The organism is Collinsella aerofaciens, assembly GCF_028206995.1.
In the GTDB taxonomy this organism is placed as follows: Bacteria; Actinomycetota; Coriobacteriia; order Coriobacteriales; family Coriobacteriaceae; genus Collinsella; species Collinsella aerofaciens_AQ.
The window spans coordinates 1-40,485 of sequence record NZ_JAQLFL010000014.1 but is presented as its reverse complement, the minus strand read 5'-3'; the positions used below and the strand labels follow the sequence as shown (position 1 = coordinate 40,485).

Below are 40,485 nucleotides of genomic sequence, written 5' to 3'. Positions count from 1 at the left end.
TTCCCAGCTGGAGGCCCCATGGTTCCAAAGAGCAGGCAGACCGAATCGGTCTCGACTGAGTATCTCCGACAGGCGCGGATTGTCTGGCGTGAACTCATATCGATAGCCAAGAAGCTCCCGAAATCACGTGCCCTCACGGAAACGCAGTATATCTGTCGGGCGGGCTACGACCTGATGCAGGCGGCGGCTGAGGCCGATGGAATCTATGCAATGACTCGAGTCGAGACCGCCCAGAGACTTTCTTGTCTGAATGATGCCTACGGTCGTCTTTGCCTGATTGCGATGTTTGTCGATGCATGGCTAGACGATATGCCTCATGTTGTCTACACGCAAAGGGAACGTGATGGCATCGAAATTCAGGTCGAAAAACCGTTCGTGAAGATGGAAAGGCTCGTTTCGCTAGCGGGTTCCGTATCGAATGCCATGAAGGTAACCAAGGGCGCCATCAAGTCCGAGCGGCGGCGCCTAGAACTATTTGAATCCAAATCCTAGTTCCCTGTGGCTGTTTACCTCTCGATGCTCACCCTGCGGAGTGTCGAGAGGTGGGCATCCGTAGATTGGCGACAATTGGTGGGAGCGCTCGGCGAATCCGAACAACTCCAACAACTTCCTCAATGCCAACAGCAACGGCGATCCGTCGAACAACAACAATGCGACGAACTCGAATTGCGTCTGCCCCGATTTTCTCCATTTGGTCTGAGTAGCGTCGTACGTGAAAACGGAATAGTAAAGGAGAAAAGGGGATACCCACCGGCCGGCGTCTCAGTCGACGCTGCGAATACGGGCCCCGGTGATGCAAGATGGGCGGACTTGCCTCCCAAACGGGACGGCATCTGGACCGTTTCGGCGGTTTTCAGGCACATCGGAATCGGCACCATCAAAACGGGTGCAGCCGGGGCTTATTGTTTATTTACGAGGGGAGGGAGTTCCTTGAACCGCACTCAACGGGCGAGACGTCGTGAACGTCGGAGTCGATACCGCAAAGAGCGGAGGTGCCGTTCGCTTGAATCGGTACCGAAGACACCGGAAGGCGTATTCTCTTTCGGAAACCTGTATAGGGCGGCCCGCGTATGCGCTAAAGGCACCTTATGGAAATCAGGTGCGATGAAGTTCGATAGATACCGCGCCGTCAACTGCGTTCGCTTGCGTGAGGCCCTCCTCTCCGGTGCTTATCGACGGCAGCCTCCAGTCCGGTTCACGCTTTGTGAACGAGGCAAGATCAGGCATATCGTGGGACCGCGATATAGGGATCGCGTCATTCAGCGTTGCCTATGTGATAATTTCATTACCCCAATACTCTCGCGATCCCTTGTTTATTCGAACTCGGCTAGCCTGGCGGGCAAGGGAACTTCCTTCGCCCGAAAGCGCTTTGAACGGGACATGCTTTCAGCGGTTCGAAAGCATGGAGCCAACGCTCGGGTCTTCCAATACGATGTCAGGAATTATTTCGGCAGTATCCCCTCTGAACGCGCACATGCCGTTTTATCGGAAATCATCCTGAGACCATATAGCGGACTTCCCGAATCGAATCCTATGGCACGGATACTTGATATCGCGGCAATCTATAGCTGCGAGGCGGGCTATCTGACATTGGGCAACCAGATAAACCAGCTTGCGGCCATTGCCTATCTGAATAGGATGGACCATGCCTTTCATGAGTGTCTCAGGCAGGGAACGGCTGGACGCTATATGGATGACGGGTACGTGTTTTGTACTGCCAGGGATTTACCGCGCGTTCGAGGTCTCTTCTTAGAGTGCCTTGTATCCCTGGGGCTTCAGCCGAATGCCAAAGCCTGTTTCTCCTCCAGCTTGAATCGGGAGTTGACGTTTCTTAAAATTCGATTTTCTAGCACGGATGGCCGGCCCCGCCGCCGCCTTGCCCAAGTCACGCTCATTCGTTATCGTAGGCATCTCAAATCCCTTTGCTCTTCTGTGGATTCGCAGAAATTGTCATCGGAGGTCATCACCGAATCTATCGCGAGCTTCAACGGGGTCTTATCTTCTTCGACCGCAAGGCACAAGCAGGCGTTAAAAACGAAGGTCTTGCCTTCCGCGGACATCCTCTGTCAATGTCCGCAAACGCCCCGAAAATGTCCGAAAGCGCCCTCAGATGTCCGTAATTGCATACCGCCCACCGATAACACTAGAAACATATAACGGTATGCCGATAGTTATGCTACTATCCTAGCTGTCAGGTCGCACCCCAAACGGCCTGCTGGACAGATAGGATGACGATTTGAACACTCTGTTTGCAGGAGGCGGAGCTACATCCGCCTCCGCCCTTTTGCGAAACGAAAAACCGATAGGAAGCCGTATGTTCCGCTTCGAGGAAGAGCCGCACGATGATGGCACCCGTGTCCACGAGGCGGTCGAGTCGATGGTGGGCGAAATCGTGGACGTGGCGATGCCGTCCCCGTTCAAGGCCCACGGCTTGGAGACCGTGCGTATGATGATAGTCCAAGCGTACCCCGCATTTTTCATCGGCCGACGGGTGAACGGCAACAAGCGCAATCTCGTCGTGAGCGTCCGCTATGCCGATATCTCGAGCGGCGCGTGCATATCCGACCAGATTTCCACCGCAGTGCGCCGTGTCGAGGTGGCGCGAAACAAAGCGCTGAAGCAGGCGGGCCGCGTCGGGCGTGCGAACCGCGTGGCCAGCCTTATCGATTAACGTTTCCAGAAAGGAACCGACATGTCTGACATCAATAACGTTTCCCTGACGGGTCGCCTGACGCGCGATCCCGAATTGCGAGTCACGGCGGGGGGCACACAGCTCCTCTCATTCACCTTGGCCTTCAACACCTCGGTGCGCAACAGGCAGACGGGCGAGTGGGATGAGCGCGGCAACTTCATCGACTGCACCATGTTCGGGAAGCGAGCAGAGGCTCTCTTGAATTTTCTCGCGAAGGGGCAGAAGGTCGCTATCGCGGGCAAGCTCCGCTACGCGACATGGGACAAGGACGGTCAGCGCCATTCCAAACTTGACTTGATTGTCGATGAAATCGAGTTCTTGGGTCAGCGCCAGGGAGCAGCCCAGCCCGCGCAGGCGCCCGCCGCCCCTCAGGCACCGATGCCGCCCGTAGTCGATACCTTTGATGAAGATATCCCGTTTTAAGGTCGGGAGGTCGATGCGATTTGGCAAGGCCTCGGCGAGCGGTCAGGCACCTATCGAATCCGTATTCTCGTTCATCTTTAAGGAAGGACTAAATGCCCTTTATTGATAAACTTCGCGATACGTTGAATGGTAGTGGCACCCGCAGTCGCTCCGAGCAGGTCGAGATCCTATGGCGTGCGTGGGCCTTTGCCGCCGTATGTGGCATTCTTGCCTGTATCGGCACGCTGGTTGTGACGATTGCCCGACTGGTCGAGCTCCTGACATAGTCCTTCCCGTGTTGGACTGTCATAGCATAACGCCGATAGTACCGATTGATAATTATCGCCCTGCCGATAATAAGCTATCCTTATAGCCGTGGATGCAAATCGGCATCCACGGCTATTTTCATAAGGGCGCACCCGAACGCCCGAAAGAGACAGGAGATAATAATATGCTCAGTGATTTGCTGCCGATTGCCCTGGTCGTGGTGATCGTGGTCTGCGTCTTCGAGTCGTGCTGGCGAAAGTGTCCGCCCGATAAGTTGATGATAGTTTCGGGCGCGGGCAAGATGCGCAGTGTCTCCGGCAAGGGAACCTTTGTCATCCCCGGCTTCCAGCGTGTCGATATGCTCGCCCTCGGTGCCGTGCAGGTCCAGCTCGCGACCGAGAACGACATCCCGACCCAAGACGCTATCCTGATTCACGCCTGCGCCGTGGCGAATTTTCAGATCGGGCAGACCTCCGAACTGATCGAGACTGCCTCCAAGAACTACCTGAACATGGACAAGGAGGAGATGACCCGTCAGGTAACCGAGGTCATGCTCGGCAAGATGCGCGAGGTCATCGGCCAGATGGACCTGAAGGAGCTCATGCGCGACCGCGAGAGCTTCAACGCCAAGGTGTTCGACGGCTCCAAGGACGACCTTGCCAACCTCGGTCTCGAGTTGCGCACTTTCAACGTCCAGGACTTCTCCGATTCCCAGGGCATCATCCGCTCCATGGGTGCCGACCAGGCGGCGGAAATCAAGAAGGAGGCCGAGCTCGCCCAGATTCAGGCCGATCAGGAAGTGGCAGAGCGCCAGAACCAACTCGACCTGAAGAAGGCCGAGCTAAAGAAGCTCGCCGATAAGGCCGCAGCCGAGGCCGATATGGTGAAGGCCACCGTGACGGCCGAGAAGCAACGCGAGCTCTACATTGCCCAGCAGGAGGCAGAGATCGCTGCGGAGACCAAGAAAGTCGAGCTCGCCGAGCGCCAGGCGGACGTGAGGGAGCGCGAGCTGAACGCGACTGTGAAGAAGCAGGCCGAGGCCGACCGCTATGCAGCCGAGCAGGCGGCCGAGGCCGACCTCTACAAGCGCACGAAGCAGGCCGAGGCCGCCCGCATCGAGCGCCAGAACGCCTCCGATGCCGAGCTGTATTCCGCCCAGAAGGATGCCGAGGGCATCAAGGCTAAGGCCACGGCCGAGGCCGAGGCTACGCGCCTGAAGGGCGAGGCCGACGGTGCGTCCGAGAAGAGCAGGGGAGAGGGTATCGCCGCTGGCGTGAAGGCCCAGGCCGAGGCCTACAACGGCATGGAGAACCCCTACCTCCTCGCGAACCGCTACATCGACATCATGCCCAAGGTCGCAGAGGAGGTCGCGAAGCCCCTTACTGCAGTCGACTCAATCAAGATGTACGGATCGGGCAACGCTCAGAAACTCGTGAAGGAGACCACCACGATTGTCGACCAGGTCGCATCCGGTCTGAAGGACAGTACTGGGGTCGACCTGCCGTCGCTTTTAAGCGGCCTGCTGGCAAAATCCGATATGGATGCCGGTTCCGCCGAGAGTCTGGCAGACTGATGGCTGTCTCTTTGATAGCCTCGGCCCTGCTGCTCGATATTTTTGGCTGCGCGGTTCCTCTGACATGGATGGAGGACGCTAGGGCCTTCAAGGTCGGCGTATTTCTGCTTTGGATGGCGCTTATGGGCATTTCCATCCTGATGGGGTCGTTGTATCCTCGGGAGTTGGTAGGCGTGAACCCGTTGTTGAAGGTGGGTCTCGAATCCATCTGCCTTTCCTGCGCGATCTATCCCGTGCATGGGTTCGCATCGAATATGACGCCATATGGCACCGCGCAGGCCAACACGGTAGCCTGCCTCGCACTAATTGATCTATTCGTGACGGCTGTAGGGTATATCTCCTTATTGGTGGGAACGATCTGGTTCATCTTCTTCTGAGTTAGCGGGCGGTAGAGCCTGACCCCTTATTCGTCCCCCGCGGCCATCCTAGCCGCAGGGGACTTTGCTTTTACTTGCGAATCGACTAGGTAATCAAAAATCGACGTGCCGACAAACATAAGATAATGCTTGCATTATGCCGATAGCATGTTATCATATAGTTAAGTCAAAAGCGTACCCCAAGCGCTGTATGACGGACAGGAAGATGACTTGGCGACATCTATAAATATCGCATGGTAGCGGGCAGTATTCTGGCCGCTACTCGGGCTATCCATTGTCTGTGATTTCGTTCGGGGTCGCATGAAACCGAAGGGAGTCCGATGATGGGTGCCGATGGCGTGGCGCAGGTCGCAAGGACTATTGCAGTAATCAACAACAAGGGTGGAGTGGGGAAGACCACTGCCAGCAAGGCTCTCTGCGAGGGCATGGCCGAGCGCGGTCTCAATGTCCTCCTGATCGACATGGATGCGCAGGCGAACATCACGACGTGGGTGAAGGCCGAGACCGCCCCCGATGCTCTCACGGTGTTCAACCTGCTCGAGAAGCCAAAGATGCCTCTGTCCGACTGCGTGCAGTTCATGGACGGATGCGACATCATCGCGGGCGATATCGCGATGAAGGACCTCGACTCGGTACTCTCCCAGGGTCTCGGTCGCGAGCTTCGCCTTAAGCGTGCCTTGGAGCCGGCGATGGATGTCTACGACTACATCGTCATCGACTGCCCTCCGTCTCTCGGTCTCTCCACTTTGAACGCGCTCGTCGCGGCGGATGACGTCATTATCGTCACCGAGCCGTCGATGTTCTCGATTAACGGCTTCGGCAACGTCTACGACCTCGTCGAGTCCATCAAGGTCGATTACGCATTCAATCCCGATCTCAAAATCGACGGCATCCTGCTCAACAAGTACAGCAGGGACGAGGTCGCTTCCCGTGCCGCCGATGAACAGCTCCCCGCCATCGCCGAACTCGGCCATACAAAGCTCTATGCGGCACGCCCGATGAAGCATAAGGCGATTGAGGATGCGGCGAACAATAAGGAGCCGCTATTCGGCTTCCGTCCCAACGATGCCGCCGTGGCCGAGTTCCGCAAGTTCGTGGACGAGTATCTGGGTGGCGAGTAGCCATGGCTGCATCAGCGAAGAACCGCATGGACCTCACCGCGGATGCGAAACGCGCCATGCTGAACCGCCGTTCCGGTCGCGCGACTCCGCGCACGTCTGAGACCGTCAAGCCGACCGGCCCATATCCCTTCGGTGACGAGTGCGTGAAGGGGATGGCGACCGCAATCAAGGCCGCCTACTCGAAGGAGTATGCGGCGGCTGATTTCCCGCGACAGACCCAGGTCTCCTTCAAGATCGACTCGAAGGCGGTGGACCGCATGAAGGTCGCTGCCGTCACTCACCACATCCGCATGCGCGACCTCTGGGCGATTGCGACCGATATCGTCATCCAGGCGCTCGATGAACTCGATAGGGAAGGTATCTAGATGGACGAGAACGAAGATATTGATGAGGCAATCGATCGCGAATGGCAGGTCGAGCGCGTCTTGGAGCCGAAAGATTCCCTGATTCCGAAGGGGATGAAGACTATCGCCAAGACCCTTCGCCATGCGGGGCAGCTGCTCGCGGTTGCCACCAGCCCGAATCCAGATGACCCCGATGAGCCGTTCCGGGCCTTTATCACGGTCTCGCGTAAAAACCGTTCTGAAATCAAGTCGATTATCTGCGAGTTAGCCCCCGAGCAATATGAAGAACTATTCGACAATGAAAGTGAGTGACTCTATGGCTGATTCCGTTAACACCTTGCCTGTTATGACAGATGAGCAGCGCCGTAAGAACTTGGAGAAGGCTGCGGCAGCCCGCAAGGAACGCAAGGCGTTGCTCGATCTTATCCGCGAGGGGACCGTCAGCTTCGAGAAGGCATCTGCCGACCCGAAATACTGGCGTATTCCCGTAGTTCGCCTGCTGATTGCCGTCCCTGGCGTCGGCAAGGCAAAGGCGACCCAGCTCATGACGGAAGCCGGCGTTTCACCGACCCGTCGAGTCAAGGGACTCGGTTGCCGCCAGCGCGAATACATCATCGAGAACCTCCCGAAGCGCGGAGTCTAAACCATGTCTCTGCTAGGGTTGCTTCTCTTTTTGGCGGCGGTTATAACCTGCTACGCCGCCGCTATTGCCCTGCTTCTTTGCCCTTGGCTGGTGAAGGGGCCGCGGTGCCGTCTCGATCATCTTGGATATTGATTCTCCTTTTCCATCGGGTTTTTCCGTCTTTCCCGACCTTCCTTGGCACCTTTTTTCCTCCTTTCTGTGTGTGATTCACGTATTGAGCGAGAGGCGGCACCGCAGCCCCTTCATTAGAGATGGGTTGACACGCCCAGCGCGGTGGACTCTGTTCGAACTTCACTGTTCTCCCCATTTATCCCTACAAACAGTGGTTTCTCGACACGCCATAGAGTCCATCGCGCCGAGCGTGTCGGCGAACTAAGTTACCCCTACTAGATTGGTGGTCTAATATGAGCCAACTGACTGCTGTCGATATTTCCGATAGCGATCGATTCGAACTTGCCGATGTCCTGAAGGAAGAGTCCGAATCGAGTTCGGCACCTCGTGCCCTAGAGGATATTCTGCAGGAAACTTGCGATGACGATTTCGACCCGATGAGCCAGCGCAGCTGCTATGAGCTGCTGGCGGCATATATTGCGCGACCGATTGCGACGGTTGTGTCGAGGAACGGTCATTCCGCCTGCTCGAATTGCGGGACGGGCATCCCATATCACGTCCGGTTCGCCGCGAACTGTCCTACATGCGGTGCCGTTTTCGGCATCTGATCGGGCACCGCCATTTATCTCTATGGAAAGAAGTGTATTTCCCTCGGTTATTGCCCATGGTGTTCCCCATACCACCCGAAACTCCTCAACGATATCGAAACCGTCTGCGGCGATATGGCCCTGATCGAGGGGGTAGACCTTGCGCTCGATGTCAGCGACCAGCACGGGGTGCATTTGACGATGTCCCACGATAACGATATCGACCGCGCTTGGATTCCTATCAACTATTGCCCGATCTGCGGGCGAAATTTTCGGAAGGATAGATAAATGACCGTTATCCAGTATTGCCGTGAAAAAACTAATGTGAGCGAACTCGTGATCATCCGAGAAGGCGGGTGGGTGACGTGCGCGGCCTTTATCGACCACGAGGATTTATTTCGCCTGCCGCCCTCTATAGCCAGGGCCGAGGTTGTTGGCGAAGAGTGCGGCCGGATTCGCCTTGCGAACCGGTCGGGCGGCGCATGTGACGCTCCGTGCATCTATCTCGATATCTAGTAGAGGGAAGTGGCTGGTGAATCAAGACGAGATTGCGGTCATCATTCCATGCTATAACGAGGCACTGACCATCGGCAAGGTGGTCGATGATTTCCACCGCGAGATGCCCGAGGCGACGGTCTACGTTTACGATAACGACTCGACCGATGCGACCGCCGCGATTGCGATGAAGCATGGGGCGACCGTTCGCTATGAGCCGCGTCGAGGCAAGGGAAATGTCTGCCGCCAGATGTTTCGGGATATCAATGCCGCCTGCTACCTCATGGTGGACGGCGACGATACCTATCCGGCCGAGGCGGCTAAATCGCTTTGCGAGCCGATTCTTGACGGAAAAGCCGATATGGTGGTCGGCGATAGGCTCTCCAACGGGACATATGCTAGAGCGAATGGACGGGCGTTCCATGGGTTTGGAAACAACCTGGTCCGCGGTATGATCAAATGGATTTACGGATACGGATATCCCGACGTCATGACGGGGTACCGAGCCATGTCCGAGCCCTTTGTGAAGACGTTTCCCGTCCTCTCCGAGGGTTTCCAGATCGAGACCGAGCTATCTATACACGCCGTCGACCGCCGTTGGCGCATCCAAAGCATTCCGGTTGACTATCGAGATCGACCCGAGGGATCGCAATCGAAGCTGGATACCTTGGGCGATGGCATCAAGGTTATTACCACGGTCGGCACCCTTTTCAAGGACTATCGCCCTCTGAAGTTCTTTTCCCTGGTCGCGTTTGTGTTTTTCGCGACGGGACTGGTTCTGGGCATTCCCGTCGTTCGCGAGTTTATTTCGACCGGTCTCGTGCCTCGTTTCCCGACCGCGATTCTCACTGTCGCGTTGATGTTCCTCTGCGCCCTGTCGCTTGCTACCGGTCTGATTCTGGATGCCGTGGCTAAGTCGGATCGCAGACAGTGGGAGCTTGAAGTCTACCGGTCCTTTCCATGCTCCCATGGAAGTTCGGTCGATAAGCCGTGGTGGGCGAACGAGTTTCAACAGCGAGACACTCGGTAGCCGCTTTCAAGGGTTCGGCACCCCGTCATAGTTCTAATTGGTTTACGCTCTGTCGATAACCATGACTTTGATTAGTTATCATAACTATAGTTAATGAGAGTGTTCCCCAAACGCTCCGATGGACGGGATGAAGCCGAAATGAATATCTACGAATCGCCCATGCCCTTACCTGATTGTGACTCCCAAATATCGTTCGCCGCGAGGCTGCGCTATAACTCTCGCCTGCATGGAGCGGCGGGCATCCCAACTGGTCACGCATCCATCGCCGGCATCATCGAGGAGACCATTGCAGACGAGATGCCCTTTACCGATATGGACACGGCAAGTGTGCTTGCGGGTTTGACTGACCCAGGCGTATGCGAGAACGTCAACAGCCCGCAGGCGGGACACTTCACCTGCTCCGTTTGCGGAGCGGATGTACCGCTCGGCAAGGTACGCATACCCGACGACGGCTGCGATAGAGGATGGAGGGTCGTACCTATAAACAACTGCCCCTATTGCGGTCGCAGGGTCGTAATTCCCAAAAGGTCGTTTCTGGAAATAATTCAGGGTGGCTCCAAAGCCCCACGAGACTAAGCCACAAAGACTGGACGCTCTATGGAAAATCCGATAAATATAAACCGAGAGATGGCGAACGCGCTCCGCGCCCTAGCCGTCACCGACCATAGCTCGATGGCTGGCCGCGTCGACGTGGTCACCGCATTGGCTAAGCTCGGAATCAAATGCCAACCCCTTGGGGGAGCGCTTTTCATCGGCGAGCGCGAAACGCTTGCCCTCGCAGACTATATCGATCGTCCTGCCGGCGATGCCGATGATGCGGAACGTTTCAGGTTCGATATCGCCATGTCCCTGCGACAAGCCGTTTCCAAGGCCGCCGCCGGAGAAAAGGAACTTTTGCGGGACGGCGATATTTGTGGTGAACGTGGTCTGCTCGACCTCTGCGATTTTGCCGAGGCGCTCGGGTTGGACGTTAAGTATTACAACGAGGAATACCCCGCCGTCGCACAATCCGAGGCGGCTGGCTTCGCCGACGAAATCGACGTGCAGACATGCATTTATGTCCGCGGCAAAGATAACGAATCGCATAACTTCGCGGGTCCTGTCTGGTTTTGCAACAGATGCGGTCACGATGAGGGGGAGTACGGCGCCTATTTCTACCGCCATTGCCCCATCTGCGGCCGCAAAATCGAGAAGACGGTGGGGTGATGGTGTCGGAGGAAACCAACGCAATGACATCTCAGGAATGTCGCGCCTTATGGCAGGCTCTTAAATTTCAATATACGGACATCGAGCCATATGATCTCGATGCCCTGCAGGGCTATATCGCCATCGAGTGTGCCGAATCGTGCCGCAAGGGCGAGACCCCTCGCTACACGATTCCCCGTCGCAAGGACGACAGCCTCTGCTGCAAGGTGAACCCCGACGGCGGCATCCTAAGGGCATACCTGAAAATCGACTGTCCTGGCCAGTGGAACGGCCGCGAGGCGGTCAGTTTCAACTCCGACGGCTTCATCGGCTTCTGCGGCTGGGCTGACTCGGTCAACAGCCAGCCGTTTTACCGCGCCTGGCGGGCATGGTGCTGCAACTATATGACATACAAGCTCGAAGATCCGATTGTCTTGATAATGAATGGAGTGGAAAGTGTTTGATACTGCTGATTGTGACCGTATCCATAGAATGCATGGCGATTCGGTCATCGTAGACCCCGCCGTGCTCATCGGACTCGCCGAATACCTTGAATCGATAACGAGTACGGTGTACTGGGAGGGCAGGGCTATCTGCGGCGCGGGAAACGATATCTCCAAACGCCTGCGGGAGATAGTCTGCCAATCAAGACCCTGCTGAGAGGAAACTGTTTTTGGATATACTTCCATGCCCCTTTTGCGGCAACACTGACATAGAGCCGACCCGATACGATGTCGACATCTGGGACGATAAGGACGGAAACACCCTTTATTTCGTCCGCATGATAATGAACTGCGGTAATTGCAACATGCATATGATCGGTCCCGACGGGGTGGCCGAGACGATAGACGATGCCGAAAGCGCAGCACAGGATGGGCTGATTCGTCAATGGAACACGAGATGGACCTCGGACAGGGGCGGTGCCCATGGCTTGGTTCATTAGATACGGAATCCTTGCACTTATTCTCGCCTGCGTAGTCAGCCTGTTCAGTATGGCCGTGCCGGATCCCAAAGCATCCGATAGACGTTTTCACCTATATATCGGATTCGTTGTGGCTGCGTGCGTGGTCATCTGCATCCTGTTCCAAGCAGTCGTTCCGACTGACTTTAAGGTAGTCGGTGAGAAGGACGAGGTTACCGAGACGCACTCCCTTGCCACGCTAAAGACGGACTCTCGCCTTTCAGGAAAGGAGGCGGTATCTTTCGGCTACCTCAACGAGGAAGATGCGTATGTCCTGATGGTGAGGCAAGGCGATGGCGGGTATCGAAGGAAATGCTACTCAGCTGATTCGACGGCAGTGTATGAGGATGTGGATGCCGACGAGGCAAGGGTCGATACGGTCAAGCGCTGTTCGATAATCCGCTGTACCTATAGGTTTCCTATCATCGGAGAGTGGGTGCGTGACTGGTGCCTCCTTGATAGACGGGAAGTCTGCATACATGTCCCCAAGGGAAGTATCGTGCAGGGCGAATACGACTTCCGATAGATGCCCTTGGGCCTACACGGTCCTCAAAAGTGGCGATCGCGAGATTGCCTTATTTATGTTCTTTTGCCATTTGGGACGGCACGAGCAAGGGCACCGCCCATAGCTTCGCCCTGGCGAAGGAGTTCGACAATTCGCTAAGGGTTATCAGAGTCGATTCATACTGCAGCTCCTCAGCCACGTAAGTTTCATATACGCCATATATCGATACGCCGTTAAACCTACCAAAAGCTAATGGACTGCCGGTTGCTGTGCTAAGATTGACGTCAGTTAATTGCGCTTCCCCAAGGCGCCGAAGACAGGAAATGAATCGATGCGGTTCCAGGAGAGCCTTTTCGGCTCTACCGGAGCTGTTGGCACGGCTTCGAATGCCGAGGAATTGCCCAATCGGTCCGCGGGGACGCATCCTTAATGCATGTACGAAAGGATGCCAAATGCTGTTCCCCGTGTTCCGAAAAGGGCGGCGCCTATGAAAAACTCTAGCCAGAAGATCAGACGCTTACTGGAACTCGGAATTACCCTCGCTATTGCCGTCGGCGCTCCGCTTTTAACGCATGTCGCCGTCGAATACTTCGGTGGCTCTGCAGCCGATCAATTTGTTACGTCGACTCAGACACCCGATGGAACCTCGACTTCAAGTCAGCCGATTTCGATTCCCGAATACGCCGGCAACCCATCCGTAACTCTTTCGGACACGAGCGGTTTGTCGCCTAAATCGGCACCTGACAATCCAATCCTTACGGATCTTGATTCAAGCGGCCGTTGCGGTTCGGTAGAGATGGTCGTATCCCTCGAGACTGCTCCCACACGAGGGGAGAAGCGCGGTTCGATCGGCATGGTTAAGCCCTCCGGCTGGCACACGGTGCGCGATGATTCGCTCGACGGCAAGTACCTGTACAACCGCTGTCACCTAATCGCTTGGCGCCTGTCTGGCATGAACGCCGAGAAACGCAATCTGATTACGGGAACCCGTTACATGAATGTCGAGGGCATGTTGCCCTATGAGGCGAAGGTGAGCGACTTTATTTTCGCCGGCGGCGGGTGCGTCTACTACAGGGTGACGCCCGATTTCCGCTCGGGCGAGCTGGTTGCCCGCGGCGTGCGCATCCAAGCATATTCCCTTGCGGACAAGGGGAAGAGCATCGATTTCGATGTGTATTGCTATAACGTCCAGCCCGGCTACAAGATTGACTACGCCACGGGAAAGGCGGCGAAGGTTAAATGACGGAAGAGACTGAAAACAAGTCTTGGTCGTTCCTTCCGTGGGGCGCTATTATCTACGCAACGATAATCTTGGCGGCGATCGGGACCGTTCTTTTGATAAGGGCGTTCGTGATTGAGCCATTCAATATACCCACTGAATCGATGTGCGACACGGTTCAGGTCGGCGATAGCGTCTTGGCCGAAAAGATTACTCTGGAGCTCGGGGGAACTGTATCGCAGGGCGATATCATCGTCTTCGAGAACCCTGAGAAGGACCCCGAGAAAGACGTGCTATGTAAGCGTGTCGTCGCACGGGCCGGGCAGACGGTCGATCTGAGAGACGGATCGGTCTATATCGACGGAAAGAGAATCGTAGAGGATTACGCGAAGGGCGATTCCTATCCCCTGTACATCGGGAAAGCGAAGCGGATATCCTATCCCTATAAGGTCCCCGAGGGCGAAATCTGGGTCATGGGCGACAACAGGGAGAACTCCGCCGATTCACGTTATTTCGGCGCGATTCCCGAGGACAGCGTGATCGGTATCTGCGTCATGCGCTATTTGCCCCTGAACCGTATCGACCTACTCTAAGACATATAGCTTGGCATTTAGGCTAACTCGAAAGGGCATCCTTTAATGGATGCCCTTTTGTAAATCTCTTTGTTATTATTCTCATTTTGATCTTGCATCCCGCCACATATACAACTATAATATATGTCGACAAGCGGAACGGATGGCGTTCCGCAAACCGGAAGGGAGATACCCCATGAATCGCAAACTGGATACATTCTTCTTTTACTTTCCGAGGATCGTCATGGCGCTCATCGGGCTGTCGGCGTTCATTTTCGCCGTTTGGTTCTGTCAGTTCTACTACCTGTATCTGAATTGCATCGTGGTGCCAGCCGCCTGCCTTCTTGCCAGCCACGGGATCCAGTGCGCACGCCAGGTGGTTATGGCATACCGCTACTCGCTTTAATCACGTCCGGGAGGGGTGTAACTTCACCCCTCCCGATTTACCGATTTTAAGACCGTTATACCTTAGAGAGAAAGGAAACTGCAAAGGACGAGATGGATATGAGCCTTGAGGAAGCCTTGGAGGATTGCGAGCAGGCCGCCAAAGCCTTTGCAAGCCAGTCCGATGAGGGCAGGGATATTGATACGCTCATCGGGGAGAAGAGCCTTGAATCCATGCGGACTCAACTTGATGCCATGGAGAGCGAAAATGACCTGAGGGCCCGATTTGAGCACGTGAGGCGTATGAATCGCGCCGAGGCTATCGAGAACCTTGAATGCCTCGCCATGTTGCTCGACCGTCTTCCCGCGCATGACTTCTCCGGCTACAAAATGACGGGCTACGGCAATTATGTTTCACACACTATCGACGCTGCAGTAGAGGTCTTGAAGCAGAACAACTAGATTCAACCAAAAGGCGGTCGCAAGATCGCCTTTTTTCGTGCTATTTTCCCAGCTAGATCTTGCATGCCTCCCCATATACAACTATACTATATACCAACAAGCGGGATGAAAGGCATCCCGCAAACCCGAAGGGAGATACACCATGAGTGACTATACGGATCGATTCCTCGAGCTTAAGTGGCGCGAGCTGGCAGACGTTCCAATCGACTACGACGACCCCGAGCAGCCCGATGGTGTTCTGGGGACGGACTGGTTCGTTTTCAAGAAGGGGGAGCCTCGTATCGAGGGAGTTTGGCGTTGGTTCGATTCCCACTACACCGCCGGCGTCGGTGCCTTGATATTCGGAACCGCCGAGTAGATTGATGGCCGTATGTGCTTTGGCACATACGGCTGAAAGGAGGACATGATGCAGCAGAATCGCAAGGAGATTGAGACGATTGCCAGGGTTCGGGGCTTAAATCACGAGGCGCTTCGCATGATTAAAAAGACTAAGGCGCTTGAGGAGCCCGAGGAGGGCGTTTTTCGAGATCGCATCCTTGTGAACTACGAGCGGATGCGCATGGCGATGGAGAGAGTTGGACTTTTGCTTGAGGTCAGGTTGCACTCCAAAGACCGTGACTTTGGGGAGTATATATATCAGAAGGTGGAGCATGACTTGGATATTCTGGAAGAACAAATCGCCGTCTTGGACACCCTAATTGACCTATGGCAGCTACAGGAGTTTTAAAGTGCATCAGGTTTAGTGGATGCTCATTCAACTCCATGAACACCTGATATCGGAAAGGAAACAGCCATGAAGAAAGTCTTTAAGTTCACTGAAACTCGTTCTTGGTACTTCGAACTCGATATTGACGATGGGGCGCAGGTCGAGAAGGCTCTATCGGCATTGGTTGGAACCGAGGGTTTTAATTATTATCTAACTGACCGCGCCGAGGATGAATATGAAAGCGTCTGGGATGAAGTTTCAGCAGACGAAAAGCGTACGTGCGGCGATCATGCTACCGACTATTTTCGAAGGGTAGCAGATAGGGAACTCGAGGGGGAGGCCCGTGACATAGTTTTGAAATCGCTGCGCGAAAGCGAATAGATCGCACTTTGTTCAATGGCTTCCATGCCGCTTTATTTCGTCCCGTTTTCCAAGATAAATCTTGAATTTCAGTCTATATCCAACTATACTATATGCTAACAAGCGGGATGAAAGGCATCCTGCATCCCTAGAGGAAGGAACATCCCATGTCTATCAATCACGTTATGCTTTCTGGCAACATCACCCGTGACCCCGAGGTTCGCATGACTGCGGGCGGGACTCCCGTCCTTTCGTTCGGCCTTGCCGTCAACGATCGACGCCGCAATTCCGCGACCGGCGAGTGGAGGATTGCCCGAACTTCATTGACTGCACCATGTTCGGTACTCGAGGCGAGGGCATCTCCAAGCACATGGCGAAGGGCGACAAGATTGCCGTAGACGGCAAGCTCCGCTTCAGCCAGTGGGAGAAGGACGGTCAGCACCGTACCAAACTCGAGGTGATTGTCGAGGATATCGAGCTCATGGCTCGTCGCCGAGATCAGTAGGAACCAGTAGACGGACGGCTGAAAGGCCGTCCGTTTTCAGTTATTTTCCATGGTAGGTCTTGCATCCTGCTCGCTATTCAACTATACTATATGTCAACAAGCGGAACGATAGGCGTCCCGCAAACCCTTTTGGAGGTACTCATATGAGCTGCTACGTCGTTTCCGATCTTACGATTTCCGCAATCGTTGCCGCAATGGCAGACTGCGACTTCGAGCCCGCTGGCTTGAAGGACGAAAAGACGGGCATCAAGTACGACCCCGCGACTTGCGGTGAGATTGTCGGACAGATGCTCCTCGATGCCAACTACGCTGCCGTCAGCGAGCACCAAGGCAAGCATATCCGCGCCCATGAGTTCAAGCTCACGCAGAAGCAGGACGGGAAGCCGTTCACCCTTGGAGAGAAGTACGGCTGCATCCAGTGCTACGAGTATCAGACCAGCCAGCAGCCTGGATATCATGATTCGGAGATCCGCGACGTACTCGATTACGTAAGGGATGACTTGGCCGAGAAGGTGCTCGAAAAGTTCGGTGAGAAGCGCGTTTGGAGTCTGGAATAGCTTCATTTCGTATTAAAGGCGGTCGAGAGATCGCCTTTTTTCATGCCGGTCTCCCAATTAGATCTTGCATCCTGCTCGCTATTCAACTATACTATATGTCAACAAGCGGAACGAATGGCGTCCCGCAAACCCGAAGGGAGATACCCCATGAAGAAGTTTACGATTAAGGTTACCGAGCACAGGGAAGGTCTGTTCGTTGTCGAGGCCGAGGACGAGAACGATGCCCTGGAGCGCTTGGGCCGGATAATCGACACCGACTGCTTCTGGAATGACTTCGAGAATGGGAGCGAGTATTCCCTTAGCACCGAGGTCGAGACGGATGGTGAGACCGACGATTCGATAGGCGAGTGGAGCGATGCGGACTACCGCGATATGTTTGACAACTAATGTCAGCCAAAGGGCATCGGTTTATCCGATGCCCTTTTCATACTATTTTCCTTATCTGATCTTGTATCCTGCATCATATCCAACTATACTATATGCAACAAGCGGAACGATAGGCGTTCCGCAAACCCGAAAGGAGATATCCTATGACTGCATACAACTGGGCGGTAGTCGGCGTTCATGTCGAGGATGCCAAACTCACGCCGGTCGAGCTCTTTGAGGAGTACGAGGATGCCCGTGAATTCATGCTTTGCAGGATCCATACCCTAGTCGATGAATCGGGTCTTGCGTCCTATATCGATGATTGCGGGCAGGATGTTGACGTTTATTTAGGAGGAAAGGACTGCTATTACGGCGGCGCCGTTTCCTGGAAATGGAACGTCAAGCCCGTGTATTGCTAGTACGCGCGGGGCGGTGAGGATGCCGCCCCGATTTTTATGCTTTTCAACTTGCCGAAGGGCGAACCGGCAACAAGGGACCATCTAAGACTGCTAGACGCGATCGGGTGTAATCGCATGAAACGTGATTGCTGAGTTAGGCTAGCCTGAGTATTCCTTTCTAATCGCCATACTCACCGAAACTAATGCAATTGCATTTGAGAACTAATGTAATTGCATTAGTTGAGGACACGCCTCAAACGTAAAGAACTATACAGCCGACTGAGAGGAATCGAAAATGAAGAAGACCGTGATGTACACCGAGGCCAGGACGTGGTTCTTTGAACTGAATCTGGCAGAAGATGCAGACCTCAATGAGACCATGCGTGCATTGAAGGATACGAATGGCTTCTATTCCTACGTGGATGATTGCACATCGGATGAATACGAAAGCGCTTGGCATGAGGTGCCGGACGAGTGGCGAGGTGAGGGTGACCCCGACTATACCGAGGACTTCCGAGCTATAGCCAAAAGGGAGTTGAAAGGCGAGGCTCGAAAGGTCGTGCTGTCTTCCTTGGTGGATCGGGAGCAATAGCATGAAAGAGCGGCCGAACGATTGCCTTTTTCACGCCATTTACCTAGCTAGATCTTGCATCCTGTCCCATATTCAACTATACTATATGCAGACAAGCGGGATGAGATGCGTCCCGCAGACCCGAAGGGAGATACCCCATGATTACTTTGGTCAACGGTAAAGGCGAGCAGATCAACGGCTTCCAGTTCTTGGACTGGAACGAGGCGGAGAGCTATTTATCCGAGCAGCGAAAGAAGGGTACACGCGGTTTGTATCTGCAGGGTAATTTTGTCGAGCCAGTTTCCTACAATGGGGCTTATTTCATTGTAGTCGGCTTTGCCGATAGTTGCGATCTGGACTACAGCATAGTTATCAAAGCTAGGCATATTCCCTGCGTAGATGAGATCATGGAATGGATCAAGCCTGATATGGAAAAGTTTGGATATTCCGATATCTTCGAGTATTACGTAACCGATGAATACGACGTATATACGGGCTACGACACCGAGAACATCGACAACTGGCCTATCTTCGGAGAGTAGCCCACCAACCAAAGGCGGTCGCGAGATCGCCTCTTTCATTTTCCCAAACGGATCTTGCTTCCGGTTCGTTATTCAACTATGCTATATGCGTACAAGCGGAACGGTAAGCGTTCCGCAGACCCGTAAGGAGTTCCCTAAAATGCAGAGGCAGGATTATATCGAGAAGATTGCAACCTTCATCGCCGACGGTTGGTACGCCACCGACGAGGGCAATCAAGCGGCATGTAAGGCGGCCAAACACAGCGCCATGCAAATCGCCAGCCAGGCCGCCGAGGAACTCGGCCATACAGCCGGTTACTGGCTCGCCGAGTCCCAATTCCGCGCGGCAGACCTGTACTAGTTCTCAATCCCGTGTGCAATGGACGATGCAGGCGCGCTCATGGGATGTTTACCATGCAAAAGAAAGGTGGTTCTAGACCGATGCTGGTTCTTAAGAAGGACGCGCTGGTAAAACTTCTCGGTGATGAGCTCTACGGGATCGAGTTGGAGAACGAAATGCTTCAAGACCTCGAGAACCGTGCGAACGAGAGGCGCGAGATTCTCGATATAGTCGGGAACCTTTGCGATGCCTATGGATACAACAGGCGCGAGGTACAGGCAAAAGCCCAAACTCGGCTCAAGAAGCTGCTCGCTTGCAAGGACGGAAAGGACGATTGGGACCCTTATGCCTATATCAAGTTGACCGAGCTGTCCAAGACCGTTTTGGTGCCGGTGAGGCGCTGAAACGGTCACGCGAGCCGAATATCCCATACCGAAGATTCAAATAGGGCGATCGGCGACGATTGCCTTATTTCTTGCGTATTTTCCCAGCTAGATCTTGCATCCCGACCCATATTCAACTATACTATATGCGGACAAGCGGGGCGATAGTCGTCCCGCAGACCCTAGTGGAAGGTGACGACAATGAATGCAATCAAGTTGAAGACCGATGGTGAACGCTTCAAGCAACTCGTCGAGAAGCACGAGGGCCAGATGAAGGCACTCCTCCCGTTCGAGGAGGAGAAGGAAAAAGCACACGAGGCATCGTGCCAGGCGCTTCGGGAGGTCATGAGGGCGATGGAGGAGTATTCCGCAGAAGCGGAGCGAAGCCTACCCGAACTCGAGAGGATCGCGGACGAAGCCGAGGCGTCTTGCACGCAAGTATATCGACGCAGCAGGGACTTACTCGATGAGACGGTCAATACATATATCGAAATCGTAGTCGAGCTCATCCATGACAATATCGATACCCTAGATGGAATGAACATCAACGGTAAGGATGTATTTCTTGCTATCAATTGGGCACTACCAGAAGATATTTTCGTCGGAACGAACATGAGCAAGAAAGATCCCGTTCTCTATGTCAAAGGGAGCGAGTTAAGCAGCGACCTTTGCATTGAACTTCAGCCGGGCAACATCAAGACGCACATCATGTGCTGCAATAAGGACGGGCATTTTGTCGATAAGAGCCGCTTCCTCGCCGATTACGAAAACGGTGTATACCAGTTCGAATCGAAGTAGTTCGGGCGGCAACAGGGATTGTTCCCGTCGGCAGCGAGTCGAGGCGATTGGCAATGGTCGCCTTTTTCTGCCAATTTATCCAAGCGGATCTTGTGGACATAATTCAATCCAACTATAATATATCTCAACAAGCGGAACGAGAGGCGTTCCGCAAACCGGAAGGGAGATACCACATGAACCCCATCGATTCCAAGCTCAAGAAGATTCTCGCCATGATTGACGGCGCGACCTCCGAGGGCGAAGCCAGGGCGGCATCCCTTGCCCTCCAGCGCCTCCTCGCGGCGAACAATATGACCATCGAGGATATCGACCTCACCGACGATGCCCCCGAGGTCAACGAGGCCGCCGAGGAACTCGGTAAGCGCGTCCCCGAGTGGGTCAAGCTCCTCGCGTACGTTATCGCGAAGAACTACCGTTGCCGTTACTATATGCAGACGAGCTACGGCGCCTATGACTATTGGACCGGTCGCCACCCCGTGACCGGCACCCGCTTCGTTTTCGTCGGCGAAAGCCAGGATGCCGTGGTCGCGTCCGGATGTTTCCGTGCCACCAAGCATGCGATCGAGAACTGCTTCAAGAAGTTCTGTGACAGGCGTGCTGAGGAGTATGGAACCAAAATCGGGCGGCGCGCGGGTGTGAAGAACAGCTATTGCCTCGGGTTCATCGAGGGTCTCGAGAGCTCCTATCGCGAGCAGCTCGAGCATGACGAGACTATGGCTCTGGCGATTGTGGTACCCGAGAGCGTCATGCGCTACATGGACGAGGAGCTGAAGCTCAAGAAGATGAAGCGCCAGTCCATTACCGTTTCCTCCGACAAGTCGATCGGAGATGCCGGCAGGGCAGACGGCTACGGCTTCGGCCAAGGCGACCGTATTGCAACCTGCGCCTAATGAACGGCACGGGCAGGGGAGGGCAACGCTCGCTCCTGCCCACTCAATTCTTTTTCTCTGTGATTGCAATAGGTCTATAGCGTGAATTTGAATGGGGATTATGCTCCATGTTACTGGTAGAATCAACCAAAAGGCATGACTTAGGTGAGTCATGCAACCCCGCTACAGGAAGGAACAAACATGTTCGATTTCAAGTGTTCAATGCAGAGCCAGCTCGATAACCTATGGCTCAAGCCGGAAGATCTCGCCCGTGGTCTCGATATCCGTGTGTCGAGCGTACGTAAGTGGCTCGACCCCGAGCTCGATTGCGTACCGGTCAAGGATGCCTTTGACTGGGTGTATGGCCAAACCGAGAAGCTCGGTGACCTTACGATGCAATGCCTGAATGAGGCGAATGAATCCCACGAGAAGTTCGGTCAATACATTCTCCCGTGGTATCGAGACGAAGACCTGCCCGAGACCGAACCGGTGGGCCTTTACAATCTCGCAAGCAGTTTGGTTGCCAATCAGCTCGATGCGAAGGATATGGAGTACTCGTTTGTCTATGCATGCCGTGATGATGAGTGGATTGAGGAACACCTAGATGACTTCCCCGATATCGATCCGAAGGCCGAGTTTACCGCCCAGGCTGATATCTTGGGAGTGCCGACGTCAGAGATTGCGATGGCTTTGGGCATTACGGGTCGGTCTGTCAAAGACTGGAAGAACCCGAAGCGCGAGAGGATGCTGCCGGTAGACGATGCATGGAACTTCCTGGATGATTGCGCCGACGAGATCGAGGCCCGCACCTCCGAACTGCTCGCAAGCAAGCCCAATCCGATGCCATACCATCCCATGACTCGTTTGGGGACGTTGCCCAAGCAAGACAGAATCGATAACCTTGCGGCCCTGGCGGCTTCAAAGCAAATCATGAGCGACGGCAAGACCGTTGTCGATTTCGCATACGTCTAGTTTTGCTGGTGAGCTTTAGGCAATTGGAGCCTAACGGAAAAGCTTAAGGTGAAGCATATCGATACGTCAAAGTGACTGAATGGATGAAAGTGATCTTGCTATGACCATAAGCGATGGGATGATTCGTGCTGAGTTGAGGACTTTGGAGCAATCAGAAAAGGCAAAACGCAAGTGCGCGAACTGTCTCTACTGCACTTGCGACGGTAACGTCCGAGACGATTTGCACCGTCCCGAAGACACTACAGTCGAGTATCTATGCCACCGCAGGGATGGCCACGAATTCGAGACTGCCCATTCGAACCGATGCAATTACTGGAAGAAGCGGATCGACGACTAATCCTAGCGTCGCGTTTTCACATCCTCACGCGGTTTGTTTTCATCGATTCCGCGCAGGTCGAACTGTTTGTTTCCGCGTTTAAGCACGAGCTGCCAGCCGCACGCATCGCAGATCTTGACGAATTCATCGATAGTGAATCGCGTATTGTTGTGCAGGCGCGTCGACAGACTGCCTTTCTGCTTGCCGGTTTTAATGGATGCATCCGCAAGCGTCATGCCGCAGTCTTGCACCATATAGCGAATAGCGTCGGACGAACCGATCCGTTCAAGCACTGAAAACCTCTTTCAGATATACGATAGTCTATTTCGATTATAGCCAATCTATAAATGTTCTAGACGCGTCAAAGCGATTCAGTGCAGTAAACGGCGCTGATTTACAGCCATGTTGCGGATGGATCCCTCTTTCCGTTGCCGCTGCGGCATGTCGTTTTGAATATATACAGGCTGTCCCAAGATGTAGAAGCCAATTCCAACATTAGGAGGACAGATGGATAACGACACCCAATTCGATCCGGCAGCCATTCGCATGGCGTATTTTGCCCTGCTCTTGAGCGGCCGAAAGTACGATGACCTTGAGCTTGCCGTCGCTCAGGAGATGCTGAAAATAGACCGTCTCACCACCGAGCGATCACTGCCGTCCATGGTTGCTCATTCAGTGAGAATCGCGGCAACTATTAACTCGGTTGAATTCGAGGAAACCTCGCAGCGCTATCTGATTAAGTTCCTGGCAGACAACGGAGACAAGGAAGAGCGCGTGCGTTCTGAGCGAACGGATGCCAATCACAAGGATGCTGTAAAGAAGATTTGGCAACGAGATTTGGTCGGGCACCGCGTCATTATTTTCAAATACAAGGACAAGGTCGGATCTAAAGAAGCTCCCAACGGCTATCGCATCTCTCCGTATTGCATCGACCTCGGCAAGGCGGAGTAGTTACAGATGAAGCGCAACAACCTTAAAGATTTAAATCTCAGGGCGATTGTGGAGTCCGAACTTGAGAAGACCAGCCGCGATGGACTCTATTCCCCGTGCGGCCGTTGTGAGCGAGGATGTTCCCGTTCGGAACTTTTCTCCTGCGGCAAGGCGTGTGCAGACTGCCGCCCCGGCATGCAGCATCCAGGCACGAGCGATTTGAAGATCGTCTCGGTTGATGAGTACCGTGAAATCATCAATCGTATTGAAGCCGAACGAAAGCGTCTCAATGAGAAACGCCGTGCAGAAGCAGCTGCAAATAAGAAAGCAGAACGACTCGAAGCTAAGGGAATTAGAGAAGAAAAAGCCCTAAAAAAGAAGCAGGAGCGAGTCGAGAAGAGAAAGCGATTCTTCGACAACTTCCGTGCGCGCATCGAAACATTTACCGAAAAGATTTTAGCCGCCGTGCGCACGAGTATCCTTTGCAAACTTCTCAGTGGCGTTTCAATCGGATCGATTGTATTTTCGATTGCATCGATTATCTTCTTTGAGATCATCAAGTTCGAGTGGTTGGCATCTGCTGCGAAAGCCGAGGCGCTTGCAGCGGTCTATCTCTTCCAAAAACTATTTATGTTCGAGGCGATTTATGTCTTCGTTATCGTTGCGTTCACGATCGGCTTGATCATCGTTCGCGTTGTTCGCGGCGATTACAAGGCAGATTTTGAACTTGAAAATCAATCTGAAGAGGAAGAGAAGGACGATAAGTTTTTCCTATAGACCTTCGGAACTCCTGTTTCTAAAGTGCTTTCAGTGTCAGGTTAAAGGGCCAATCCGATATGGATTGGCCCTTTTCTTTATTACTTTAGAAATGATTTTCATCGGCCTCATCGCCTGATTTCCAGTTCCTAACAAGCTCGACGACCTTCGCAATTACCAATCGAGTCATATGCGAAGACTTTTACAAAGGGCTCCATTTTGGTTTTGCAAGTCCATACTTGCAGAGCGTGCAAGTTGTTTTTAGACCGAGAGTCTTACGAATCGGAATATGTTATGACCCCAAATCATCGTCACGACAACATTCAAAATCAAACCGGGAATCAGATTGAAAGGCATGCGGAGTGCCTTTAATGGCGCTCCGCGGTATCGCTGCTTGTTATTATTCTCATCCTTCGCTCAAGTAGAAGGACAGTCTCAACTGGATTGCGACACTCAATCAGAAAAGATATTTCGGCAATTCAGCCCGTTTGATTTCTACGAATCAAACGGAATCTAATCATCCTTTCATACGGATTGCCTTTTGCTATTGCCATTTAGATGCTCAGTTGGGATACTGATCATGTCCAAAAAGACGAAGCAGGACGCCTAAGGATTCAGTTTCGTTTACATGTTTGCCGACTGATTTTACGAATCCAAAGTGATCCTAATGCCTATTGTGCGCTCGATTCAGTTTTCAATTTAAGGCTACAGGGATTATTCCAAGCAAGAATTTAGCAATTGGTAGAACTTCCACAGCGCCTTTAGTGGAGCTGTGCCGTATCGCTATTTGTTTTCATTCTTATTTTCGAGAGGTGCAGGCGACGGCATGGATTGACTGAAATTAACTTTAGCGCCGTGTAATAAAAAGAATTTAGCGCGGTCGGTTTCCCTTACATCTGACGGTATATTTACCGCAACGACTTCCGACTGATACCTATTTGAATACAAGTCGACAGACCTGCAAAGGTAATTTTCGTTTCAATTCTGCCGTTCTCTATCTGATTTTTACGGTCGATTGCACTTTGCAAAACGCCGAAACGGGCTTTCGAATTGTCAATCGGTAGCGATTGAAAGCAGCCCGCACTTCCATTTCAGGTTGCACGGAAAACGGTCAACGGCTTTCCAATTACATCGCGAGGCATTTGCACTTTTATATTTCGCATCCGAAAAACAACCGAATCATCGCTCAGATTAAATCGCCGCAATAAGTTTTCCCTTACAAATAGTTTGCTATCAATTCATTTTTGATGTCGTGTCGATCGTAAATTAAAGTCAGTGGACTCACTGCAAACACTTTAAAAACTAATTTAGCAGACTCAAAACTGTTCATCGGATATGGAAGAGGCGCATCGGATTCAAGTTCCGAACCACCAAATCAGCCCACCGATAACGCTCCCAAGGAGTGCTCTGAATCATCGCGTTAATCCCCTTTATAAACGTTATTTCTCACCTGTTGCTTTGTCGGACATTCATTAGAATTCCTATAGTCTGTCAGACATTTGCGTTCCACAGATGGGGAATTGTCGGACACTGACCCATCGACCGATAGCAACCTGTCAGACATTTCCCGACTTCACAAAACCACGTCACAGGTATCGGAATAATCAATCGCGCGGCCAAAAATCGCCCCGAGTAGAGCCGAATCACCCCGCGGCGCGGCCGCCTGCCCTACGGACAGGCGGCAGGTGCAAAACGGCCTTGCCAATTGTGGATGCCGTTGCGGCAACACCCAGCCCAGCCAAAATACGTGCCCCAAACTACCCATAAAGGCCATTTTGCACGCCAGCTGCGTTCAACGTCAGACATTAGAAATGTCAGACATTGAACCTGCGGCAAAGCCGCAGCTGGGGTCGCTAGCGGCCTGTAATCGCTTCGCTCCGCTCGCTCCCGCCAAGCGAAATGTCCGACAGGCTGTCAGACATTTAGATCCGCTTGACGGACGGCTTGCTCGCGAAGCTCACTATCGGCCGTATGTAAGGAGATACGAAATGTCAGACATTTCGCCAGATGAAAATGAACCCCAGACCGCCACGCCCAATTTGTCAGACATTAGCCCCCGCATATCCCAAATGTCTGACATTTTGCAGCCCCAAACGCCGACTCCCATGTCGCCCCAGGCGCAGCCCAACCAGCCGTGCGAAACGCCGCCAGCCAGCCTGTCAGACATTTTGCCGCCCCCAAACGGCGGTCAGTCCGCCACCCGCCGCATCACAGTCCGCCTCCCGACCGCCGACCTTACCGCCCTCGATGCCCGCGCCGCCGCCCTTAACGCCAGTCGAAGCGACTACCTCCGCACCCTAGTTGCACTCCCCGTCACACTCGACTTGACATCCATCCGCCGCGCCACACCGGGCACCGAATCCCTCGCCCGTCCGCTCGGCCCAGACCTCGCCCTCATGCACTCTGTCGACCAAACGGAAAGTTTGGCCGTGCAGACCATCACCGACAGCATGCTCGAATCCATCTCCAACGAGGTTCGCGCCATCGGCGTGAACTACAATCAGGCGGTTCGCGCCCTCAACCGCATCATCAAGAAGTACGGCAACCATCGCGCCCTCTCGCAAGATGAGCGCACAGAAATCGTTGGGCTCTACGAACGTCTCTCGAAACAGAACAAGGCGATCTACGATCGCCTCAAGACTCTCGCCGAAGATGTCGAGGCCCTGTCCGCCAAACCGTCCGTAAACCTGACTGCCGTCGGTCTCGCCCAATCTGAGGCCCCTATCAATAAATACGAACCAGAACGTCGCCGCCGTATCCGCGGTAAAAAGCACGGTTCATCGCGTCCTGACCAAAGTGAGGAAGAAGGCCACGTATGACCTACATGAAGATTCTCTCTGGACATAGTTCTGCCAAGTGGATACGCTACTACCTCTTCAAAAACGACCGCGCCCTCGACAAAGACTTCCTCAACCTGACAGATCGCGATTGGAAGGGGAGGGACTGGGCGAAAGTCATGGACAGGACCCGTGAGATTTTCGGCAACAACGTTCCCGTCAAAAAGGACACCAAGGTCCGCACCTATGAACACTTCATCATCTCATTGGACGAAAAGGACGACGGCGTTGAACTCGATGACTTCCGCGACTTCGTGAACGAGTGGGCATCCAAATGGTTTGACTCGCGCGGTCCGGAAGGACAGGGCATCGGCCGCTTCGAGGTGGCCATTGCCTACCACGATGACAATAAGGCTCGCGGAGTCCAAGGCAAGCAGGGCATCCTGCATGCCCATCTCGTCATCAACAACACCGAGCTCGAGACGAAACGACGCATCTCTGGTCTGCGCACCACCAAGGTCGTCCAGGCAATGCGAGCTGACCTGCAAACCATGTCGCTCGAACGAGGCTGGCATGCGTTTGCAACTGATGGCAAGTCCTACACTCAGGCCGAGATGGACGAAAAGGGTCTGAAAGTCTCCCGCGGCAAGAGACTCGATCGTGCTATGTCGGCTCTCGATAGAGTCCTCGCGAACGAGGCAAAGGGCGCACAAATCGAGGACTTCAGCGAGGCGATGCAAGACCTGCTGGATAAACGTCATCCGATCGACAAGCTGATACCCGAGACATTTACGGTCGGAGCTGCTCCTAGTTCACAGCCGAAGGTCGGCGAGGGTGACCCGATCGCTTCCGACAAAGTCTCCGGTTTTTCGTACACGACCATGAGAACTGAAGACGGGCGAGTGATGCGCCTTGTTGTCCCGCATGGATTCGGCGATTCTGAAACCATGGCGGAGCGGCAGATTGAAACCCGCGAAGGCTGGTCTTGGAAGGACGACATTCGCGATCGAGTTGATGTAGCGGTGAGAATTTCCAAGGGGCCTGCGGATTTTGCGTCAAAGTTGGGCGAACTCGGCATCAAGGTTAATTACAACCGCGAAGGAGATCTTGTCTACCATCATCCGAGCGACCCCGCATCACGCAAAGTAAAAGGCTCAACGCTCGGTAAGCAGTATGCTGCGACATCGATAGAACAGGTGATTGCGGAAAAGCACACAAGCCAACGCCAAAGATCTCAAAGTCTACCGAGCCGTGAGCGCTGGATGAACGATGACGAGCGTGCCGCAGCACTAGCGATCGCAAAAGCAGCCATCCCGTGTACGCGTGAAGGTGCCGAATTGATGGGTCGATTAAAATCGACCATAGAGCAGAATGACTCCGCTGCCCGCGATGAGATTCGTCACGGTATGGGAGTAGAGTATCCATCTTCTCTAGCAAATTCGCTAGGCATCGAATATCCCAAACCTTCTACTGTCGGGGATAGCCGCCGAAAGAAGATGACTGAGGAGGAAATCCTCGAAGCCATGGCAGATATACGCGATGAGAAAGGTTTTGGCGGTCTCGCTGCGAACAACCCAACGAATTCGACTACGAAGTCCAATTCCGGACAGCAGCAAGAGGACGCTGCCGAGATTCAAAAATCTAAGCACCATTAAGGAGTGACCATGATTATTGCCATCGAATACAAGAACGGTCGTATGAAGGAGTTCGACACGAGTTCCTTCACGACAACAAACGCGATGAGCGCCGGCGACAAGACAGCCAGGAACGTCATGACAGAACTGGATCTTCGCCTCGATCTCGTTGAAACTGTCGGGTTGAGACTTGACTTCTATTGGTACGATGCGGCTCCGCAAGGAGAGCGAGTCGAAATCCCCGGTCTCATGGATTCAAAAGGCAACCCGGTATGCCTTACAGCTGCATCGAGGCGTTTGGGCACTTCCGTTCTTCTTTGCACCTCAAGGGGCATCGAGCAGATTTCCCGAATCATCGTCCAGCGTGCCAACGGCACGGTTGACGCCCTTTGGCGTCAGGGTTCGGGCGACTGGCTGATTAACGGTGCAAAATTTGAAGCGCAGCGTGTACTTTCATATACGGATGCGAATGTGACCTCAATGAACTCCCAAGCAATCTTCGTTTTCAAATATATGAAAAAGGCCAATCCGATGATGACGGACGAGGAGATTTGCAGACTTATCGGATATCCGCTTGAAGCCTACAGGGAGATTCAGCTCGACGAAGCCAAGAATGCGGAGGGCGTGGTTGGCGCCGAACTCATCGAATCGGATGCCAGCGACAGTTTCCAATCGGCACACGACTCCGAGGTACTGGACCACGACGATTCATCTAGCGATGATGCGTCATTTGGTAAGCATTTCGCCGTGGAAGACGATGATGATGCCTTCGATGACGATGAGGACTCCTTGTTCGACGTCTGACATTTGCCACGGCGGCCTTGTTCATGATATTTTGAGTGTACTGGCGTAACCCCAAGCGCCATGAAACAGGAGAGACGAATATACCGCCCGACCGCGCGAGGCGCGGCCAGCTATTCCCAACTTGATTACATATGACTGACTCGGTATGACTCGACTCGTCTCTCCGCTCGTCCTGACAGGAGATGACAGGTTTTGCAGAAGCGCGAAGAGACACGAATGCAAGAGGTTGCCGGAATCGAATCGAAGTGGTTCCGATGAAGTCGGCGGTCAAGGTGAGCGAGGCTATAGCCAGACTTCGCAAGTATGGTGACACGGCAGAGCTCGAGGAGGCAATCGACGATTTCCTCGCGGCCTATGGAGAGCTTCGCAGCCAGTTCTATTACGAAGATCAGGAGGCGCAGGCGAATGCCAAGGCAGCCTCGACGCTTCTCGAGGCCATCGATCGCGGCTTGATCGAGTTGCCTCAGACCGATGACGGCATCGTCATCATCCCAGACATGAAGCTGCGCCTGCCCGACGGCGCGAAGCTCTATGTCAACTCAATTGAAATCGAATCCACCGCGACCGGTCACGCCCCGATCGTTCACTTCGAGGATGGCTCCTCCATTCGCTGTCGCCGCGGTTCGGGCGTCCAGATTGTCCGAATGCCCCTAGAGGAGGAGCAGAATGACAACTGAAAGTGAAGCCCCGCTTGCTTGGCCGTTCCGCATCCCTATTCTGCGTGTCTTCCTGCTACCGTTCGTGGAAAACAGGAAGCGTGACCGCCTGCTGCTCATCCTGCTCGCCTGCATCATGTTGACGGCAGGCTTCCTCATGCAGGGGAACGGATCGTATGACAGCGACGGCTGGTTCCTGCTCGCCACGGGAAGGGAAATCGTCAAGCAGGGCATCCCGTACACGAACCCGTGGTCCTTCTCTTCCTACAAGCCGATTGTCGTCCAGCAGTGGCTGCACGATGTCCTGCTCTACGGCTCGTATATCCTAGCGGGCTACGCCGGCACGATACTCTATCAGGCTCTCCTGGCTGCCATCGTCGCACTCTCTATAGCCTTCGCAATCCGAGGATTTGACGATAAACGCCCCACTTTAGCCCGCCTGCTCTTCTGTATAGGCCTCGCCCTTTTCGGGGCGGGAATCTACATCTCAGTCCGTCCTACGGCATGGTCGATGGCATGCATGTGCCTGACAATCGGCGTCTGCACCCGCTGGCGGCGAACCGGCGACTGGCGCTACCTTATCGCCCTGCCCGCAATCACGGTGCTGCACGTCAACATGCAGTCTGCCATGTGGCTCCTCGATGTCTTCCTTGCTGGTTGCTTCCTGCTGCCCGACGATCTCGCCAAATTCAAAACCGTCACCCCCGAGGAGATGCTCAGCGAGATCTTCCCCCTCAGCCTCGCCTTGGTCGCGATGCTCGTCGCATCCTTTGCGAATCCCTACGGAGTTGATGGCGCCCGCTACGTGATAACGTCGATGGGGGCTGCATCGTACGGCAACGTGATTTCCGAGATGAAGCCCGCCTTCGAGGCGACCAAAGGCTTCTGCGTAATCTTCTTTGCGGCTGGCATCATTCCTACGGCGCTGGTGGCGGCCTTCTGCCATAGGCGCATAGACTTGTCTATGCTCGTAATCGTACTCGCCACCTTCATCGCGACGATGCTCCATTGGCGAAACGTATGGACCTTCTCGATTGCATGCGCCCTCGCGTTTGCGAGCATGCTTCCGAAAACGGAGGACCCGTCACCCTTGAAATCGCCGGAGACGGCGAAATTCATCGCCCTGATAGCCCTCCTTGCTGCAATCGGCCCGATAGCTGCGAACTGCTATGTCTGTGCCACGAACGGTGGGCAGTCCTGTTGGATATCCTCCGAACGCTCTGCGGATTCCCTGGTGAAAGAGATTGACGAAGGTGGCTTCTACGACCCCGTCGTATACGCCGAGGATCCCGTCATCTACAACTACCTGGAATGGAAGGGGATGAAAGTTCCCTTTGACTTGCGCCCCGAACTCTGGGATGAGAAGGGCGTCATGGGAGTAACTTCCCCCTACCGCGACTACGTGGACGCCATGCAACCGAAAAAGGCAAAGCTGACCTACCTAACCTCCAATGGCTTCGACTACTACATCGTCTCGAAGGATTCGGCGCACTGGTATGAGAAGAGCCTGAACCTGAAGGTTGTCAATGCCACGGATACGCTCGTTCTGCTTGAGAACGCAGGGTAGGGAAGTAAATTCAATCTCTAGCGTAACGTCTACGATGTCGCGGCCTACAACCGCAAGGTGACCTCTTTCCCGATGAACTTCCTCGCCCATGCCTTCGGCTTCGACGGCATCGGCCAATACAAGGCGAACGCCGCTGCCGCGAACGCCCCCGTTGTCGACTTCAATTGATATCGGACCGTAAATCCTGACCTTGATATAGCCTTCCGCCGATGCGGGAGGCTATATTATTATTGATGTATCGGAAAGCGTACCCCAAGCGCTTCAAGAAGACAGGAAGTGAATATGGCAGCTTATAAAGATCCGTGCGATTGCGGATTCGACCCCGAGCTCGTGAAGACGGCCCTGATGTCGCGCGAGCAGTTCGGCTCCAAGCCCCGAAAATTGGTTCTCGGCATCGACATGGAAATCGCCGGCATCGGAGTCTGTCTCATGGACGAGCTGAACCAAGAAATCGTCCTCATGGCAACCCATCTGTTCGATTGCCCGTGGAATCCGAAAAACAAGACGAGCCTGGCATCGGCAAGACGCCAAGCGAGGTCGCAGCGCCGCAATATCGCCCGCCGCGCGGCGAGGAAGAAGCATATCCGCAAGATTCTGATGGCTCACAGCGTCATTCCCGAGGGCGCGTCTTCCGAATGGTTCTCCGTACGCAAGGGCGAACAGGACAACATCCAGCTGCGAGTGAAGGGCCTGAGCGAAATCCTTTCCAGTCGCGAGCTCGCCCGCGTCCTTTACGGATTCGCCAGTCGCCGCGGCTACATCGACCACGGCAAGGCCGACAACGACAAGGATGCCGGCAAGGTGAAGAAGGCCCTGAAGGAAAACGCCGAGATTATGGATGCTAACGGCTACGAGACATTCGCCCAATACCTCATAACGCAGCCGAAAAGCCGCAACCGTCAAGATGACTACATCCATTGCGTGGATATCGACATGGTTGTGGACGAAGTCCACGCGATTTTCCGCCATCAGCGGGAACTTGGAAACGGGCTTGCCACTGAATCCCTTGAAGGGGAGTATCTCGCCGCGCTGCGCTGGCTCACAGACACGACCAGGCGAGACGGAATCATCTACTCAAAGGTGGGCTACTGCACCTATCTCGGCGAGCCGATTAAACGCGGACCGAAATCATCCATCTCATCCGAGATGGTTCGCGCCTACCAGACGCTAGCGAACGTCAAGATCGAGCATATCGGGTCAGTCGCTACGCAGATTTCGCCCTTGACGCGCAACCAAATCGTTCACGACCTGTTCAAGGTCTCCAAGAACCCGAAGCCGCTGAAATGGTCCCAGCTGCGCAAGAAACTCGCCCTGGCCGATACCGACACGTTCGCGGGAGTCCGCCAATCGGACGAGGCGAAGGATGTTTGCGTCAAGGTTCCCGCATGGAACGCGCTCTGCTCGACGCTCCATGACCTGAATCCGGTCCTGCTCAACCGCCTGCGCGATGATACCGATCTCGCGGATGCGGTATGCGCCGCCGCTACGTTCGCGTCCTCATCGGAGGCCTTCGCCACGCGAATTGCCGAACTCACCGACGGGCTCTCGAAAGAGGATGTGGATGCGCTCCTCGAACTGCCCTATGGCTCGAAGCTCTTTACGGGATACGGCTCGACGAGCCTGAAGGCGCTCCAGATGCTCCGCGATGCGTTCGAGGACACGAACATCAATCGCCTGTATGATGCCGAGGTCGCAACGGGGCTATACGATGCGCGGAAAGCCCTTTCGGCCAAGCGCAACGTAACCGATGACGGTCTCCTGAAACCCTATTCGAGCTATTCCCCGATCTGTACCAACCCGGTCGTCCTGCGTTCCTGCGCTCGGCTCCGCAGGATTATCAACTCGGTTATCAGGCATTACGGTCTACCCGATACGATCCGCGTGGAGGTTGCTAAAGAGCTGAAGCGTACAAAACACGAAAAGGAACTCGTCGATGACGGCAACAAGTACAACAAGAGGGAAAAGGAGAAGGCCGTTGACGATATCGTTGAATATCTCGGTCTTTCCGATGCCAATCAGGTGAGGGGCCGTGACATCGATAAGGTTCGACTGTACAACGAGCAGGGCGGCAAGGATCCCTACACGGGTCAGGGCATTGATTTCGGTCGGATGCTGACTGAAAAGGGCTATGTCGAGATCGACCACATCCTTCCGTTCTCGCGTTCCTGCGATAACGCTAGAACCAACAAGGTTCTCGTCCTGACGAAGTCGAATCGCGACAAGTCGAACCGTACGCCATACGAGTGGATGACCTCGGGCGAGCCTACCGCACCGAACTGGGATGAATTCTGCATCCGTATGGATGTCTGGGCTAGCGGCAAGGAGCCGAAGCACTACTATTCCTCGAAACTCGCGAAGCTGAAGGAAGATAGCTTCGCGAATAACATCGACTCCTTCATTAGCCGAAACCTGAACGATACCCGCTACATGTCCAAGGATGTCGCGAAATGGCTTGCCGACTGCCTCCCGTTCCCCGAGGACGGACGAAAACACGTCTTCTGCGTCTCTGGTGCGGCGACGGCCTTCATGCGCGGAGTCTGGCGCATCGGCATTCTCGACGATAACGGCAAGAAGAACCGAGAGGATGACCGCCACTATGCTGTCGATGCCGCGGTAATCGCCGCCTGCACGCCCTCGATTGTCAAGGACATTGCCCTCATCAGCGAGGAACACGCCACGAATCGAGATGCCGACCGTCTGCTGAATGGCTCGCTGCCATATCCCGAGTACAAAGATCAGGTCAAGGCGTGGATTCCCTGCGTCGTGCCGACCTATTCACCGACCCGCACCGCAACGGGGGCGCTTTTCAAAGACAATACTTTCTCCTACAAGGGCATTGATGGAAAGGGCAAGGACCTCATCAAGAAGAAAAAGGGCGCATTGGGCCCCTGCACCACCGCATGGAAGGATGGCAAGGGTACTGCTAGGGCTTATGACGAGCAGTACGGTCTGCTTGCCGTATATGATGAATCTGCCGCGCGTTGGCTTTTGGATCCCCTCTATTACATCGACGTGCAGAAGCGGAAGGCCGAGGAACCGTTCATTCGAAAGTTCTCCAAGGATCTTTCAATCGACTACTGGGAGAAGATTCCGCTGACCGGAAACGAGCCGAGCCTTTTGTTGAAGCGCGGTGTTGTACTGATTCAAGACGGTATCGTTGGGCGTTATTATGGATATGACATAGCACACAATAGCGTAAAGCTGTCATCCTCTGGAAAAGTTTCCTTCCAGAAAACCGGCCCGCTCGCAGCCGAGAAGTTTCCAACGCCAACGAAGTGGACTGACGAACTGAAGATCATGCAGGAGGACTGCTTGGGTCTCTGCTGGCTTGAGCTCCTCACCGAACGGGCGAATCACTGTTAGTAGATAGCGGGAACTATGTGAAAGGGGAAGGCGCAATGCCTTCCCCTTTTCATGTTAAAAACTCAGGAAGAGCTGTGTTCCCGGTGTCTCATTTCCTCCAGAGCCCGAGGTTCCAGTGTTGACGAGGATTTCCCTGTCGACGTATTGCTTCTCCGTGAACTGCATCGCCACGACATGTCCTGCAGGAGGAAGGTTTTTCCTCAGCTGCTCCGTATGAGCCTCGGCAGAAGCTCTACTGAGGAGATTACGGGAGTAGATGCTGTTCTGTTCCCTGATATAGCCGTCATCTTCCAGGAACCGTCTGAACTTGATGTAGGCGTCTTTATTTGACTTCGTCTTCGTAGGGAGGTCGAACATCACCAGGAGTCTCATGATTCTCATAGCCTTCCTCTCGTTCTCAAGTTGTCCGGTGTTGCCATTTCCAAACCGATGAGCGTGGGCAGCAGCAGTTGATCTGAATCTTTAAGCTCGATTGCCCTTCTCAGGGATTCACAATAGACATCGATAGCTGTCTGGACAGGCATTTCCTTGTCGTCTAACAGGACGAGAACCGAGGTGACCTTCGTCAGCGTCTCCTTGTTCATCCTCGATAGTGGGGCCAAGATGTTCTCCTTGACCACCAAAAGGTCGACGGCTGCTCTGAACGGCTCGATGAGGTCATCGACCAAGTTGAAGGCGTTTTCGGCGCTATGGTGATGAATGCCGCGCGATACGAGCCATCCATGCGAGACGGCACATTGTGCGATGCCTGTCCTGAGAATTGCGTACCCGAAGTTCAGTGGTGCGGTCATGGGACCCGTCCATCGCGACCCGTAGGGAAGCAATTTGGAGAAGTACTCGCTGGCTGCCGCACCTTCCCGATGTGTCTTGTCATTGCTCTGGACGCCCCTGGCATAGCTGAGGATTTTCTCGACATCGCATGGCTTACCGCCGCAAAACTCCAGGGCACGCGCTTGATTTTCTATTTTTCTGCGGACGATTTTCGCCCAGAGTTGGTTTCTGAGTGGTTTCGAGATAGCCAACTGATGCTCCACGATTTCCGCATGTCTTGAATGTGCACCTATCGGGAGTGCCAAGCCGTTGGGCATATGGTTGGAGCCGCAGAAAAGAACACCTATCCCTGCATCATTGACTTGCCCCATAAGCGATGCCGTGATCGAGACTTGGGGGTTGTCGATTATGATGACCCAGATATCGCACAGGGGTATTTTGTCGAGGACTTTATCCTCATGGCGAGCCTTGATGACAAGACAATTGTCCTGAACGCAAAGGTACTTAGGTGTGCCGATTGTGACTGTCAATAACATAGGTGGCTCCGTTTCCTGGTATCTTGTGAGATATGGACTGGGTCTTTACGTATGTAGACAACTAATCGATAATGTTATTGCCGAACCGGCAGGCTTTATTCACCGATACACCACATATAATTGGGCGATTTTTATAAAGCCGAGGAAAGAGGGCGAGGCGAAATGGCGATTTTCATCCGAAAAAGCGAAAAATCGAAATTGTTCTCCGCGAATCTTTTCTTGAAAAGCGTCCCTCTTGAAAGGCGATTAAAGGTACCGAAAGCCGTTTTACAGAATTTGAAAATGAAAAAGCCCCTGCTAGAGGGGCTTTTTCAGCGGAGAGTATTCTAGCACCTCAAGGAATGGCACTCCGCTAGGGCTAATACCTTTCTTGTACATAATCGAGACAAATTCTAGCACCTCAAGGAATGGCACTCCGCTAGGGCTCAACTACACCCTGGGTGTGTATGAGAAGGATTCTAGCACCTCAAGGAATGGCACTCCGCTAGGGCTAAAGATCGCGCAGTTGTCGGACAACGCCAATTCTAGCACCTCAAGGAATGGCACTCCGCTAGGGCACTGCGTCTTACATCCAGCCCTCAGCCTACATTCTAGCACCTCAAGGAATGGCACTCCGCTAGGGCTATTGCCGCTGCGGTACCGATAACGACAGTATTCTACCATCTCCCCGAACACCACTCATCCCGCAAAGCAAACGGGGAGCCCCCAAAGAGCTCCCCGCAGCACCACACATAGGCAGAAACACATCACTCGGCAGAAACCCTACCCACGCTCCTGCTCGCTAGGCATGCCTTCGCAATCCTCGTGGTCAAACTCCGCCTCGGCGCTTTTCGCATCGTAGATATCACCGAGCGACTCGCCGGCCTCCTGCGATTCCGCATTGTCGACTGGCCAGCCGTAGACCTCGCAGATTGCAGGCACGATGTCCTGCAAATGACCTTGCTTCTCCGCAAGCGCGATGATCACATCATCGAGAACGGCATTCTTGTCGAACCCGTTGTCTTGCAAGAACTTTTCCAACTCTCCTTCGACGAGTCTTTCGGTCTCATTGACGAAATCCTTATCCACGAGCTTTACGATATGGTCTTCCATCTCTCCGATGTAACCGACGGATTCGCTCGCAACTAATTCGCCGCCCTTGACTGACAGCTCGATAGTGTATCCGTCCATCTTCCTGTAGAGGGCTTCAAGCAAATCGCCCGCAGTGTAGATAGAATCGTAGGTAGAATCTTCACGGTAACCGTCGAGAAAGCAATATCCGTCATCGTCCCTGATGAACGGGATAGAGCGATGAACGTCGATGTCGGAGAGGTTCGCCTTCTCGTCTCCGAGCCAGTCCCTTACGTTCATATCGGCCTGCTCGGCCAAATCGTCTTCGAACTGCTCGTCGATGATAGCGCCGATGTTTTCCTCATTAGCGAACTCGCGATAGGCCTCGACGAAATTGATAGTTTCCTCGTGGTTCTCCATGGCGTTGGCGATGGCATCATCGATAGCTGCCTCCTTGACGGCATCGACGAGGCCCGAGGGAACCCAGTAATCGTTTGGTTCGCAAAGCCCTAGTTTGGCTTGGACTTCTTGAATCCAATCCTCCTTAATGCCTTCCTCATAGCCATCATGCGCTAAAGAATTGTTATTCCAGATGACGTGCTTGTCTTTTTCCATGGTGCCTCCAATAGCCGTTTTGCCTACCTTTCAGTTTGTCGGGCAGACGGACAGCAAAGAGACCGTGGGACAGATATAGAAGCGGCAGGGCATGTTGAGCACTCGATGGCAAAACGCTTGACATTCTGCTGGAATATAGACTAGAAGACAGACTAATAGTTTTCAGGCCGATGCCTAGGCGGGTGTAGTTCAGCCGTTTCTTTAACTTGAACAATAAGATGAGTACCGGAAACTAGATGCCCGACTGAACCGCCTAAGGGGTATAGAAACGGTATAGAGCTAATCCGCTCCCTAGGTTTTTCAGGAATTTCCGAAAAACCTCCAAAAGAAAAGGGGACCGACGCATCAATTCCCTCTAGGTGTCGCCCGAGGGCTTCCACCGCAATTGATTTTTTAGGCCCGCCGTGCTTCCACTCAATACCCGAGAGCGGGGGAGGGACATCCGTCCCTCCCCCTCGAATCGAATGAGAGCCGATTTAGACCCCCTATTTAGATACCAGCCATATATTTTATCGATCCAAGGCAATATCGCCCCGCATATACGCCCACAGCGAGCCTGATGCGGCTTTCGAACACATTCCATAGCCCTCATGAGACTCGATGGGGTAGCGGGCGGTCGGGCTTCGGTACTTTCGGTAGAACCCCGACAGCAGGCAGGCCACGCGGTGACTGCAATACCCGAAGAAAACGGTGAAGCGCTTGCAAAAGCGCAACTCCAACAAATGGAATCATCAATGAAAGAAGCGAATCCCGCGCAGGTTGCTAGCCAGTTACGCAGGCGATGCGGATTTCAACTTGCAAAGACCGAGCTGCACTCTCGGTCTTATTTTTTGCTGCGGCGTTCCCGCAACTGATGACCAGAACTTCGGTGAAATGTAGGAATTAGGGCGCCGAGATGTGTACGTTTGATGACTGCCGCTGCAGTGTATGGGTATAATCAACGTACTACGATGTAATACGTTGATTGGAGCAGCCATGGCCATGAGTGCAACAGCCATCAGGTTCGATGAAGGAGAGAAGGACTGGATCCAGTCCTATGCGAGCATCCTCGGCATGTCCTTTTCCGAGTTCGTGAGGAACGCCGCCCTCGACAAGGTCGAAGAAGCGGCCGATATCGAGGCATACAACGAGGCGCTAGCGGATGACGACGGCACCCGCTACTCGATGGATGAAGTCATGCGCATGGCCATGGAGGCCGAATGATTTATAGCGTCGAATGGTCCAAGGCGGCGACCAAGCAACTCCTCGGCATCCCGAAGAAGCAGCGGCTCATCATTTTGTCTTGGGTTCAGGAGCATCTTGACGGATGCGAGGACCCGCGCCGTGCGCCGAACGGAAAGCAGCTTCAGGGCACCGATTCTGGTTGGCGCTGGCGCGTCGGCGTCTACCGCATTCTGGCAAGGATCGAGGACGGGAAAGCCGTCATCGAGGTCGTTAGGGTCGGTCATCGCCAAGGTGTCTACAAAAACATGCCGCGGCTATGACTGCCGGCTAGCAACTAAATTCTATAGAAGTAAAGCCCCCGTTAAAGGGGCTTTTTCATTTACGTGTGATTGAATTACAGCGAGGCGTTGAACATGAACAATAACAGATGTGTACCAGTTCGAACAGTCAGCATGCGGTTTGAGACGGATAACCGCTCTATGCTTCAAGTTGCCGTCAAATTGTGTCACAGATTTTCGCCAAAATGTTTCACACCGCTGATAGGTGCCTTATTTGCCGATGTCTAGATTTCAACGGCATTTGAGCCACAAGCGCAAATAAGAATGCCCGGGATGGAGCCCGGGCATTTAACAAAGAGTGAAAACTAGGCCGCCCGCACTCCATGTTGCTTACATGGGATGCATCGTTTTCTGTTGTCATTCTACCCTCTTTAGGCAGATAAATCGACCATCTAGTCCTCGGGAAGCTCGATAGGGTAGCGGGCGGCGAGGCTACGGCACTTTCAGAAGAACCTGGGCAGTGCCTCGGCCTTCGCGCTTGCGATGTGCCGCTGCGGCATCACTGGTCCGTCCGGCGCGAGCGAGTCTATCCTCTGCAATATCAGCCAATCCAATCCGAAGGGAGCCGCACATGCATGCAGCGGAAATTCCTTTCGGGGGGGGGTATCTCCTAGATTCCCCCGCCGCCCGAAGGGGCAGTCGACAGTCGAGTACGTCCTGATCATCGCGATCATCGTCCTGGTGATACTTATAGCAGGGCCGTGGGTCTCGTCTGCGATCGGGAACCAGTTCAACCTCGTGGCGGGGGCGATCGGGTCGGGTACGACGGGCGAGAACTTCTATGAGCCCGTGGACATCCCCGACCCGAAGCGCGGAACGACCTTTGCCGTCTACTCCGAGGACGACCATAGCCTGATGTTCTACAAGCGGAAGGGGCTGCCAAAAGTCGGAGACATGTTCAACTACCGCAGGGTGACCGAGGTGTACACGGG

The 40,485-nt window shown here is 54.0% G+C and carries 49 protein-coding genes, 2 pseudogenes and 1 CRISPR repeat array; of the genes and pseudogenes, 46 read left to right on the top strand and 5 right to left on the bottom strand.

Annotated elements, in window-relative coordinates:
• The 10 genes from PMX60_RS08960 to mihF all read left to right on the top strand — a co-directional run.
• The coding region (locus PMX60_RS08960) for a hypothetical protein (protein WP_271747626.1) at positions 1–492 on the top strand (492 nt) is incomplete at its 5' end.
• A gap of 1,822 nt (positions 493–2,314) precedes the next feature.
• Complete coding sequence (locus PMX60_RS08955; RefSeq protein ID WP_271747625.1) at positions 2,315–2,671, top strand: hypothetical protein; 357 nt, start codon at positions 2,315–2,317, stop codon at positions 2,669–2,671.
• 21 nt (positions 2,672–2,692) lie between these two features.
• Positions 2,693–3,115, top strand: a complete 423-nt coding sequence (locus PMX60_RS08950) for a single-stranded DNA-binding protein (RefSeq protein WP_271747624.1) — start codon at positions 2,693–2,695, stop codon at positions 3,113–3,115.
• A gap of 92 nt (positions 3,116–3,207) precedes the next feature.
• Positions 3,208–3,381, top strand: a complete 174-nt coding sequence (locus PMX60_RS08945; RefSeq protein WP_271747623.1) for a hypothetical protein — start codon at positions 3,208–3,210, stop codon at positions 3,379–3,381.
• Positions 3,382–3,545: 164 nt separating this feature from the next.
• Positions 3,546–4,934 carry a flotillin family protein gene (locus tag PMX60_RS08940; RefSeq protein ID WP_271747622.1) on the top strand — a complete coding sequence of 463 codons (1,389 nt, stop codon included), beginning with the start codon at positions 3,546–3,548 and terminating at the stop codon, positions 4,932–4,934.
• Complete coding sequence (locus PMX60_RS08935; protein ID WP_271747621.1) at positions 4,934–5,311, top strand: hypothetical protein; 378 nt, start codon at positions 4,934–4,936, stop codon at positions 5,309–5,311. Before PMX60_RS08940 ends, PMX60_RS08935 begins: the two co-directional genes overlap by 1 nt.
• A 320-nt stretch (positions 5,312–5,631) precedes the next feature.
• On the top strand, positions 5,632–6,432 hold the full coding sequence (locus PMX60_RS08930) for a ParA family protein (RefSeq protein WP_271747620.1): 801 nt from the start codon (positions 5,632–5,634) through the stop codon (positions 6,430–6,432).
• A 2-nt stretch (positions 6,433–6,434) separates the two neighbouring features.
• Positions 6,435–6,797, top strand: a complete 363-nt coding sequence (locus PMX60_RS08925) for a hypothetical protein (RefSeq protein ID WP_271747619.1) — start codon at positions 6,435–6,437, stop codon at positions 6,795–6,797.
• Positions 6,798–7,088 carry a hypothetical protein gene (locus tag PMX60_RS08920; protein WP_271747618.1) on the top strand — a complete coding sequence of 97 codons (291 nt, stop codon included), beginning with the start codon at positions 6,798–6,800 and terminating at the stop codon, positions 7,086–7,088. It begins immediately after the preceding gene.
• Positions 7,089–7,092: 4 nt separating this feature from the next.
• The gene (gene mihF, locus PMX60_RS08915; RefSeq protein ID WP_271747617.1) at positions 7,093–7,419 is read left to right on the top strand and encodes an integration host factor, actinobacterial type; all 327 of its coding nucleotides are present in this window, start codon (positions 7,093–7,095) and stop codon (positions 7,417–7,419) included.
• A 503-nt stretch (positions 7,420–7,922) separates the two neighbouring features.
• Here the strand turns inward: mihF and PMX60_RS08910 are convergent.
• Positions 7,923–8,504, bottom strand: coding sequence for a hypothetical protein (locus PMX60_RS08910; protein ID WP_271747616.1), 582 nt, complete (start codon positions 8,502–8,504; stop codon positions 7,923–7,925).
• Positions 8,505–8,649: 145 nt separating this feature from the next.
• Here PMX60_RS08910 and PMX60_RS08905 point away from each other — a divergent pair, with 145 nt between their 5' ends.
• The 24 genes and pseudogenes from PMX60_RS08905 (at position 8,650) to PMX60_RS08795 (ending at position 22,276) form a co-directional block, all read left to right on the top strand.
• A complete protein-coding gene (locus tag PMX60_RS08905; protein ID WP_271747615.1) occupies positions 8,650–9,642 on the top strand; it encodes a glycosyltransferase family 2 protein in 993 nt (330 codons plus the stop codon).
• A 138-nt stretch (positions 9,643–9,780) separates the two neighbouring features.
• Positions 9,781–10,218, top strand: coding sequence for a hypothetical protein (locus PMX60_RS08900; RefSeq protein WP_271747614.1), 438 nt, complete (start codon positions 9,781–9,783; stop codon positions 10,216–10,218).
• A gap of 51 nt (positions 10,219–10,269) precedes the next feature.
• The gene (locus PMX60_RS08895) at positions 10,270–10,848 is read left to right on the top strand and encodes a hypothetical protein (RefSeq protein WP_271747613.1); all 579 of its coding nucleotides are present in this window, start codon (positions 10,270–10,272) and stop codon (positions 10,846–10,848) included.
• A gap of 23 nt (positions 10,849–10,871) precedes the next feature.
• The gene (locus PMX60_RS08890; RefSeq protein WP_271747612.1) at positions 10,872–11,291 is read left to right on the top strand and encodes a hypothetical protein; all 420 of its coding nucleotides are present in this window, start codon (positions 10,872–10,874) and stop codon (positions 11,289–11,291) included.
• A gap of 209 nt (positions 11,292–11,500) precedes the next feature.
• Positions 11,501–11,770: a Lar family restriction alleviation protein gene (locus PMX60_RS10250; protein ID WP_416377930.1), complete on the top strand. Its 270-nt coding sequence runs from the start codon at positions 11,501–11,503 to the stop codon at positions 11,768–11,770.
• Complete coding sequence (locus PMX60_RS08885; RefSeq protein WP_271747611.1) at positions 11,754–12,314, top strand: hypothetical protein; 561 nt, start codon at positions 11,754–11,756, stop codon at positions 12,312–12,314. Before PMX60_RS10250 ends, PMX60_RS08885 begins: the two co-directional genes overlap by 17 nt.
• Before the next feature lie 466 nt (positions 12,315–12,780).
• Positions 12,781–13,536: a DNA/RNA non-specific endonuclease gene (locus PMX60_RS08880; protein ID WP_271747610.1), complete on the top strand. Its 756-nt coding sequence runs from the start codon at positions 12,781–12,783 to the stop codon at positions 13,534–13,536.
• Complete coding sequence (gene lepB / locus PMX60_RS08875; RefSeq protein WP_271747609.1) at positions 13,533–14,105, top strand: signal peptidase I; 573 nt, start codon at positions 13,533–13,535, stop codon at positions 14,103–14,105. The genes PMX60_RS08880 and lepB overlap by 4 nt, the downstream gene beginning before the upstream one ends.
• A gap of 175 nt (positions 14,106–14,280) precedes the next feature.
• Positions 14,281–14,490 carry a hypothetical protein gene (locus tag PMX60_RS08870; RefSeq protein ID WP_271747607.1) on the top strand — a complete coding sequence of 70 codons (210 nt, stop codon included), beginning with the start codon at positions 14,281–14,283 and terminating at the stop codon, positions 14,488–14,490.
• 98 nt (positions 14,491–14,588) lie between these two features.
• Positions 14,589–14,930 (top strand): hypothetical protein, encoded by a 342-nt coding sequence (locus PMX60_RS08865; RefSeq protein ID WP_271747606.1) that lies wholly within the window; start codon positions 14,589–14,591, stop codon positions 14,928–14,930.
• A gap of 142 nt (positions 14,931–15,072) precedes the next feature.
• On the top strand, positions 15,073–15,288 hold the full coding sequence (locus PMX60_RS08860) for a hypothetical protein (RefSeq protein ID WP_271747605.1): 216 nt from the start codon (positions 15,073–15,075) through the stop codon (positions 15,286–15,288).
• Between the two features lie 45 nt (positions 15,289–15,333).
• Entirely contained in the window at positions 15,334–15,657 is a 324-nt protein-coding gene (locus PMX60_RS08855; protein WP_271747603.1) for a hypothetical protein, read from the top strand.
• Between the two features lie 66 nt (positions 15,658–15,723).
• On the top strand, positions 15,724–16,017 hold the full coding sequence (locus tag PMX60_RS08850) for a hypothetical protein (RefSeq protein WP_271747602.1): 294 nt from the start codon (positions 15,724–15,726) through the stop codon (positions 16,015–16,017).
• Positions 16,018–16,163: 146 nt separating this feature from the next.
• Positions 16,164–16,486: pseudogene (locus PMX60_RS08845) on the top strand (single-stranded DNA-binding protein); the annotation flags it as partial.
• A 158-nt stretch (positions 16,487–16,644) separates the two neighbouring features.
• Positions 16,645–17,058 (top strand): hypothetical protein, encoded by a 414-nt coding sequence (locus PMX60_RS08840; RefSeq protein WP_271747601.1) that lies wholly within the window; start codon positions 16,645–16,647, stop codon positions 17,056–17,058.
• A 147-nt stretch (positions 17,059–17,205) separates the two neighbouring features.
• The gene (locus PMX60_RS08835; protein WP_271747600.1) at positions 17,206–17,445 is read left to right on the top strand and encodes a hypothetical protein; all 240 of its coding nucleotides are present in this window, start codon (positions 17,206–17,208) and stop codon (positions 17,443–17,445) included.
• Positions 17,446–17,588: 143 nt separating this feature from the next.
• A complete protein-coding gene (locus tag PMX60_RS08830) occupies positions 17,589–17,843 on the top strand; it encodes a hypothetical protein (protein ID WP_271747599.1) in 255 nt (84 codons plus the stop codon).
• Positions 17,844–18,117: 274 nt separating this feature from the next.
• The gene (locus PMX60_RS08825; RefSeq protein ID WP_271747598.1) at positions 18,118–18,414 is read left to right on the top strand and encodes a hypothetical protein; all 297 of its coding nucleotides are present in this window, start codon (positions 18,118–18,120) and stop codon (positions 18,412–18,414) included.
• A 137-nt stretch (positions 18,415–18,551) separates the two neighbouring features.
• Positions 18,552–18,935 carry a hypothetical protein gene (locus tag PMX60_RS08820; protein WP_271747597.1) on the top strand — a complete coding sequence of 128 codons (384 nt, stop codon included), beginning with the start codon at positions 18,552–18,554 and terminating at the stop codon, positions 18,933–18,935.
• 139 nt (positions 18,936–19,074) lie between these two features.
• Positions 19,075–19,275 carry a hypothetical protein gene (locus tag PMX60_RS08815; RefSeq protein WP_271747596.1) on the top strand — a complete coding sequence of 67 codons (201 nt, stop codon included), beginning with the start codon at positions 19,075–19,077 and terminating at the stop codon, positions 19,273–19,275.
• A gap of 53 nt (positions 19,276–19,328) precedes the next feature.
• Positions 19,329–19,658 (top strand): hypothetical protein, encoded by a 330-nt coding sequence (locus PMX60_RS08810; protein ID WP_271747595.1) that lies wholly within the window; start codon positions 19,329–19,331, stop codon positions 19,656–19,658.
• 180 nt (positions 19,659–19,838) lie between these two features.
• On the top strand, positions 19,839–20,435 hold the full coding sequence (locus PMX60_RS08805; RefSeq protein ID WP_271747594.1) for a hypothetical protein: 597 nt from the start codon (positions 19,839–19,841) through the stop codon (positions 20,433–20,435).
• A 173-nt stretch (positions 20,436–20,608) separates the two neighbouring features.
• Positions 20,609–21,325 carry a DUF2786 domain-containing protein gene (locus tag PMX60_RS08800; protein WP_271747593.1) on the top strand — a complete coding sequence of 239 codons (717 nt, stop codon included), beginning with the start codon at positions 20,609–20,611 and terminating at the stop codon, positions 21,323–21,325.
• A 180-nt stretch (positions 21,326–21,505) separates the two neighbouring features.
• Positions 21,506–22,276 carry a hypothetical protein gene (locus tag PMX60_RS08795; protein WP_271747592.1) on the top strand — a complete coding sequence of 257 codons (771 nt, stop codon included), beginning with the start codon at positions 21,506–21,508 and terminating at the stop codon, positions 22,274–22,276.
• 339 nt (positions 22,277–22,615) lie between these two features.
• On the opposite strand, the gene PMX60_RS08790 is transcribed toward PMX60_RS08795, so the two are convergent.
• Entirely contained in the window at positions 22,616–22,885 is a 270-nt protein-coding gene (locus tag PMX60_RS08790; protein WP_271747591.1) for a hypothetical protein, read from the bottom strand.
• Positions 22,886–23,099: 214 nt separating this feature from the next.
• On the opposite strand from PMX60_RS08790, the gene PMX60_RS08785 reads away from it, so the two are divergent.
• From PMX60_RS08785 to cas9, 9 genes and pseudogenes are all read left to right on the top strand, one after another.
• The gene (locus PMX60_RS08785; RefSeq protein ID WP_271747590.1) at positions 23,100–23,543 is read left to right on the top strand and encodes a hypothetical protein; all 444 of its coding nucleotides are present in this window, start codon (positions 23,100–23,102) and stop codon (positions 23,541–23,543) included.
• 6 nt (positions 23,544–23,549) lie between these two features.
• A complete protein-coding gene (locus PMX60_RS08780; protein WP_271747589.1) occupies positions 23,550–24,299 on the top strand; it encodes a hypothetical protein in 750 nt (249 codons plus the stop codon).
• 1,967 nt (positions 24,300–26,266) lie between these two features.
• A complete protein-coding gene (locus tag PMX60_RS08775) occupies positions 26,267–27,097 on the top strand; it encodes a hypothetical protein (protein ID WP_271747588.1) in 831 nt (276 codons plus the stop codon).
• Entirely contained in the window at positions 27,094–28,710 is a 1,617-nt protein-coding gene (locus PMX60_RS08770; RefSeq protein ID WP_271747587.1) for a relaxase/mobilization nuclease domain-containing protein, read from the top strand. The genes PMX60_RS08775 and PMX60_RS08770 overlap by 4 nt, the downstream gene beginning before the upstream one ends.
• Positions 28,711–28,719: 9 nt before the next feature.
• Positions 28,720–29,493 carry a hypothetical protein gene (locus PMX60_RS08765; RefSeq protein WP_271747586.1) on the top strand — a complete coding sequence of 258 codons (774 nt, stop codon included), beginning with the start codon at positions 28,720–28,722 and terminating at the stop codon, positions 29,491–29,493.
• 254 nt (positions 29,494–29,747) lie between these two features.
• A complete protein-coding gene (locus tag PMX60_RS08760; protein ID WP_271747585.1) occupies positions 29,748–30,170 on the top strand; it encodes a hypothetical protein in 423 nt (140 codons plus the stop codon).
• On the top strand, positions 30,160–31,716 hold the full coding sequence (locus PMX60_RS08755) for a hypothetical protein (protein ID WP_271747584.1): 1,557 nt from the start codon (positions 30,160–30,162) through the stop codon (positions 31,714–31,716). Before PMX60_RS08760 ends, PMX60_RS08755 begins: the two co-directional genes overlap by 11 nt.
• 45 nt (positions 31,717–31,761) lie before the next feature.
• Positions 31,762–31,884, top strand: a pseudogene (locus PMX60_RS08750) (hypothetical protein); the annotation flags it as partial.
• Positions 31,885–31,998: 114 nt separating this feature from the next.
• A complete protein-coding gene (cas9, locus tag PMX60_RS08745; protein WP_271747583.1) occupies positions 31,999–35,079 on the top strand; it encodes a type II CRISPR RNA-guided endonuclease Cas9 in 3,081 nt (1,026 codons plus the stop codon).
• A 54-nt stretch (positions 35,080–35,133) separates the two neighbouring features.
• Here cas9 and cas2 read toward each other — a convergent pair whose 3' ends face one another.
• From cas2 to PMX60_RS08730, 3 genes are all read right to left on the bottom strand, one after another.
• Entirely contained in the window at positions 35,134–35,460 is a 327-nt protein-coding gene (gene cas2, locus PMX60_RS08740; protein ID WP_271747582.1) for a CRISPR-associated endonuclease Cas2, read from the bottom strand.
• Complete coding sequence (gene cas1, locus PMX60_RS08735) at positions 35,457–36,386, bottom strand: type II CRISPR-associated endonuclease Cas1 (protein ID WP_271747581.1); 930 nt, start codon at positions 36,384–36,386, stop codon at positions 35,457–35,459. The genes cas2 and cas1 overlap by 4 nt, the downstream gene beginning before the upstream one ends.
• Before the next feature lie 323 nt (positions 36,387–36,709).
• Positions 36,710–37,009: a CRISPR direct-repeat array (repeat unit 36 nt; unit sequence ATTCTAGCACCTCAAGGAATGGCACTCCGCTAGGGC).
• Between the two features lie 139 nt (positions 37,010–37,148).
• Complete coding sequence (locus PMX60_RS08730; protein WP_271747580.1) at positions 37,149–38,051, bottom strand: hypothetical protein; 903 nt, start codon at positions 38,049–38,051, stop codon at positions 37,149–37,151.
• Between the two features lie 981 nt (positions 38,052–39,032).
• On the opposite strand from PMX60_RS08730, the gene relB reads away from it, so the two are divergent.
• The 3 genes from relB to PMX60_RS08715 all read left to right on the top strand — a co-directional run.
• Positions 39,033–39,254, top strand: coding sequence for a type II toxin-antitoxin system RelB family antitoxin (relB, locus tag PMX60_RS08725; RefSeq protein WP_271747579.1), 222 nt, complete (start codon positions 39,033–39,035; stop codon positions 39,252–39,254).
• Positions 39,251–39,535 (top strand): type II toxin-antitoxin system RelE family toxin, encoded by a 285-nt coding sequence (locus PMX60_RS08720; RefSeq protein ID WP_271747578.1) that lies wholly within the window; start codon positions 39,251–39,253, stop codon positions 39,533–39,535. The genes relB and PMX60_RS08720 overlap by 4 nt, the downstream gene beginning before the upstream one ends.
• 756 nt (positions 39,536–40,291) lie before the next feature.
• On the top strand, positions 40,292–40,485 hold a 194-nt coding region (locus tag PMX60_RS08715), incomplete at its 3' end, for a hypothetical protein (protein ID WP_271747577.1).

Coding starts and splice junctions, on each gene's coding strand:
- PMX60_RS08955 (WP_271747625.1), top strand. CDS start 2,315: ATGTTCCGCTTCGAGGAAGAGCCGCACGATGATGGCACCCGTGTCCAC.
- PMX60_RS08950 (WP_271747624.1), top strand. CDS start 2,693: ATGTCTGACATCAATAACGTTTCCCTGACGGGTCGCCTGACGCGCGAT.
- PMX60_RS08945 (WP_271747623.1), top strand. CDS start 3,208: ATGCCCTTTATTGATAAACTTCGCGATACGTTGAATGGTAGTGGCACC.
- PMX60_RS08940 (WP_271747622.1), top strand. CDS start 3,546: ATGCTCAGTGATTTGCTGCCGATTGCCCTGGTCGTGGTGATCGTGGTC.
- PMX60_RS08935 (WP_271747621.1), top strand. CDS start 4,934: ATGGCTGTCTCTTTGATAGCCTCGGCCCTGCTGCTCGATATTTTTGGC.
- PMX60_RS08930 (WP_271747620.1), top strand. CDS start 5,632: ATGATGGGTGCCGATGGCGTGGCGCAGGTCGCAAGGACTATTGCAGTA.
- PMX60_RS08925 (WP_271747619.1), top strand. CDS start 6,435: ATGGCTGCATCAGCGAAGAACCGCATGGACCTCACCGCGGATGCGAAA.
- PMX60_RS08920 (WP_271747618.1), top strand. CDS start 6,798: ATGGACGAGAACGAAGATATTGATGAGGCAATCGATCGCGAATGGCAG.
- mihF (WP_271747617.1), top strand. CDS start 7,093: ATGGCTGATTCCGTTAACACCTTGCCTGTTATGACAGATGAGCAGCGC.
- PMX60_RS08900 (WP_271747614.1), top strand. CDS start 9,781: ATGAATATCTACGAATCGCCCATGCCCTTACCTGATTGTGACTCCCAA.
- PMX60_RS08895 (WP_271747613.1), top strand. CDS start 10,270: ATGGCGAACGCGCTCCGCGCCCTAGCCGTCACCGACCATAGCTCGATG.
- PMX60_RS08890 (WP_271747612.1), top strand. CDS start 10,872: ATGACATCTCAGGAATGTCGCGCCTTATGGCAGGCTCTTAAATTTCAA.
- PMX60_RS08885 (WP_271747611.1), top strand. CDS start 11,754: ATGGCTTGGTTCATTAGATACGGAATCCTTGCACTTATTCTCGCCTGC.
- PMX60_RS08880 (WP_271747610.1), top strand. CDS start 12,781: ATGAAAAACTCTAGCCAGAAGATCAGACGCTTACTGGAACTCGGAATT.
- lepB (WP_271747609.1), top strand. CDS start 13,533: ATGACGGAAGAGACTGAAAACAAGTCTTGGTCGTTCCTTCCGTGGGGC.
- PMX60_RS08870 (WP_271747607.1), top strand. CDS start 14,281: ATGAATCGCAAACTGGATACATTCTTCTTTTACTTTCCGAGGATCGTC.
- PMX60_RS08865 (WP_271747606.1), top strand. CDS start 14,589: ATGAGCCTTGAGGAAGCCTTGGAGGATTGCGAGCAGGCCGCCAAAGCC.
- PMX60_RS08860 (WP_271747605.1), top strand. CDS start 15,073: ATGAGTGACTATACGGATCGATTCCTCGAGCTTAAGTGGCGCGAGCTG.
- PMX60_RS08855 (WP_271747603.1), top strand. CDS start 15,334: ATGATGCAGCAGAATCGCAAGGAGATTGAGACGATTGCCAGGGTTCGG.
- PMX60_RS08850 (WP_271747602.1), top strand. CDS start 15,724: ATGAAGAAAGTCTTTAAGTTCACTGAAACTCGTTCTTGGTACTTCGAA.
- PMX60_RS08840 (WP_271747601.1), top strand. CDS start 16,645: ATGAGCTGCTACGTCGTTTCCGATCTTACGATTTCCGCAATCGTTGCC.
- PMX60_RS08835 (WP_271747600.1), top strand. CDS start 17,206: ATGAAGAAGTTTACGATTAAGGTTACCGAGCACAGGGAAGGTCTGTTC.
- PMX60_RS08830 (WP_271747599.1), top strand. CDS start 17,589: ATGACTGCATACAACTGGGCGGTAGTCGGCGTTCATGTCGAGGATGCC.
- PMX60_RS08825 (WP_271747598.1), top strand. CDS start 18,118: ATGAAGAAGACCGTGATGTACACCGAGGCCAGGACGTGGTTCTTTGAA.
- PMX60_RS08820 (WP_271747597.1), top strand. CDS start 18,552: ATGATTACTTTGGTCAACGGTAAAGGCGAGCAGATCAACGGCTTCCAG.
- PMX60_RS08815 (WP_271747596.1), top strand. CDS start 19,075: ATGCAGAGGCAGGATTATATCGAGAAGATTGCAACCTTCATCGCCGAC.
- PMX60_RS08810 (WP_271747595.1), top strand. CDS start 19,329: ATGCAAAAGAAAGGTGGTTCTAGACCGATGCTGGTTCTTAAGAAGGAC.
- PMX60_RS08805 (WP_271747594.1), top strand. CDS start 19,839: ATGAATGCAATCAAGTTGAAGACCGATGGTGAACGCTTCAAGCAACTC.
- PMX60_RS08800 (WP_271747593.1), top strand. CDS start 20,609: ATGAACCCCATCGATTCCAAGCTCAAGAAGATTCTCGCCATGATTGAC.
- PMX60_RS08795 (WP_271747592.1), top strand. CDS start 21,506: ATGTTCGATTTCAAGTGTTCAATGCAGAGCCAGCTCGATAACCTATGG.
- PMX60_RS08785 (WP_271747590.1), top strand. CDS start 23,100: ATGGATAACGACACCCAATTCGATCCGGCAGCCATTCGCATGGCGTAT.
- PMX60_RS08780 (WP_271747589.1), top strand. CDS start 23,550: ATGAAGCGCAACAACCTTAAAGATTTAAATCTCAGGGCGATTGTGGAG.
- PMX60_RS08775 (WP_271747588.1), top strand. CDS start 26,267: ATGTCAGACATTTCGCCAGATGAAAATGAACCCCAGACCGCCACGCCC.
- PMX60_RS08770 (WP_271747587.1), top strand. CDS start 27,094: ATGACCTACATGAAGATTCTCTCTGGACATAGTTCTGCCAAGTGGATA.
- PMX60_RS08765 (WP_271747586.1), top strand. CDS start 28,720: ATGATTATTGCCATCGAATACAAGAACGGTCGTATGAAGGAGTTCGAC.
- PMX60_RS08760 (WP_271747585.1), top strand. CDS start 29,748: ATGAAGTCGGCGGTCAAGGTGAGCGAGGCTATAGCCAGACTTCGCAAG.
- PMX60_RS08755 (WP_271747584.1), top strand. CDS start 30,160: ATGACAACTGAAAGTGAAGCCCCGCTTGCTTGGCCGTTCCGCATCCCT.
- cas9 (WP_271747583.1), top strand. CDS start 31,999: ATGGCAGCTTATAAAGATCCGTGCGATTGCGGATTCGACCCCGAGCTC.
- cas2 (WP_271747582.1), bottom strand. CDS start 35,460: ATGAGAATCATGAGACTCCTGGTGATGTTCGACCTCCCTACGAAGACG.
- cas1 (WP_271747581.1), bottom strand. CDS start 36,386: ATGTTATTGACAGTCACAATCGGCACACCTAAGTACCTTTGCGTTCAG.
- PMX60_RS08730 (WP_271747580.1), bottom strand. CDS start 38,051: ATGGAAAAAGACAAGCACGTCATCTGGAATAACAATTCTTTAGCGCAT.
- relB (WP_271747579.1), top strand. CDS start 39,033: ATGAGTGCAACAGCCATCAGGTTCGATGAAGGAGAGAAGGACTGGATC.
- PMX60_RS08720 (WP_271747578.1), top strand. CDS start 39,251: ATGATTTATAGCGTCGAATGGTCCAAGGCGGCGACCAAGCAACTCCTC.